This window comes from Lysinibacillus sp. TE18511 (assembly GCF_054062295.1).
Map to the genome: position 1 here is coordinate 1 of NZ_JBSSFD010000013.1, position 57,671 is coordinate 57,671.

Annotated in this window: 59 protein-coding genes and 2 riboswitches (1 of these 61 running past the window's edge); of the genes, 39 read left to right on the forward strand and 20 right to left on the reverse strand. The window is 38.0% G+C overall.

Annotation, left to right across the window (positions count from 1 at the left end; all coding sequences use genetic code 11):
• Positions 1-162: 162 nt before the first annotated feature.
• From ACVWXS_RS11670 to ACVWXS_RS11680, 3 genes are read right to left on the reverse strand one after another with little or no spacing between them, the layout of a single operon-like run.
• On the reverse strand, positions 163-309 hold the full coding sequence (locus ACVWXS_RS11670) for a hypothetical protein (RefSeq protein WP_456958327.1): 147 nt from the start codon (positions 307-309) through the stop codon (positions 163-165).
• The gene (locus tag ACVWXS_RS11675; protein ID WP_456958328.1) at positions 245-763 is read right to left on the reverse strand and encodes a hypothetical protein; all 519 of its coding nucleotides are present in this window, start codon (positions 761-763) and stop codon (positions 245-247) included. The genes ACVWXS_RS11670 and ACVWXS_RS11675 overlap by 65 nt, the downstream gene beginning before the upstream one ends.
• Positions 739-1,218, reverse strand: a complete 480-nt coding sequence (locus tag ACVWXS_RS11680; RefSeq protein WP_456958329.1) for a hypothetical protein — start codon at positions 1,216-1,218, stop codon at positions 739-741. Before ACVWXS_RS11680 ends, ACVWXS_RS11675 begins: the two co-directional genes overlap by 25 nt.
• Positions 1,219-1,414: 196 nt before the next feature.
• Here ACVWXS_RS11680 and spoIIAA point away from each other — a divergent pair, with 196 nt between their 5' ends.
• From spoIIAA to ACVWXS_RS11710, 6 genes are all read left to right on the forward strand, one after another.
• Positions 1,415-1,768: an anti-sigma F factor antagonist gene (gene spoIIAA, locus ACVWXS_RS11685; RefSeq protein ID WP_423472436.1), complete on the forward strand. Its 354-nt coding sequence runs from the start codon at positions 1,415-1,417 to the stop codon at positions 1,766-1,768.
• Complete coding sequence (gene spoIIAB, locus ACVWXS_RS11690; RefSeq protein WP_068983009.1) at positions 1,761-2,201, forward strand: anti-sigma F factor; 441 nt, start codon at positions 1,761-1,763, stop codon at positions 2,199-2,201. Before spoIIAA ends, spoIIAB begins: the two co-directional genes overlap by 8 nt.
• 10 nt (positions 2,202-2,211) lie before the next feature.
• Positions 2,212-3,003, forward strand: a complete 792-nt coding sequence (sigF, locus tag ACVWXS_RS11695; protein WP_423472438.1) for an RNA polymerase sporulation sigma factor SigF — start codon at positions 2,212-2,214, stop codon at positions 3,001-3,003.
• Positions 3,004-3,018: 15 nt separating this feature from the next.
• A complete protein-coding gene (locus ACVWXS_RS11700; protein WP_368635321.1) occupies positions 3,019-4,461 on the forward strand; it encodes a spore germination protein in 1,443 nt (480 codons plus the stop codon).
• Positions 4,462-4,672: 211 nt separating this feature from the next.
• The gene (lysA, locus tag ACVWXS_RS11705) at positions 4,673-5,992 is read left to right on the forward strand and encodes a diaminopimelate decarboxylase (RefSeq protein WP_456958330.1); all 1,320 of its coding nucleotides are present in this window, start codon (positions 4,673-4,675) and stop codon (positions 5,990-5,992) included.
• A gap of 199 nt (positions 5,993-6,191) precedes the next feature.
• A complete protein-coding gene (locus ACVWXS_RS11710; protein ID WP_456958331.1) occupies positions 6,192-6,566 on the forward strand; it encodes a GNAT family N-acetyltransferase in 375 nt (124 codons plus the stop codon).
• On the opposite strand, the gene ACVWXS_RS11715 is transcribed toward ACVWXS_RS11710, so the two are convergent.
• Entirely contained in the window at positions 6,560-7,066 is a 507-nt protein-coding gene (locus ACVWXS_RS11715) for a DUF309 domain-containing protein (RefSeq protein ID WP_456958332.1), read from the reverse strand. The two genes, ACVWXS_RS11710 and ACVWXS_RS11715, sit on opposite strands and share 7 nt — an antisense overlap.
• Positions 7,067-7,121: 55 nt before the next feature.
• On the opposite strand from ACVWXS_RS11715, the gene ACVWXS_RS11720 reads away from it, so the two are divergent.
• From ACVWXS_RS11720 to glnA, 15 genes are all read left to right on the forward strand, one after another.
• On the forward strand, positions 7,122-7,901 hold the full coding sequence (locus ACVWXS_RS11720; protein WP_368635317.1) for a segregation/condensation protein A: 780 nt from the start codon (positions 7,122-7,124) through the stop codon (positions 7,899-7,901).
• Positions 7,873-8,466, forward strand: coding sequence for an SMC-Scp complex subunit ScpB (gene scpB / locus ACVWXS_RS11725; protein ID WP_368635579.1), 594 nt, complete (start codon positions 7,873-7,875; stop codon positions 8,464-8,466). Before ACVWXS_RS11720 ends, scpB begins: the two co-directional genes overlap by 29 nt.
• A 520-nt stretch (positions 8,467-8,986) precedes the next feature.
• Complete coding sequence (locus ACVWXS_RS11730) at positions 8,987-10,054, forward strand: D-alanyl-D-alanine carboxypeptidase family protein (protein WP_456958333.1); 1,068 nt, start codon at positions 8,987-8,989, stop codon at positions 10,052-10,054.
• Complete coding sequence (locus tag ACVWXS_RS11735) at positions 10,035-10,289, forward strand: hypothetical protein (protein ID WP_456958334.1); 255 nt, start codon at positions 10,035-10,037, stop codon at positions 10,287-10,289. Before ACVWXS_RS11730 ends, ACVWXS_RS11735 begins: the two co-directional genes overlap by 20 nt.
• A gap of 520 nt (positions 10,290-10,809) precedes the next feature.
• Positions 10,810-11,541, forward strand: coding sequence for a pseudouridine synthase (locus ACVWXS_RS11740; protein ID WP_402985289.1), 732 nt, complete (start codon positions 10,810-10,812; stop codon positions 11,539-11,541).
• A gap of 344 nt (positions 11,542-11,885) precedes the next feature.
• Entirely contained in the window at positions 11,886-12,419 is a 534-nt protein-coding gene (gene resA / locus ACVWXS_RS11745; RefSeq protein WP_456958335.1) for a thiol-disulfide oxidoreductase ResA, read from the forward strand.
• Positions 12,420-12,431: 12 nt separating this feature from the next.
• Entirely contained in the window at positions 12,432-14,108 is a 1,677-nt protein-coding gene (gene resB / locus ACVWXS_RS11750) for a cytochrome c biogenesis protein ResB (protein ID WP_456958336.1), read from the forward strand.
• Positions 14,105-15,292, forward strand: coding sequence for a c-type cytochrome biogenesis protein CcsB (gene ccsB / locus ACVWXS_RS11755; protein ID WP_456958337.1), 1,188 nt, complete (start codon positions 14,105-14,107; stop codon positions 15,290-15,292). The genes resB and ccsB overlap by 4 nt, the downstream gene beginning before the upstream one ends.
• Before the next feature lie 181 nt (positions 15,293-15,473).
• Positions 15,474-16,190 (forward strand): response regulator transcription factor, encoded by a 717-nt coding sequence (locus ACVWXS_RS11760; RefSeq protein WP_049668637.1) that lies wholly within the window; start codon positions 15,474-15,476, stop codon positions 16,188-16,190.
• On the forward strand, positions 16,183-17,958 hold the full coding sequence (locus ACVWXS_RS11765) for an ATP-binding protein (RefSeq protein ID WP_456958338.1): 1,776 nt from the start codon (positions 16,183-16,185) through the stop codon (positions 17,956-17,958). Before ACVWXS_RS11760 ends, ACVWXS_RS11765 begins: the two co-directional genes overlap by 8 nt.
• A 127-nt stretch (positions 17,959-18,085) precedes the next feature.
• On the forward strand, positions 18,086-18,619 hold the full coding sequence (sigX, locus tag ACVWXS_RS11770; RefSeq protein WP_374963284.1) for an RNA polymerase sigma factor SigX: 534 nt from the start codon (positions 18,086-18,088) through the stop codon (positions 18,617-18,619).
• Complete coding sequence (locus tag ACVWXS_RS11775; RefSeq protein ID WP_456958339.1) at positions 18,616-19,920, forward strand: RNA polymerase subunit sigma; 1,305 nt, start codon at positions 18,616-18,618, stop codon at positions 19,918-19,920. Before sigX ends, ACVWXS_RS11775 begins: the two co-directional genes overlap by 4 nt.
• A 497-nt stretch (positions 19,921-20,417) precedes the next feature.
• A riboswitch (FMN riboswitch) is annotated at positions 20,418-20,611 on the forward strand.
• Positions 20,612-20,833: 222 nt separating this feature from the next.
• Positions 20,834-21,421 carry an ECF transporter S component gene (locus ACVWXS_RS11780; protein ID WP_368635309.1) on the forward strand — a complete coding sequence of 196 codons (588 nt, stop codon included), beginning with the start codon at positions 20,834-20,836 and terminating at the stop codon, positions 21,419-21,421.
• Between the two features lie 155 nt (positions 21,422-21,576).
• A complete protein-coding gene (locus ACVWXS_RS11785; protein WP_368635308.1) occupies positions 21,577-22,923 on the forward strand; it encodes a sodium-dependent transporter in 1,347 nt (448 codons plus the stop codon).
• Positions 22,924-23,143: 220 nt separating this feature from the next.
• Positions 23,144-24,478 (forward strand): type I glutamate--ammonia ligase, encoded by a 1,335-nt coding sequence (gene glnA / locus ACVWXS_RS11790; protein ID WP_456958340.1) that lies wholly within the window; start codon positions 23,144-23,146, stop codon positions 24,476-24,478.
• A gap of 112 nt (positions 24,479-24,590) precedes the next feature.
• Here the strand turns inward: glnA and ACVWXS_RS11795 are convergent, their stop codons facing one another.
• Together ACVWXS_RS11795 and ACVWXS_RS11800 are read right to left on the reverse strand one after the other, a co-directional pair.
• Positions 24,591-25,466: a hypothetical protein gene (locus tag ACVWXS_RS11795; protein ID WP_456958341.1), complete on the reverse strand. Its 876-nt coding sequence runs from the start codon at positions 25,464-25,466 to the stop codon at positions 24,591-24,593.
• A 329-nt stretch (positions 25,467-25,795) separates the two neighbouring features.
• Positions 25,796-26,614: an MBL fold metallo-hydrolase gene (locus tag ACVWXS_RS11800; RefSeq protein ID WP_456958342.1), complete on the reverse strand. Its 819-nt coding sequence runs from the start codon at positions 26,612-26,614 to the stop codon at positions 25,796-25,798.
• Positions 26,615-26,995: 381 nt separating this feature from the next.
• Between ACVWXS_RS11800 and ACVWXS_RS11805 the strand changes: the two genes are divergently transcribed.
• Positions 26,996-27,172, forward strand: a complete 177-nt coding sequence (locus ACVWXS_RS11805; RefSeq protein WP_368635304.1) for a sporulation protein Cse60 — start codon at positions 26,996-26,998, stop codon at positions 27,170-27,172.
• A gap of 22 nt (positions 27,173-27,194) precedes the next feature.
• Entirely contained in the window at positions 27,195-27,404 is a 210-nt protein-coding gene (locus ACVWXS_RS11810; RefSeq protein WP_403003269.1) for a hypothetical protein, read from the forward strand.
• Between the two features lie 99 nt (positions 27,405-27,503).
• Here ACVWXS_RS11810 and ACVWXS_RS11815 read toward each other — a convergent pair whose 3' ends face one another.
• Complete coding sequence (locus ACVWXS_RS11815) at positions 27,504-27,896, reverse strand: NUDIX hydrolase (protein WP_456958343.1); 393 nt, start codon at positions 27,894-27,896, stop codon at positions 27,504-27,506.
• Positions 27,897-28,241: 345 nt separating this feature from the next.
• Between ACVWXS_RS11815 and ACVWXS_RS11820 the strand changes: the two genes are divergently transcribed.
• Positions 28,242-29,105 (forward strand): AraC family transcriptional regulator, encoded by an 864-nt coding sequence (locus ACVWXS_RS11820; protein ID WP_456958344.1) that lies wholly within the window; start codon positions 28,242-28,244, stop codon positions 29,103-29,105.
• A gap of 61 nt (positions 29,106-29,166) precedes the next feature.
• On the opposite strand, the gene ACVWXS_RS11825 is transcribed toward ACVWXS_RS11820, so the two are convergent.
• Together ACVWXS_RS11825 and ACVWXS_RS11830 are read right to left on the reverse strand one after the other, a co-directional pair.
• On the reverse strand, positions 29,167-29,694 hold the full coding sequence (locus ACVWXS_RS11825) for a GNAT family N-acetyltransferase (RefSeq protein ID WP_456958345.1): 528 nt from the start codon (positions 29,692-29,694) through the stop codon (positions 29,167-29,169).
• 117 nt (positions 29,695-29,811) lie between these two features.
• Positions 29,812-29,976 (reverse strand): hypothetical protein, encoded by a 165-nt coding sequence (locus tag ACVWXS_RS11830; RefSeq protein ID WP_456958346.1) that lies wholly within the window; start codon positions 29,974-29,976, stop codon positions 29,812-29,814.
• Positions 29,977-30,173: 197 nt separating this feature from the next.
• Here ACVWXS_RS11830 and ACVWXS_RS11835 point away from each other — a divergent pair, with 197 nt between their 5' ends.
• Positions 30,174-30,962, forward strand: coding sequence for a GNAT family N-acetyltransferase (locus tag ACVWXS_RS11835; RefSeq protein ID WP_456958347.1), 789 nt, complete (start codon positions 30,174-30,176; stop codon positions 30,960-30,962).
• A gap of 28 nt (positions 30,963-30,990) precedes the next feature.
• Here the strand turns inward: ACVWXS_RS11835 and ACVWXS_RS11840 are convergent, their stop codons facing one another.
• Positions 30,991-31,257, reverse strand: a complete 267-nt coding sequence (locus tag ACVWXS_RS11840) for a Parvovirus coat protein VP1-like protein (RefSeq protein ID WP_456958348.1) — start codon at positions 31,255-31,257, stop codon at positions 30,991-30,993.
• A 217-nt stretch (positions 31,258-31,474) separates the two neighbouring features.
• On the opposite strand from ACVWXS_RS11840, the gene ACVWXS_RS11845 reads away from it, so the two are divergent.
• Positions 31,475-32,515, forward strand: a complete 1,041-nt coding sequence (locus ACVWXS_RS11845) for a DUF418 domain-containing protein (protein ID WP_456958349.1) — start codon at positions 31,475-31,477, stop codon at positions 32,513-32,515.
• Between the two features lie 159 nt (positions 32,516-32,674).
• On the opposite strand, the gene ACVWXS_RS11850 is transcribed toward ACVWXS_RS11845, so the two are convergent.
• Positions 32,675-33,148, reverse strand: coding sequence for a YbaK/EbsC family protein (locus ACVWXS_RS11850; protein WP_456958350.1), 474 nt, complete (start codon positions 33,146-33,148; stop codon positions 32,675-32,677).
• 283 nt (positions 33,149-33,431) lie between these two features.
• Positions 33,432-33,528, forward strand: a riboswitch (guanidine-I (ykkC/yxkD leader).
• 300 nt (positions 33,529-33,828) lie between these two features.
• Between ACVWXS_RS11850 and ACVWXS_RS11855 the strand changes: the two genes are divergently transcribed.
• Complete coding sequence (locus tag ACVWXS_RS11855) at positions 33,829-34,170, forward strand: DMT family transporter (RefSeq protein ID WP_223553010.1); 342 nt, start codon at positions 33,829-33,831, stop codon at positions 34,168-34,170.
• Positions 34,170-34,484, forward strand: coding sequence for a DMT family transporter (locus ACVWXS_RS11860; protein WP_374963228.1), 315 nt, complete (start codon positions 34,170-34,172; stop codon positions 34,482-34,484). The genes ACVWXS_RS11855 and ACVWXS_RS11860 overlap by 1 nt, the downstream gene beginning before the upstream one ends.
• Positions 34,485-34,658: 174 nt before the next feature.
• On the opposite strand, the gene ACVWXS_RS11865 is transcribed toward ACVWXS_RS11860, so the two are convergent.
• From ACVWXS_RS11865 to ACVWXS_RS11880, 4 genes are all read right to left on the reverse strand, one after another.
• The gene (locus tag ACVWXS_RS11865) at positions 34,659-35,534 is read right to left on the reverse strand and encodes a glycine betaine ABC transporter substrate-binding protein (protein ID WP_456958351.1); all 876 of its coding nucleotides are present in this window, start codon (positions 35,532-35,534) and stop codon (positions 34,659-34,661) included.
• Positions 35,535-35,627: 93 nt separating this feature from the next.
• On the reverse strand, positions 35,628-36,482 hold the full coding sequence (locus ACVWXS_RS11870) for an ABC transporter permease (protein ID WP_456958352.1): 855 nt from the start codon (positions 36,480-36,482) through the stop codon (positions 35,628-35,630).
• Positions 36,475-37,674 (reverse strand): quaternary amine ABC transporter ATP-binding protein, encoded by a 1,200-nt coding sequence (locus ACVWXS_RS11875; protein WP_368635293.1) that lies wholly within the window; start codon positions 37,672-37,674, stop codon positions 36,475-36,477. Before ACVWXS_RS11875 ends, ACVWXS_RS11870 begins: the two co-directional genes overlap by 8 nt.
• A 280-nt stretch (positions 37,675-37,954) precedes the next feature.
• Positions 37,955-38,590 carry a TrkA C-terminal domain-containing protein gene (locus tag ACVWXS_RS11880; protein WP_068982976.1) on the reverse strand — a complete coding sequence of 212 codons (636 nt, stop codon included), beginning with the start codon at positions 38,588-38,590 and terminating at the stop codon, positions 37,955-37,957.
• 272 nt (positions 38,591-38,862) lie between these two features.
• Here ACVWXS_RS11880 and ACVWXS_RS11885 point away from each other — a divergent pair, with 272 nt between their 5' ends.
• The 3 genes from ACVWXS_RS11885 to ACVWXS_RS11895 all read left to right on the forward strand — a co-directional run bounded on the left by ACVWXS_RS11885 (position 38,863) and on the right by ACVWXS_RS11895 (position 41,456).
• Positions 38,863-39,594: a GTP cyclohydrolase II gene (locus tag ACVWXS_RS11885; protein WP_368635292.1), complete on the forward strand. Its 732-nt coding sequence runs from the start codon at positions 38,863-38,865 to the stop codon at positions 39,592-39,594.
• A 15-nt stretch (positions 39,595-39,609) separates the two neighbouring features.
• Positions 39,610-40,719: a bifunctional diaminohydroxyphosphoribosylaminopyrimidine deaminase/5-amino-6-(5-phosphoribosylamino)uracil reductase RibD gene (gene ribD / locus ACVWXS_RS11890; RefSeq protein WP_456958353.1), complete on the forward strand. Its 1,110-nt coding sequence runs from the start codon at positions 39,610-39,612 to the stop codon at positions 40,717-40,719.
• A 173-nt stretch (positions 40,720-40,892) separates the two neighbouring features.
• Positions 40,893-41,456 (forward strand): 5' nucleotidase, NT5C type, encoded by a 564-nt coding sequence (locus tag ACVWXS_RS11895; RefSeq protein WP_456958354.1) that lies wholly within the window; start codon positions 40,893-40,895, stop codon positions 41,454-41,456.
• A 64-nt stretch (positions 41,457-41,520) separates the two neighbouring features.
• Here the strand turns inward: ACVWXS_RS11895 and ACVWXS_RS11900 are convergent, their stop codons facing one another.
• The 5 genes from ACVWXS_RS11900 to ACVWXS_RS11920 form a co-directional block, all read right to left on the reverse strand.
• Positions 41,521-42,288: an IclR family transcriptional regulator gene (locus ACVWXS_RS11900; protein ID WP_456958355.1), complete on the reverse strand. Its 768-nt coding sequence runs from the start codon at positions 42,286-42,288 to the stop codon at positions 41,521-41,523.
• A 134-nt stretch (positions 42,289-42,422) separates the two neighbouring features.
• Entirely contained in the window at positions 42,423-43,565 is a 1,143-nt protein-coding gene (locus tag ACVWXS_RS11905; protein ID WP_456958356.1) for a CaiB/BaiF CoA transferase family protein, read from the reverse strand.
• Positions 43,566-43,585: 20 nt separating this feature from the next.
• The gene (locus tag ACVWXS_RS11910; RefSeq protein ID WP_068982970.1) at positions 43,586-44,392 is read right to left on the reverse strand and encodes an enoyl-CoA hydratase/isomerase family protein; all 807 of its coding nucleotides are present in this window, start codon (positions 44,390-44,392) and stop codon (positions 43,586-43,588) included.
• Between the two features lie 67 nt (positions 44,393-44,459).
• A complete protein-coding gene (locus ACVWXS_RS11915; RefSeq protein ID WP_456958357.1) occupies positions 44,460-45,533 on the reverse strand; it encodes an acyl-CoA dehydrogenase family protein in 1,074 nt (357 codons plus the stop codon).
• On the reverse strand, positions 45,530-46,684 hold the full coding sequence (locus tag ACVWXS_RS11920) for an acyl-CoA dehydrogenase family protein (protein ID WP_368635286.1): 1,155 nt from the start codon (positions 46,682-46,684) through the stop codon (positions 45,530-45,532). The genes ACVWXS_RS11915 and ACVWXS_RS11920 overlap by 4 nt, the downstream gene beginning before the upstream one ends.
• Positions 46,685-46,904: 220 nt before the next feature.
• Here ACVWXS_RS11920 and rpoN point away from each other — a divergent pair, with 220 nt between their 5' ends.
• The 8 genes from rpoN to ACVWXS_RS11960 form a co-directional block, all read left to right on the forward strand.
• On the forward strand, positions 46,905-48,242 hold the full coding sequence (gene rpoN, locus ACVWXS_RS11925; protein ID WP_456958358.1) for an RNA polymerase factor sigma-54: 1,338 nt from the start codon (positions 46,905-46,907) through the stop codon (positions 48,240-48,242).
• Positions 48,243-48,444: 202 nt separating this feature from the next.
• Positions 48,445-48,717, forward strand: a complete 273-nt coding sequence (locus tag ACVWXS_RS11930) for a hypothetical protein (protein WP_456958359.1) — start codon at positions 48,445-48,447, stop codon at positions 48,715-48,717.
• A 173-nt stretch (positions 48,718-48,890) separates the two neighbouring features.
• Positions 48,891-50,306, forward strand: a complete 1,416-nt coding sequence (locus ACVWXS_RS11935; RefSeq protein WP_368635284.1) for an amino acid permease — start codon at positions 48,891-48,893, stop codon at positions 50,304-50,306.
• 137 nt (positions 50,307-50,443) lie between these two features.
• Positions 50,444-52,090, forward strand: coding sequence for a sigma-54 interaction domain-containing protein (locus ACVWXS_RS11940; RefSeq protein ID WP_456958360.1), 1,647 nt, complete (start codon positions 50,444-50,446; stop codon positions 52,088-52,090).
• Between the two features lie 330 nt (positions 52,091-52,420).
• Positions 52,421-52,621 carry a hypothetical protein gene (locus ACVWXS_RS11945; protein ID WP_456958361.1) on the forward strand — a complete coding sequence of 67 codons (201 nt, stop codon included), beginning with the start codon at positions 52,421-52,423 and terminating at the stop codon, positions 52,619-52,621.
• A 105-nt stretch (positions 52,622-52,726) separates the two neighbouring features.
• Positions 52,727-54,058: an aminotransferase family protein gene (locus ACVWXS_RS11950; RefSeq protein ID WP_456958362.1), complete on the forward strand. Its 1,332-nt coding sequence runs from the start codon at positions 52,727-52,729 to the stop codon at positions 54,056-54,058.
• A gap of 41 nt (positions 54,059-54,099) precedes the next feature.
• Positions 54,100-55,497 carry an aldehyde dehydrogenase family protein gene (locus ACVWXS_RS11955; protein ID WP_456958363.1) on the forward strand — a complete coding sequence of 466 codons (1,398 nt, stop codon included), beginning with the start codon at positions 54,100-54,102 and terminating at the stop codon, positions 55,495-55,497.
• Positions 55,498-55,685: 188 nt separating this feature from the next.
• A protein-coding gene (locus ACVWXS_RS11960) for a hydantoinase/oxoprolinase family protein (RefSeq protein ID WP_456958364.1) crosses the window boundary here: on the forward strand, positions 55,686-57,671 show its 5' portion. It continues 39 nt past the right edge of the window; only the first 1,986 of its 2,025 coding nucleotides appear in the window; it begins with the start codon at positions 55,686-55,688; its stop codon lies off the right edge, out of view.

Genomic DNA, 57,671 nt, shown 5'->3' on the forward strand with positions numbered 1-57,671 from the left:
AGCGACGGAAGGAAGAGTCGAAGTGACGGAAAGTAGAGCTAGAGCGACGGAAGGAAGAGTCTAAGCGACGGAAGGAAGGCAGAGCGACGGAAAGAAGAGCCAAAGCGACGGAAAGAAGAGCCAAAGCGACGGAAGGAAGAGTCGAAGTGACGGAAGGAAAAGCTAAAGCGACGGAAAGAAGACAGATCGAAGGAAGGAAAGGCTCCAGCGACGGAAGGAAGAGTCGAAGTGACGGAAAGTAGAGCTAGAGCGACGGAAGGAAGAGTCTAAGCGACGGAAGGAAGGCAGAGCGACGGAAAGAAGAGCCAAAGCGACGGAAAGAAGAGCCAAAGCGACGGAAAGAAGAGCCCGAGCGACGGAAGGAAAAGCTAAAGCGACGGAAAGAAGAGCCCGAGCGACGGAAGGAAACCAGAGCGACGGAAGGAAGAGTCAAAGCGACGGAAAGAAGAGCCAGAGCAACGGAAGGAAAAGCTAAAGCGACGGAAAGAAGGCAGAGCGACGGAAAGAAGAGCCAAAGCGACGGAAAGAAGAGCCCGAGCGACGGAAGGAAGAGTCGAAGCGACGGAAGGAAACCAGAGCGACGGAAGGGAGAGTCAAAGCGACGGAAGGAAGAGTCGAAGTGACGGAAAGTAGAGCTAGAGCGACGGAAGGAAGAGTCTAAGCGACGGAAGGAAGGCAGAGCGACGGAAAGAAGAGCCAAAGCGACGGAAGGAAGAGTCGAAGTGACGGAAAGTAGAGCTAGAGCGACGGAAAGAAGAGCCAAAGCGACGGAAAGAAGAGCCCGAGCGACGGAAGGAAGAGTCGAAGCGACGGAAGGAAACCAGAGCGACGGAAGGGAGAGTCAAAGCGACGGAAAGTAGAGCTAGAGCGACGGAAGGAAGAGTCTAAGCGACGGAAAGAAGAGCCCGAGCGACGGAAGGAAAGTCTCCAGCGACGGAAGGAAGAGTCGAAGTGACGGAAAGAAGAGCCGAAGTGATGGATAGAGCAGCCAAAATCGTGGATAGAACCGACAAAGTGATGGATAGAGCAGCCAAAATCGTGGATAGAACCGACAAAGTGATGGATAGAACAGCCAAAATCGTGGATAGAACCGACAAAGCGACGAAAAGAAAAGCCGAAGCATCGGATTGAATCACCAAATAGAAGGATAGACTTCGTAATAAGAAAAGAGTTCTTTACGCAAGCACAAAGCCTTTGAACACAATTATGCCTCGGCATAATTGATCATCATAATAATTCTTGTGAAAAATGGCCGCCACGTTTAAAAAATGTTGATTTATCCCATACTGCACTTAACCTAAAAAGCTATAAGTATGTCGATTTGACACTATTTCGGAAGACTTTGCACTAGTTCTGTCAGCCGCAAGGATTCACCACATTGAATGTGGAATTGCACGAGGAGGAGGCGATGTTCATGCATTTTCAATTAGAAATGGTAACAAGAGAGACAGTGGTTATACGTTTATTTGGGGAGCTCGATCATCATGCAGTAGAGCAAATTCGAGCTAAAATATCTACAGCAATTTTTCAGGGAGCTGTAACGACCATTATTTGGAACTTAGAGGGACTTTCCTTTATGGATAGTTCGGGTGTAGGTTTAGTGCTTGGTCGAATGCGCGAGTTAGAGGCGGTCGCTGGACGAACAGTTTTATTGAATCCATCGCCGACAATGCGAAAAGTATTTCAATTTTCAGGTTTAGGGCCGTGGATGATGGAAGCAACAGAAGAAGAAGCGATTGAGCGAGTTAGGGGGATTGTAAATGGATAACGAAATGACATTAACTTTTTTAGCACTTAGTGAAAATGAAGCCTTGGCGCGTGTAGCTGTGACAGGCTTTATCGCACAATTAGATCCAACTATTGATGAGCTGTCCGAATTTAAAACGGTTGTCTCAGAGGCTGTTTCCAATGCTATAATTCACGGTTATGAAGAGGATGGTAAAGGCGTTGTTACAGTTCATGCAAAACGTGAGGATGATATTGTGACCGTGTCTGTTTTGGATAAAGGTATTGGCATTGAGGATGTAAGTCAAGCAATGGAGCCGTTATATACGACGAAAAGTGCGATGGAACGTTCAGGTATGGGCTTTACAATTATGGATAGTTTTTCAGATCAGTTGACAGTAATGTCCAAGTGGCAAGAAGGTACAACTGTCACGTTTACGAAGAAATTTTACTCGGTTCGAACAGCGGTAATGTGAGGGTGCGATTGTGAAGCCGCTAGAACAGTCGTCCGATAAGCTATTGTCACAGGAAGAAATGCGAGATTTAATTGCACGTGCACAGCAGGGCGATCATGAGGCTCGTAAACGAATGATTGAGGGGAATACGAGGCTTGTGTGGTCTATCGTCCAACGCTTTACAAGTAGAGGTGTGGAGCTCGAGGATTTATTCCAAATTGGTTGCATAGGACTCATGAAGTCTGTGGATAAATTCGATTTAACGTATGATGTAAAGTTTTCGACATATGCTGTACCAATGATCATCGGTGAAATTCAGCGCTTTCTAAGGGATGATGGTATGGTAAAAGTTAGCAGATCTATTCGTGAGCTTAATTTTAAAATTCGTCATGCAACTGATGAATTCATTAAGAAAAATGAGCATCCGCCAACCATTTATGAATTAGCACAAGTTCTTGGTGTCACAACTGAGGAAATTGTAACAGCTTCAGATGCATTGAGAGATCCTGCTTCCTTGCATGAGCAATTGTATGAAAGTGAAGGCGATTCTATTACATTAATGGATCAGATGAAGGACGAAAAATCCGAGCAGCCATTTGACTATATTCCACTAAAAGAGGTGCTCACAAGACTTGAGCCTAGAGAGCAATCAATTATTTATTTACGATATTTCTCAGATTGTACCCAAACTGAAATTGCTAACAGGCTTGGTATATCACAAGTTCAGGTATCACGATTAGAGAAAAAAATTCTAGCCCAATTGAAAAATTGGATGGCCACAAGTGCCACAGTTGAACAGGAAGAAGTAAAAAAAGACATTTAAGAAAATGGTGACAGCATGACAAACAAACTATTTAACAGCTTAGAAGAAGCCGAAAGTTTTCTTAAAGAGCAATTTGGTGACGGTGAATCATTTGACGTTAATATTAAGCATCTATTTGTCAAAGATTTGCCGGTTCTTTGCGTATATATAAGCGGACTTGTAGACGGAGTAGTGTTAACGCAATTACTCTCTAATATGTTGCCTGATGAGGACATTGATGTTGAGGATGAAAAGGAGTATTTTGAAGCCTATTTCAATTTCCAAGGCCGATCAGAGGAAACGGAACGCAAAACCTTTTTAGTAGATACATTAAGTGGACAAGTAACCTTTGTAACTAAAAGTGGTTATGCCTATGTTGCTGATATTCGAAGTTATCCAGGGCGTTCACCTGAGGAGCCTGATAATGAAAAGGTTATTCGTGGTTCTAGGGACGGCTTTATTGAAGGTATTTCACAAAATGTTGGTTTGGTTCGTCGGCGAATTCGTAATAGTAATTTACGTTTCGAGCTACATAAAATATCCGAAATCGGTCAAACCGATGTCGCACTTGCGTATATAAAGGGTATTGCGAATGATGAAATGCTCGATAAATTGCGACAGCGCCTTGGACAAATTCACCATGATGGCTTGACAATGGCTGATAAATCACTAGAGGAATGGCTGTTTAAACAAAAGTTCCATCCAGTTCCTTTTGTCCGTTATACGGAACGACCGGATATTTCCGCAGCGCATTTACTAGAGGGCCACATAATCATTATGGTCGATACATCACCTTCTGTCATGATTGTACCTGCAACAATTTTTCATTTACTGCAACACGCTGAGGAGTATAGACAGGCACCGACAGTTGGAACCTTTGTCCGTTTTATGCGCTATTTTGGAGTAGTTGTTGGTTTATTATTATTGCCTTTATGGTATTTATTTGCAACGCATGGGACATATTTACCGGATGCGTTATCCTTTTTAGGTGAAAAGGAAAAATCGCATATCCCAATTTTACTGCAAATACTGATTGGAGATATAGGGATAGAATTTTTGAGGATGGCCGCCATTCATACCCCATCACCTTTATCGACTGCGATGGGGTTGGTTGCAGGTATAGTTATTGGTCAGATTGCAATTGATGTTGGGGTATTCTCTCCAGAGGTAGTGTTATATACAGCTGTTTCAGCTATTCTGACATTTATTATTCCGTCTTATGAGCTAGGTATCTCCGTTAAATTCTTTAGACTAGCGTTATTAATAATGACTGGTATTTGGGGAGTTAATGGGTTATTTATCGGGATCTTTATCTTATTTACGTATTTATGTTCATTGCGTCCGATGCAAGCGCCGTATTTGTGGCCGCTTATTCCGTTCTTTCCGAATGCGATGCTTCGTGTACTTATCCGTTTCCCAATGACAGTAGATGCATTAAGACCTTATGTAGTCGATTCTAAACAGCGAAAAAGATCGTAGAAGCCGTTGCACTCGTTTTTTTCATGTGATAAAGTTCATCTATAGTATTTTGTGATTTTTGCAAAAATTATTTTTATTCAACAAATACGACACGGTATTGAATAAAGTAATCCCTCTAAATAAGGATAGTAGCTTAAGGTTGCTACATTCATTCTAAAATTGAGGTGCAATTGATCACAAGATGGAACGATGTGAAAAGGGAGAGATGCACATGCATTTATATGGAACACAAGCGATTTCTGAAGATGGTCATTTAACAATTGGACAGGTAGATACACTAGAGCTTGCAAAAGAGTATGGTACACCTTTATTTGTGTATGATACAGCGCTTATTCGAAAGCGTGCACGAAGCTTTATTGATACGTTTAAAAAACTAGGTGTAAAAGCAGAAGTAGCTTATGCTTCAAAAGCATTTGCATGTGTAGCTGTGTACCAATTAGCGGCAGAAGAAAACCTATCTTTAGATGTTGTCTCTGGAGGGGAATTATTTACAGCTTTAAAAGCTGGATTCCCTGCAGAGCGCATTCATTTCCATGGCAATAATAAAAGCATTGCTGAATTAGAATTAGCTTTTGACTCGAAAATTGGTTGTATTGTCGTGGATAACTTCTATGAAATTCAGCTTTTACAAGAGATTTCAGAGCGCCGTCAACAAAAAATGCGTATTTTACTACGTGTCACACCAGGAGTTGAGGCACATACACATGATTTTATTACGACAGGTCAAGCAGATTCTAAATTTGGCTTTGACTTAAATAATGGTCAAGCAGATGAGGCTTTCCAACAAACTTTTAACCATGAATACCTAGAGCTTCTAGGACTACACTGCCATATCGGTTCTCAAATTTTTGACACAGCTGGCTTTGGCTTAGCAGGGGAAAAATTGATTGATAAAATTTCTGATTGGAACAAGTCTCACGATTTCACATGTACTGTGTTAAACTTAGGAGGGGGCTTCGGAATTCGTTATACTGAGGAAGATGCACCGCTTGAGCCGCAAGTATATGTAGAGGATATGATTACGGTTGTAAAGAACAAAGCGACTGTACTTGGTCTAACTATGCCGGAAATTTGGATTGAGCCAGGACGATCACTCGTAGGCGATGCAGGAACTTCACTGTATACAATTGGTTCACAAAAAACAGTACCTAATGTTCGTAAATATATTGCTGTCGATGGTGGCATGAGTGATAATATTCGTCCAGCATTATATGATGCGAAGTATGAGGCGGTCATTGCAAGTAAAGCGAATGAATCAAAAAATGAAACATATACAGTGGCTGGTAAGCTTTGTGAATCGGGCGATAAATTAATTATCGATGCTAAGCTTCAGGAAACAACTTCTGGTGATGTGCTAGCAATCTTCTGTACTGGTGCTTACGGATATTCTATGGCGAGTAACTACAACCGTGTTCCACGCCCAGCAGTTGTGTTTGTAGAAAATGGCAAGCATCAATTAGCAATTCGACGCGAAAGTTATGAAGATATTGTACAAAACGATCTCCCGCTAACGTTAAAAAAGGGTGAGTAAATTTGAGAAAAAACAAATGGGTATTATTGGCGTCCATTTCAACTTTTATTTTGTTGTGGGGCGTTGTCTATTGGGTGTTGGCGTCTAAGGGTATTCTCGGACCTGGTTCGTAAGACAGAAATTGACTTGCGATACAAGTACAAATCGTGTAGGATAGTCAAAGATTATGTACAGCTAGAAAAAGAGGGAATAGACAAATATGTTAATTCGATATAAAAAAGCTTTCGAGAAAATAGCAATGGGGCTACTCTCGTTTATGCCTAACGAAAAAGACATAAAAAAGCTCAAAGAGACAATCCACTCCTATGAAAATGATGATAATTGGGTCTTATATTTATGGAAAAAGAACGATGAGTATATTGGCATTGTTGGACTTGTAACAGACAGTATTAATGTAGCTACGATTCAACATGTTTCCGTTGTCCCTTCTTATAGAGGTGAAGGTGTTGCGAAGGAAATGCTACAGGAAGTGGCAGAACTTGGTCAGTATGAATGCGTGCGAGCAACAGAGGAAACACGTAAATTTGTTCAAAAATGTATAAATTGTATCGATGAAGAAGCAGACGATCATTGACGTCTGCTTTTTCTTTGTTTGCTTTCTTGTCGCTCTGCAAGAATATGTGAGCGGTCTCGAAGCATATGTTTATGAAGAAGATAGTCAGAGCTACTTGATGGTAAAAGCTGTATACGCGCTAACGTTAATTCCTCCAATATGGGCGAAAGCGGAAGCTGAAATGCTTGGAAGGACTTGCCCATTCGGATAGCAGAAAGTGAATCTGATAGTTGTATTACTAGTTTATCGTAGTCGATTTCGTCAAAAAAAATATGCCCCATATTATGTTGAAAATTATTGAGTGCTTTTTCTAATATTCGTGCAGCGCCTATATAATTGTCACGTCGCCAATGATATAGACCTGTTGCGAGCTGTACGTAACCAACGAGAGGGTGCTTTTTATCACCTGGAGCAATATCCTTCCAGAATTCCTCAAGTACTTCATGGCATTCAAAAAAATCTTGATGACCATTGAAATATGCGCAGTAGTCTATAAATAAAGTATGATGCTGTGGATGCATTTTGGACTCCTTTCCACTATACTAAAAGAACATAGAATCTCAGGGTGGTAAAACAATGTCTTATGAAGTAAAATTAGAAGCCTTTTCAGGGCCTCTTGATTTATTATTGCATTTAATTCACAGATTGGAAATTGATATTTATGATATCCCAATGGCTGAAATTACTCAACAATATATCGACCATTTACATGCTATGCAGGTATTGGAGTTAAATGAGGCTAGTGAATATTTAGTGATGGCTGCAACATTATTGGCTATTAAAAGTCGTATGCTCTTGCCGATTCATGAAGGTGAGCTGGAAGATGCCGAATTAGAAGTCGACGGTCCAGACCCTCGTGAAGAACTGGTGCAACGTTTAATAGAGTATAAGAAGTATAAAGAAGCGGCGAGTAGCCTGCAAGAGCTTGAAACAGATCGGGCACAGGTATTTACAAGGTCGCCAGCAGATTTATCAGAGTTAGCATCAGATGAGCAAATGGCGTTATTTGATTTGAACGTCAACATCTATGATATGCTTGGGGCCTTTCAAAAACTGATGCGTCGAAAAAAATTAAAAAAACCACTAAAAACAACTGTAGCGAGACAGGAACGCTCAGTGAAGGATCAAATGCGTTCAGTGGTCGATTCATTACGGTCTACAGGTGGACGTGCATCATTTTTCGAGCTTTTTCCCTATGAAGATAAGCCAACGCTTATTTTGACGTTTTTATCCCTTCTTGAACTGATGAAACGTCAGGTCGTCATCGTAGAGCAAAATGGTAACTTTGAAGAATTAACGGTTACTTTACAGAAGGAGGAATGGGATGATGACGAAAACAATAATGCTACAGAGTAGAATAGAAGCCTTATTATTTGTTGTAGGAGACGATGGCTTAACTATTAAACAATTATCGCAGCTTTTAGGCGAAGTGGAAGAAAATGTAGTACAGGCAATGGAAGCGTTACGTACAACATATGAAGAAGATTTAGCTAGAGGCGTTACAGTGAAAGAAATAGCTGGAGTTTATCAGCTGATCACAAAATCAGAACTTGCAGATACGATTCAAAGATTAGTAGAAAATCCAACGGTTCAATCATTATCTCAAGCCTCACTCGAAGTACTTGCGATTGTGGCATACAAACAACCAATTACACGTGTGGCAATTGAAGATTTGCGCGGTGTGAAATGTGAAAGACCAATACAAACGCTCGCTTCTAGAGGGTTAATTAAGGAAGTTGGTCGCTCGGAAGGGACAGGACGTGCAATCTTATATGGTACTACAAAAGAATTCTTAAACTACTTTGGTTTAAATAGTATAGAAGAAATGCCGGCTTTACCTGAAGATGAGCTAGTTGAAACAGAGCAAGAAACCGATCTATTTATGACGAAATTCCAAGAAACTTTTAGTGGAGTCAAATAAATGAGCAAGGCCGAATTAACTTCTTTCAGCGGGTGAGCCGCTGGAATAAAGGAACTCAGTCTAAGAACGCCACGTCCTGTGGCAATGACTGAGTGACCAACATCATGTTGTTGCCGCTGCCGCTTCGCTTTCGCGCAGATAAAACCCTTTTGCTGTCGCTATGCTTTCGCACAGACAAAACCATTTTGCTGACGCTACGTTAGCACTGCGCTTTCGCACAAAAAACACCTGGTGGCCCAAAGCCTCCGGCGGATGTCATGGAATCGGAAAGGAATTCACAAAGGATGTTAGCCTAAAATCATCGCATCCATGCGATAACGGCTACCTGACCTGCATCGGTAAAAACGCCACGTCCTGTGGCATTACCGAAATGACCGACATCGTGTCGGCCCTCGTGCAGGCCTAAGCACAAGCCAATTCCGGACGCAATTATGCCGAGGTATAATTGATAGGTATAATGCTTTGCTTGAAACATAAATATAATCTAGATTTCCAATTACTTTTAATAAGGAGTGGCTCGTTGCTTCGGTTAGTACGTTTAATATTGTTCATGATAGTCGTGGTAATGTTAATGCTTCCGCAAACCAGTTTCGCGCGAGGGGGTAGTGGATATGCTGTCTTAGATGGTGATACGGGGCGTGTATTATTAGAATCAAATAGTGATGCACGGTTACCAATTGCTAGCTTAACAAAAATTTGGACAGCGCTCGTTGCTATCGAAAATAGCAATCTTCAAGATGAAGTAGTTATTTCTCCGAAAGCTGCAATGGCTGAAGGTTCGTCGATTTACTTGCAGGCGGGTGAAACAGTTACGGTGGAAACACTGTTATATGGTTTGATGCTACGCTCAGGTAATGACGCAGCAACAGCCTTAGCAGAGCATGCTGGGGGATCAGTAGAAGGGTTTGTAAAGTTAATGAATGAGCGAGCCGTTGTTTCGGGTCTCACAAATACAGTATTTATGAACCCATCTGGCTTGCACCATGATGAGCATTTATCGTCTGCGAGAGATACTGCTGAGATGCTGAGAATTGCTCTGCAAAATAAAACGTTCAAGAAGATTGCCTCAACAGTTTTATTTCGTGCCAATACTGAAAACGGGATGTTATGGGAAAATAAGCACCGATTATTACGAGAAGGGTCAGGGGTTGCTAGTGACATAGATGAGAGACAACAACCTGTCAGTGCATTAAAATCAGCAAAAGGCTCAGCATTTGCTGGAAAAACAGGCTTTACAAAGGTCGCTGGTCGGACCCTCGCAACCGCCTTCCAAAAAGACGGGCAAACCTGTATTGTTGTCACCTTGAATGAATCAGATGACTGGAATGTACATCGGGGATTAGCCAACAAAGTGTGGGAAGAATATAGTCTTGAAACAGTAGTGAAAAAAGGTAAATATAATGTGAACAAAAAGCTTGCAATACGTTTAGAGCAGCCAATTCGTTTGCAGTTAACTAGTGAGGAAAAGGCTAAAGTAAGGCAGGTATTACATGTTTCTAGGAAACGTCAGGAAGCTGTATTATCCATTTTTATCGGTGATCAGCGTATTTATGCAACGCCAGTAACTGTTGAATCAGCGGATCGTTAAAAGCGATACGCTGATTTTTTTATATTCATTCAGCAATTTTTTTGTCGAGAAGGTTTCAGTCGATGGCGGGACACTAACTGAAATTATGGAACTCAGTCTAAGCACAACGCGTCCTGCGGCTAATTATCGTGCGCGACAGCAATTACATCAGTCGGGATTTATTAAAATTTTCATAAATGAAAGCGATTTGCTATTTGACGAACAGAGTATACTAGAAATAAATGAAAAGGAATAAGGGTTTTGGATATAGTGAAACTTTAATCAATGCATCCCAACTGATCCCGGCCTGTTAATGCGAGATGAAATTTAGCTATAAATTGAAAGAAAAATAGCTGGTGAAAAATTATTTAAAATAGCTTAATAATTCGCATGTAATTAGTTTTTCTTTCACTTCTTTCAGCGGGTGTTTGGACACCCGCTGAAATTTAGGAACTCAGTCTGAGAACGCCACGTCCTGTGGCAATGACTGAGTGACCAACATCATGTTGCTGACGCTACGTTAGCACTGCGCTTTCGCACAAAAAACACCTGTTGGCCTAAAGCCTCCGGCGGATGTCACGGAATCGGAAAGGAGTTCTTTGTACAAGCACAAAGCCGATTCCGGACGCAATTATGCCGAGGCATAATTGATTAATGCACAAAAGTGTGACATAATTTTCACAGATTAGCGGGAAAAATAGCCTTATTCCTAATAAATGAATGAGGTTTAGATTTTGGTGTCTAAACCAAGGTGAAAGAAAACTAGAGGTGAAAGTATGGAAAGATTACAAAAGGTCATTGCATATGCAGGAGTTGCATCAAGACGTAAGGCGGAGCAATTGATTGTAGAAGGTAAAGTAAAGGTGAACGGAGTCGTAGTGCGTGAGTTAGGTACAAAGGTTTCCAACTCAGATACGATAGAAGTGGAAGGCGTTAAGCTTGAGAAAGAAGATAAGGTTTATTATTTACTATATAAACCACGTGGAACGATATCGGCTGTAACAGACGACAAAGGACGCAAAACTGTCACAGATTTGTTTAAGCATATTCCACAACGTATTTTCCCAGTAGGGCGTCTTGATTATGATACATCTGGCTTGTTACTATTGACAAATGATGGAGAATTCTCCTATATGCTGACGCATCCGAAATTTAAAATCGACAAAACGTACATTGCTCGTGTCAAAGGTGTTCCAACGATTGAAGGATTAAAAAAACTACAACGAGGAATTAAGCTAGAAGATGGCAAAACTGCACCAGCACAAGTTAGTATGACTTCTTTTGATGAAAAGGCAGGAAAGGCAATCTGTGAAATTACTATTCACGAAGGACGAAATCGTCAAGTGCGTCGCATGTTCGAAGCAATCGGTACTCCTGTTGTTAAACTGAAACGTGAGCGCTTTGCCTTTTTAGATTTATTTGGGCTAACACCGGGGGAATATCGTGAATTGACAAAGCATGAAGTGAAACAATTGCGAGTGTTAGCAGAGACAGGGAAAATCGGATAACCGGGTATTTACTTAAGAAAGTGAAATATTACTATGTGTATAGTAATGTTTTCACTTTCTTTGTGGTGAAATCGTTCATAAATCATTCATAATTATTAGCTAAGCGTTTTTGTTTTATTTTGCTATAATAGGTGAGAATAGTACATCAAGATTAACCTGTTGAAATTGTTGCTATTGTTTATCAGGTGGTGTTAGGCGCACAAGCGAATGGCAAGTATAGAATATGACAAACATAAATGTTGTAAATTAGACGGTAAAATCTATACATATAACAATGTTTGTATGAAAAGCTTAGCGTCAATAGAAGTTACTCTAAGCCGTAATTGATAGGGGGGTTTATTAACTTGGAGAAAAAGAAAAAACGTCTCGTAATACGTACCATTATTTTAGCAGTGTTAGTATTAGCAATTGGTTACACGGTATACGGAACAGCAACAAAGGATAAAGTAGAGTTAATAGAAGTAGGCTCTAAAGCACCAGACTTCACGTTAGTAGATTTAAACGGTGAGAAACATAAGCTGTCTGATTATAAAGGGCAGGGAGTATTTTTGAACTTCTGGGGAACATGGTGTAAGCCATGCGAGAAGGAAATGCCTGCAATAGACCGTCAGTATAAAATCTATAAAGATCAAGGTGTACAAACATTGGCTGTCAATATTGCCCAAACAGATTTTGAAGTACAGAGTTTTGTCGATAGATACGATTTAACGTTCCCAGTTGTTATTGACAAAACAAAAAGCGTTATGACTGCCTACAATGTAGGTCAATTACCCGCAACACTCCTTATTGATCCAGATGGTAAGGTAGTCAAAATTATTACTGGTGAGATGACGGAGGAAAAAATTGCTTCGTATATGGAATTAGTGAAGCCGAAATAAGGAGTAATGACTATGGAAAACATCATTTGTGCGTGTGGTCATAGTAACCCATATGGCACGAAGCTTTGTGAGAAATGTGGTCGTCCTTTAACTGAGGAAGGTAAAGAAACAAAAGTTGTAGATATGCGCTATGATGGTATGGCGATTCGTTCAAAAACGTATAACAAAACATTTATTGATAAAATTTGGAATTTCTTTTCGAGTGTCAAAGTGGGAATTACCCTCATTATTATCACGTTAGTCGCTGCGTCAATTGGAACAATTCTACCGCAAGAAATGTATGTTAATGCCCCAGAAGCTAACAAAGCAGAGTATTATGAGAAAGTGTATGGCTGGTTTGGCAAAGTCTACAATAATTTAGGACTTTCAGATTTGTACACTACTGTGTGGTTCCAAATTTTGGTAGGGATGCTCGCGATCTCTATTATTGTTGCGAGTTTAGACCGTGGTATACCATTGCATAAATCTTTGAAAAATCAACGCGTTAAACGTCATGAAAGTTTCATGAAGCGTCAACGCATCATTGCGGAAGGACAAGTGCAAAACCCTGACGAAACCCTAGATAAAGTTGAGCAAAAAATGACTGAATTAAAATATAAGGTTCGTCGCGATGGAAGTGCACTGTTAGCAGAGCGCGGCCGTTTTGCTCGGTATGGTCCATACATAAATCATGTCGGTCTTATTATCTTTTTAGCAGGTGTTATGTTGCGTTTAGTACCTGGTTTTCATGTGGATGAGACGATTTGGATCCGTGAAGGAGAAACACGAGCTATACCAGGTATGGACGGCTATTTTATTAAAAATAATGAATTTACTTTGGAAACCCATGACAATAAGCCCCAGGGCGAGCAATTGGCTCAAGGTGTAAATGTTATGGCGAAAAACTACCAAACAGACGTTACATTATACAAACAACCTGAGGGTGCTCTTCCAGGGGATTTAGACAATCTTGAAAAAGTGAAGGATTACTCGATTCGTGTTAATCATCCGTTAAAAGAAAATGGTTTTGCGCTGTATCAAATGAATTATCGTCTTAATGAATTGAAGCAGATGAATTTTAATTTGGTGAATAAAGCAAATGAAGATGAATCACTTGGTCAAATTGAAATTGATTTAACGAATCCTAAAAAAGAATATGATTTAGGAAATGGTTCATCAGTTGAAATTCTTATTTACACACCAGATTTTTCTGGTTTTGAAAATGGAGAACCACAGACAAAAACATCAATACCAAATAATCCAGCATTTTTATTTAGAATGAAAACACCAGAAACTCCAAAAGGTGAAGTAAGTTTTGTAGAAATTATGAAGCCACCGCTTGAACCACTTGGTGAAAACAAATATAGAATGAAATTTGCTGGTGCAGATACACGAGATTCGTCAAACTTTACAATTCGTAAAGATAGTACAGTACCAATTTTATTTGTAGGTGGTATTATTTTCATGATTGGTGTAGTGATTGGATCGTATTGGAATCACCGACGTTTATGGTTACAGGTGGAGCCGGATGGTCGAGTGTTAATGGCTGCCCATGTGAATAAAAATATGTTCAGTATGAAAAAGGATTTAGATGCCGTTACTTCATTTGCTGAACTGCCACAATATGAAGATCAATTAGAAAAGCCTGAAGACGCCGAGAAGCCTAAAAAGCGTGGCATTAAAAAAAAGGAAGGTGACAGCACCTTATGAGTTTGATTGATATAAGTGGAAACTTGTTATTTGTAGCCTTTATAGCTTATTTAGTAGCAACATTATTATTTGGTGGTTCGATAAAGCAATCGAATGCTACAGGAAAAAATACTGATAAATGGGGCAAACTTGCAATTATTGTTACAATTATTGGTTTCCTATCGCAGCTTGGTTATTTTATTACTCGTTGGATTTATACAGGTCATGCACCTGTTAGTAATATGTTTGAATTTACCACTGCGTTCGGGATGTTCATCGTAGCGGCATTCATCCTAATTTATTTTATTTATCGACTAACAGCACTTGGCTTGATAGCGTTACCAGTTGCGTTACTGATTATCGCTTATGCAGCGATGTTCCCTAATGAAGTAAGTCCATTAGTTCCATCATTACAAAGTCACTGGCTAACAATTCACGTTATTACAGCTGCTTTAGGTCAATCGATTTTAGCGATTAGTGCTGTAGCAGGACTAATTTATTTATTAAAAGTAGTTGATTTGAAAAAGCCTTCTAAACAACGTTTTTGGTTAGAAGCAGTAATGTTCTTCCTTGTGGTAGTAATTGGTTTCGTAGTTGCTACTTCAATTTTTAGTGCGATGGGCTACGAGTCAAACTATACTTATGTTGATAAAGAAGGCACTGAACGTCAAATTACCTACAATATGCCGCCACTATTTGGGATGAATGAATATAAGGCAGTAGAAGAACATGGCATGTCTCCATTAGTAGAAATGCCAGCGCTCATAAATGCCAAGAAATTAACAACTGTTGTTTGGTCATTATTAGTAGGTTCAATCCTATACCTGTTAATTCGTTTAATTGGTCGACGTCGAATTAGTGCGATTTTCCAACCATTTGTCCAGAGAGTAAATTTACATTTAGTAGATGAAATCGGTTACCGTTCAGTGTTAATTGGTTTCCCAGTATTTACGTTAGGGGCCTTAATCTTTGCAATGATTTGGGCACAACAAGCGTGGAGTCGTTTCTGGGGATGGGATCCGAAAGAAGTGTGGGCACTTATTACATGGTTGTTCTATGCAGCGTTCCTACATTTACGTTTATCTAAAGGCTGGGAAGGTGAAAAATCTGCATGGTTAGCATTAATTGGTTTCGGAATTATTCTGTTTAACTTAATTGCTGTTAACTTGATTATTGCAGGTTTACACTCATACGCTGCAAGTTAAACTGAAATGAATCCGTTTTAAAAAAACTGATTAATTTGAGCACATATGAGATTTTTTACGTCGCTAGTAATTAGAAAGAAAGCCTTCTTGCTGTGGCAAGGAGGCTTTCTTTTCTTTTCAATATGTGCTGTACGATGTACAATAGAGGGTAGAGAAAGATTAGAAGAGAGGGATCGTGAAAGTGTCAGAAAATATTTCAGTATTAGTAGTAGACGACGAGGATCGTATTCGACGCTTATTAAAAATGTATTTAGAGCGAGAAGGGTACCTTGTTGACGAAGCAGAAAATGGTGAACAAGCGATCGAAAAATCTTTAGAAAAAGAGTATCATTGTATTTTATTAGATATTATGATGCCTGAAAAAGACGGGCTTGAAGTATGTGCGGAAATTCGCGAACGAGCAGCAACACCGATTATTTTATTAACTGCGAAAGGCGAAGAAGCGAATCGTGTACAAGGCTTCGAGCTTGGAGCGGATGATTATATTGTAAAACCATTTAGTCCTCGTGAGGTTGTCTTACGTGTGAAGGCCATATTACGTCGTTCACAAGCATTCTCACCTTCGACAAATGCATCTTCTTCAAAAGATTTAGTTGTGTTCCAACATTTAATGATTGATCATGATGCTCATCGTGTAACAGCAGAAGGTATCGAGGTAAATTTAACGCCTAAGGAGTATGAATTACTTTATTTCCTAGCGAAATCGCCAGACAAAGTATTTGACCGTGAACAATTACTAAAAGAAGTTTGGCATTATGATTTCTTTGGCGATTTACGTACAGTTGACACACATGTCAAACGTTTACGCGAAAAGCTCAACCGTGTATCTGAAAACGCTGCAAAGATGATTGTTACTGTATGGGGCGTTGGCTACAAATTTGAGGTTGTTAATGAATAGAATATGGAATAGTGTTGTCGGGAAGCTATGGGTAACCATATTGCTTCTCGTTTCATTTGTATTGTTTGTTTTCACGGTTTTAATGCTCGAGTTTCTTCAAAATTACCATATGCAGCAAGCAGAAAGCTCTTTGCGTCAAATAGCAACAACTGTTGCAAGTATAGTAGATGATAATGAAACGGCGGAGTCGACTTCTGAATTATTAAAAGAAATTTTACCTGAAAGTACGAATGCGCTTATTGCAATTAACCATGAAGCAGTATCGTTTGCTTTGCAGGAAGGTGTAAATAAAAAAGAAATACAAGATACGATACTAGCTAATAAATCTTTCCACGAAATTTTTCAATCCGATGAACCAATCATTAAAGAAATGATGATGCCGTCTTCTACAGACAAGGAAACAATGGAATCATATGTCGTGCTTGGTTTCCCATTAAATGTAGAAAATGCAGTGCACGGAGCGGTCTTTATTTATCAAAGTCCAGATGTACTACATAAAACATCGAATGAAACGACGAAAATTGTCATTTTATCTGCTGTCATTGCCTTTGTCCTTACGACATTCTTTGCCTTTTTCCTATCATCACGAATTACATCACCACTGCGTAAAATGCGTGAATTGGCGTTTGAAATTGCTAAAGGAAATTTTGAAGCGAAAATGCCGACAACACAAAATGATGAAATCGGCCAGCTTGCTGTTGCTTTTAATCAAATGGGACGACAATTGAAACACAATCTAGAAGTTATCAATCAAGAAAATGAACAGCTATCAAATATTTTGACATCGATGACTGATGCGGTTATTACGTTTAATCGTGATCGTACAATATTATTAAGCAACCCACCGGCAGAGCGTTTAATGCAAAAATGGTTTGTCAATAAAGGCTCGCAAAGTGCTAAACCAATTCCACCAGAGCTTTATCATATGCTTGACCATGTCCTGATGTTTGAGGATAAGCTTGAAGAAGAAATCGAGATGGATGGAAGTTACTATACGTTTACGATTAGCCCCCTTTATAGTGGTGAATCGATACGTGGAGCCGTTGCAGTTATTCGTGATATGACAGAGCAACATCGTTTAGAAAAACTACGTTCAGACTTTATTGCCAATGTGTCTCATGAGTTACGGACGCCAATTTCGATGCTTCAAGGCTATTCGGAGGCCTTAATGGATGATGATTTTATTCAAGATCAAGAAGAACGAAATGAGATTACTAAAATAATTTATGATGAATCAAAACGTATGGGACGCCTCGTAACAGATTTATTAGATCTTGCACGTATGGAATCCGGCCATATGACTCTTTACAAGGATGAGCTCCCAATTAATTCAACATTTGAACGTATTACTCAAAAATTTGCACAGGTTGCAAAAGAGAAGCATGTACGTCTAGTATTTGACAGTGAATTTAATGACGAAGCTACGATTAGTATAGATGAGGATCGGATTGAACAAGTGTTAACGAATTTAATTGATAATGCTCTCCGTCATACTACTGAAGGGTCAGTAACGGTAAAGGTTGAGAAAGAGCCGACTTTTTCCAAAATTTCTGTTCAGGATACAGGGCATGGCATTCCACAAGAGGACTTACCATATGTTTTTGAACGTTTCTATAAAGCAGATAAGGCACGTACACGTTCCAAAGGTGGAACTGGCCTAGGTTTAGCTATTGCTAGAAATATTGTCAAGGCTCATTCAGGCAATATTATGGTAGATAGTGTGCTGAAAGAGGGTACTACCTTCACGTTTTATTTACCATTCGATTAATACATCACTACTAAGTTCTTTCAGCGGATGCAATTATGCCGATGTATAATTGATAAAATGGTATTAATTGGATGTAACTTCTGTGAACATTTAGACGACAAATATAATTGAACGGGGGTGGAGTGCTTTGAATGACTCCGTGTTCCATCGGCTATACGATGAATACCATCAAGACGTGTTCCAGTTTCTTATTTATTTAGTAAAAAACCGTACACTTGCTGAGGATTTAGCGCACGAGGTTTATGTTCGTGTATTACGTTCATATGATCAGTTTGCAGGAAATAGCAGCGAGAAGACATGGCTTTTTGCTATTGCTAAAAATGTCGCGATTGATCATTTTAGAAAGCAGGCTGTGCGTCAAAAACATTCACTCGATTTTTTTGATTGGGAAACGGAACAGCTACATTCAACCACACCATCACCGGAAGATATGCTACAAGCTAGTGATGAATTTATGCAGGTACAATCCGCACTTGAAAACTGTACAGGTGACCAAAAAATGGTCATTATTATGCGCTACTTTCAAGATTTATCGATTGCGGAAACAGCGCAAATACTAGATTGGACAGAAGCGAAAGTAAAAACCACTCAGCATCGTGCCATAAAATTTTTAAGGCAACAGCTACAACAGGTTAGAGAACAGGAGGCGAAACGGCAATGACGCATAATCAATTTGATGATGACCAATTTGAACATGTATTAAATAATGCCCCTAAGCTTTCTGACCGCCGTTCGAAAGAAGAAGTATTAAATAGATTATTGGCAGATGCACGCTTACAGGATAATATCCATCTTCAAAAAGCCGTACAACAACCAATGGATGACGAAATAATATCCAAAGAGCAACAACAAAATAGTCATACGCAACAAGTAAGTACCGAAACCGCTACAACAAAGAAGAACGTACGTAAATGGCCTATTTTTCTGAGTGGTGCAGCTGTTTTCGCCCTAACAGTACTTGTGGGGTCTATGTACATGAATAATAAAGAGGTAAATATGGATCAAGCTAACGCTCCTGATACTTCTCAATATTCTACAATACAAGATAATCGGGCTGCAAAAAGCTTTGAAAACGATGACGATATTATAGAATCTGATATTGTATCAAAATATTCACGTATGATGTCACTAAGGTCATCTGTTTATGAGGAAGATTTAACAAACGCAGTAGTGTTTCGCATTGGTTTGGCAAACCGTGATAAGGAAAGTGTGCCAATGACATACGTTATCCCGAACGAACGAGTTGCCACTGATTTTGGGAAAAAGAAGCCTACAACATTGCAAATGTATGAAAAGTATGCACCGCAAATTGATGAGGAAGAAAAGGGCTTTACTAATTACCACCCGTATAAAGGTGAATTGAAGGAGAAGGACGATAAACTTGTTCATGTATTGCCGCAAGAAAATGACTATGATGTTGCTTCTGCGGATAATAGCGAATACGTTGGAACAGTACAGGATACATTCTCAGACTCAGAGTATAAAGAGATTGAGATTGAAAATCCAGATGGTACAGCTGATGAGTCTCAGGAAGACGGGGAGCAAAATAAGTCTATCGCATTAACAAGACAAAATCATTATAATTATTATTTATATAAAGATGAAAATGGGGCTGAGTATTTATCACCTGATTCTAGCAAGACTTATTCTACTGTAACAGAAGCTCTTGTCGATATGGGAAATAAAAAAGATGATGGATACGTTCCGGTCGTTCCTGGACATGTGACATACACTGTGCAAGAGGTAGCTGAAGGTGTTGTCGTTACATTTAATGAGCCACTTGATTTAACAACAATGGATGCCGTTCGTGCAACTCAATTAATTGAAGCGATGATGCTCACTGCTGCAAGCTTTGATTTACAAGTACGTTTAGATAATGTGGTACAGGAGAGCTGGGAGGGATTTGATTTGAAAAATTTCTTACCAAAGCCTGTGGGAGCCAATAAACAATATATGCCATAAATAGCATAACGTTAAACTTCAAAATAGAAGAACAAAAAACGTATAAGTAAATTTTGGGAGCATTCTCGCCACTATATGTGCGTGAATGCTCTTGTCCATTTATGAGCTACTTATTTAAAGCTAGGGATGATACTTGTTAAAAAGTAGACCATTCTAACATGATGACTCCTTGGAGCAAATCATAGCGTCACAGATGAGACCTAGAGCAAGCCGATAGAGGAATGGAAAGCAACCCTGAGTTATGGTGATGAGCCAGTTTATGAGGCAAAACATACAAGTTTAATCGGGATCTTTTAACTTCTTTCAGCAAATGTTTTTTGTAGCGAAAGCAAAGCGTCAGCTATAAAAGTCTCTCACCTCTATAGGTGGTGAGATGAATGCGGTTTTAAGTAACTTTTCAGCGGGTGTCCAATATCCGATGGAGGCATAATTGTTGAAAAGCTATTTACTTTTCCTTAATAATTCATTATAGTAAAGTTATAAAACAAAAAATATTGATTCATCTTCGGGGCAGGGTGAAAATCCCGACCGGCGGTAATAGAGTTGTAAATCGCTAATGTTACTTTTAATACATTGGCTCGAATGATTTACTAAAGACTCTTCAGCCCGCGACCTGTGCAAAGTTTTTTGCATGGCTGACTTGGTGTAATTCCAAGGCCGACAGTTAAAGTCTGGATGGGAGAAGATGGAGGTACGATCGTCATTCATTGTTATGAATTTAGCTATGTGCGAGCGTTTTTTTCGATGTGTCTTCACACAGTGCTTGCTCAAAAATAGCTAATCAATGGCGTTTATTAATCATGCCTATTCTCCCTTATGCTCTTTTGCATAAGGGTTTTTTCATAATAATAATGGATAAGGTCGTGGCCTTTCTTCTTGCGAGATTGAATCAGCAAAGAGGAGAGAGTTTTCAATGAAGAAAAATTTGAAACTTCAATCGTTTATTACGATTGGTATGCTGAGCAGTATTTCGTTTTTGTTAATGCTTTTTAATTTCCCAATTCCGCCATTCCCGGCATTTTTGGAAGTGGATTTCAGTGATATGCCAGCATTACTAGCTGCAATCACAATGGGACCGATAGCCGGTATTTTAGTAGAATTATTTAAAAATGTGTTGGACTGGATTTTCTCAGGCACGCCAACGGGAGTACCGGTAGGACATATGGCGAACTTTACAACAGGCATTTTATTTATATTACCAGTGAGCTTTATTTTTAATCGCTTCAAAACGGTTAAAGGTCTTGTTGGAGGTTTAGCTGCTGGAACAATTATTATGGCAGTAGGAATGAGCCTTCTGAACTATGCAGTATTTTTACCTATGTACACTTACTTTTTAGGTATGGAGCCTGTTGTAGGTGATTCACTATATAAAATGATCGTAGCTGGAATCTTGCCATTTAATATTGTGAAAGGTATTTTAATAACGGTCATCATGGCGTTACTATTCACAACAATGCGTAAATGGATTATTAATCAGCGTTCCATGTATTTAACAAAATAATTAGTTGGAACCTCGAGTTGTAAATTGCTCGAGGTTTTTTATATGAGAATGTAAGAGAAGAATTGAAGTGACGGGTAGAAATTTATCATCTAGTCGATTTTAGTATTTTAGTGTAAAATAAGGAAGAGTTTAGAATGTTAGAGGAGTTTGAAGAGATGAGTGAACAAAAGAGTCAATGGTCTAGTAAACTAGGCTTTATTTTGGCGTCGGCAGGAGCTGCAATTGGACTGGGGGCAATTTGGAAGCTTCCGTATGTTACTGGACAAAGTGGTGGGGGAGCGTTTTTCCTTATTTTTGTTTTCTTTACTTTGTTAATTGGTTTACCGATGTTATTATCAGAATACGTTTTAGGACGTGGTACACAGTCGGAAGCTGTGACTGCATATAAAAAAATTGCACCGACAAAAACAGGCTGGGCATGGGTTGGCCGAATGGGCGTGCTGGGCTGTTTTTTGTTGTTAACTTTTTATAGCGTTGTAGGAGGCTGGATCTTTATATATAGTGGGCTTGGTGTAGCTGGAGCTGTTATTGATCCTGTAAATGATCCTAGTGAATTATTTGGAAAGATTGTAGGAACGCCTTGGATTACATTGCTAGGTTTAGGGTTGTTTACGCTGATAAATGTACTAGTCATTTCACTTGGGGTGCAAAATGGTATAGAGAAGGCTAATAAGTGGATGATGCCTTTATTATTTATCATGTTTATAGTGCTTGTTGTGCGAGCGGTAACATTAGATGGGGCAATGGAAGGTGTTAAATTCTTCTTGTGGCCGGATTTTTCCAATATTACTGGTAAGGCTGTATTAGAAGCGTTAGGGCAGTCCTTCTTTGGTTTAGCAGTAGGGTTTTCTTGTCTTGTGACGTACAGTTCATATTTAAAAAAGGATGTGAGTTTGCCTAACTCGGCGGGCTCCGTTGTACTCTTAACTGTGCTTGTATCGTTTTTAGCAGGATTAGCGATTTTCCCTGTTGTGTTTGCTTTTGATTTAGAGCCTGCAGCTGGACCAGGCTTGCTATTTATGGTTCTGCCAACAGCGTTTAGTCAAATGCCATTTGGTGAAATATTCTTAGCGATGTTTTTATTATTATTTTTATTCGCAACGCTAACATCTTCCTTCAGTTTATATGAAATTATCGTAGCGGCATTTATTGAAAAGGGTCGTATGTCTCGTTCTAAATTGGCGATGTTGTTAGGTGTAGTCGTCTTTATTGCCGCAATCCCAGCAGCGCTTTCATCAAGTACATTAGCAGATGTATCGATCTTTGGGAAAACAATTTTTGATGCAACAGACTTTTTAGTATCAAATTTAATGCTTCCATTAGGCAATTTGTTGATCGCTATCTTTATTGCCTATGTAGTTGATAAAGAATTTGTGAAGAAGGAATTGTTGATAGGTAGTCAAATGGGACAAGGGTTCTATTCAATATATCGTCTATTGATGTTAATAGTAGTACCTGTTGTGATTATTGTTGTGTTAGTAAATATGCTTTTACAATATTAAAGAGAGTAGGTTGTATTTCATTTAACTGGAATACAACCTACTTTTTTAATTGAGACCGTGTGTCCTTGCATCCTATCTATCTCAAAATAAGATTAATATATTCGAAAAAATGGATGTAAGGAAACATGACATGTCTATTGCGTTTTTTGTCCTTTTAATGTATTTTTAAAACAGTTACAAAGAAATGATGTTAACAAAAATTACATTGGAGTGGTGAGAAATGAAACATTATACAAAAGAAGATATTGTACGTCGAGTGAAGGAAGAAAATGTGAAATTTATTCGCCTACAATTTACGGATATATTAGGAACGATTAAAAATGTTGAAATACCAGTTAGCCAATTAGAAAAAGCATTGGACAATAAAGTGATGTTTGATGGTTCATCTATTGAAGGTTTTGTGCGAATTGAAGAATCAGATATGTACTTACGTCCCGACTTTAGTACCTTCGTGATTTTTCCTTGGACTGCTGAAAAGGGGAAAGTGGCACGCTTTATTTGTGATATTGCTAGACCAGATGGTACACCGTTTGAGGGGGATCCACGCTCAAATCTTAAACGAATTTTAAAGGAGATGGAGGAGCTAGGTTTTACTTCATTTAATTTAGGACCTGAGCCAGAGTTTTTCTTATTTAAGTTAGATGAAAAAGGACACCCAACACTTGAGCTAAACGATAGTGGAGGATACTTCGATTTAGCTCCGACAGACCTAGGTGAGAACTGTCGACGTGATATCGTATTAGAGCTAGAAGAAATGGGTTTTGAAATCGAAGCCTCTCATCATGAGGTTGCCCCTGGTCAGCATGAAATCGACTTTAAGTATGCAAATGCTATCGAAGCTTGTGATAATATTCAAACGTTTAAACTTGTTGTAAAAACAATCGCTGCACAGCATGGACTGCATGCAACCTTTATGCCAAAGCCATTATTTGGCGTCAATGGTTCCGGAATGCATTTCAACTTATCCTTATTTGAAGGGGATAAAAATGCGTTTTATGATGAAAATGCAGAATTACAATTGAGCCAAACAGCCCGTAGTTTTATGGCAGGAATTATAGAACATGTACATGGTTTTACAGCAATTACAAACCCACTCGTTAATTCCTATAAACGCTTAGTGCCTGGCTATGAAGCCCCTTGCTATGTAGCATGGTCTGCTCAAAACCGTTCGCCGCTTATACGAATTCCTGCTGCACGAGGGCTTTCAACACGTGTCGAGCTTCGTTCTGTCGATCCAGCAGCAAACCCATATTTAGCGATGGCCGTTATTTTAGCATCTGGGCTCGATGGAATTCGCAAAGATCTAACCCCTCCAGACGCTGTAGATCGAAATATTTATAAAATGACACGAGATGAGCGAGAATTAAATGGCATTGACAGTCTCCCGGCATCATTGGAATATGCACTCATCGAACTAGATATGGATCCTATCGTACGTGAAGCACTTGGAGATCATATCTTTGAGAAGTTTACAGCTGCTAAAGAAATAGAATGGAATAATTACCGTACATGTGTCCACAATTGGGAGCGGGAAGAATATTTGAAAATGTATTAGAAGGGGAGTGTTGGAGCTTTGGTGCTCCAACACTTTTTTTGATCTAAAATGTGAGGAATTGAGTGTCAAAGAAGAAGGCTAACCCTATTTTTCAGTGATAGGGATAGCTATTTTAGTTAGGCAGTTCACTTTGGATAATTAATTTGTATTTTTCATTTGGGAGTTCTTGATCATAGATATAAATACCATTTTCAGCTGAAAATCTAAAAAAATAACGTGTTTCTAACAAACCATCCTCAACTAATAGATGATCCTGTATCTTAAATTTTTTATAGTATCCATTTTCATTGAAATATAAAAATACTTCATTATTAAAATCAGTGTTAAGTTCACTTACCGAATTAATATCCGAAACAACTTCTTGCGAATGATTGGTCGCAGCGTCATAAAAAATTAGCTTACCATCACCAGTTGAAGGTTCAGATGGGGCGTCAAATGTTAGATAAACCCATTGTTGATCATTCAGAAGCCTTGCCCAACCAATAAATTCATAAGAACTCTTAAATTCTTTTATTTCTTTACTTTTCACATCATACAAATAGATATATCCAAAATGATCTTTTTTATCAGTAAATAATAATTTTCCATCCTTTGCAGACAAAGATGAAAAGCTATTTAAATTAAATATACTTGTTGTTTCGCCTGTTTTGAGATTCTTAAGCATAACTTCCGCTTTTTCATCTTTTCTACTCATTTTAATCCAAGCTGCGTAGTCTCCAATTAGTACAGGAAAATCATTAAAAACATTTTCTTCATTTTCTTTCGTCAATGGGTGAATTTCTTGTATCTTTAAATTCATAAAATATGGATTTAGCTGCCACCCACTTTCATCGGCATCTACCCACAATAACCAATTATCATTTAATTCTACCCCTTGAACTGATGGCATATCGAATTTGGTATTAAATATAGTTTTGTATTTTTGAGTCTTGCGATTATATTCAATAATTTTATTATCAAGAGAAGGACTCTCTTGATCTACGCTCATATAAATATAGTCAGCACTACCCCTATATGAAGTAATACTAGTAAAAGGAACGTCTACTGTTTTATTAAAATCTTTATCTATTATTTGATAATAATTTGAACTTTGGGGTTTAATCAAAGATCTATTTGCCTGTACACCATAATATACGGCTTTAAAAACAATGAATAGGAATATAGCTGCACAAGATAGTATTATTGTTCTCTCTATTATTTTTATTTGAATCTCTCCATTTAGACTACGGTAATAACATTTATATTGATTAAAGGTAGATCTCTCTGTCTATGAAAGGGTAAAATAATAAATTTTAGTAGCTAATTTTGTAACATCTACTAAAGCTCAATAGTTTGTCCTGTTTTAAAAGATTGTAATTTTTCCTTTAAAACGGTTTTGAGAATGTCAAATCCTTTTGCTCCAGTACAATGGCAAGAATAAACACAGTCAATCTCCATTTCATTTAATGTATTACCAATTGAGATAACTTCTTCTCTTGACTTTCCTAAAGTGTTAACAATGGGGAGATCAATTAAATGAAATCCCCCAATAACGGCGTTGATATTCTTATTTGGAAATTTTTCAGTTATAGTTTTAGTTATGTTTACAATTCCATGATGACTACAACCGCTAAATAATACTAAACCATTTTTGTTTTCAATCACTAACACTATTTCGTGATTAAAATCGTCTAATTCCTTCTTATCCCCTTTATAAAGGTTTTTCGTATATTCATTCGTTGGCTCTAAATGAATAATATGAATTCCTTTTGAAACTTCTATATCATCATCAACAAACTTCATACGATTATCATAATTTTCTATAGTATCCTTTGCTCCTACATGATGATAATAGGGTCCAATTTTTAACCAATGCGATTCTAATGCATTCGAAGATAAATAAATTGGAGCATGTTTATTTACTTCATCCAAATAACGTAATCCTCCAATATGATCAGAGTGTCCATGCGAAATAATTACAGCGTTTGATTTATTTAAATCGATACCTAAAGCTTGTGCATTTTTTATATAGGAGTGATTGGGGCCTAAATCAAAAATTATGTTCATTTGTTCTGTTTCTATATACAATGATAAACCATGCATTGCTGTTAATTTTTTATCTAACTTTGAATTTTCGAGGATAGCAGTAATTTTCAAAAAAACCCTTCTTTCTAATGAAGATTAATAATTGAATACTGGACATTTTAATCATGTTATTGTGTATTAAAACTTTAATTTTATTTTGTTTTTTAAGTGGGAAATGTTCCGATCCCTTTGATTATATTTTACCATATAAATAGTTTGTTCCTTATTTTTGGGTTAAATATCAAATGCTGTGGATGACATTTGTTGTACGTATTGTATATAAGTTGATTTCCGTTCCGACTGGAAGCCCCCAGGAAAGTGCCTGTCGGGAACGGAAATCAACCACACGTTAAGGTGATGAGGCTATTATTATCATTTGAAATAAGGGAAGGTAGTATATTATTGTGACAAATACTTCCTCTTAATCTATGATTAGAAGAAAAGGGGGAATATATGATGCAGGCGACTCAAGTAGTAACCATCCAAAATAATGATATTGTGCAATTTGAAAATGATATTAATAAAGCTCTTTTAGATTTAAGTGATTATTTAATAATAGACATAAAATATAATACTCTATACATTGGGGAACAAACTGTAATTCATTCAGCTTTAATTATTTATAAATAATTGATTCAAAGGGGGAAATATTTTGTCAAAAATATATTGGGTATCAATTGCTAAAAAAACAGATGAAACTGCAGTGGAGCAGAACGTCATTGAAAAAATTTTTGCGAAGAAATCTGAGTTGAAGGATTTTTTAGAACAAGAAGGCTATTGTAAGGCAGCGAAAAATCAATATATTAAAATCGATAATGAATTGATATACGAAGCGGCCGTTGAAAAAGTAAAAATGAAATAATCATAATATAAGAGTTTACCCGCGGGTGAAAGGGAAATACCCGCGATTGAGGTAATGCCAAGCACTGCTTAAATTTCTCATCATTTATTGTGATAGGTTTTATTGAAATAATGTTAATAGAAATTGTTTATCTTCAGGGAAAGTTAATGTTAAATCTAGTAAATCATCTTTAGATTTCCATGCAATTTCATAAATCAATTCATCAGGATCATGGATCGTCATTTGTCCGCCAGTAATGATTGTTTCAAAATAACGAACTTCTACTACGTCATTATTTTTATGTAATACTTCTTTGACGATGTCTACTACAAATCCAGTTTCTTCATATACCTCGCGTTTACAACATGACTCAAAATTCTCAGTAGCTTCTTTTCCACCTGATGGTACGGACCAAGTTTTAGCTTCTTCTTTAATACCTTGCAAAACCATTAATAATAGATTGTCTTTATTTAAGCAAATACCTGCAGCTCCTAGCCATTTAACCAATATCAAAACCTCCAATCTAATTTTTTTTATACTAATTATAACCTGTAATATCCAAAAAAAAGTATGTTGTTTGTTGATTCTAAGCATATCGGTTGATAGGAGTGGAGACTGGGCGACTAGTTGGAGATAGCGATAGAGGAACGAAGGCTAAGAGCATCACATCCTGGCACTACGCTTTCGCACAGAAAACATTTGTTGCCCCGACGCCCCTAGGAAAGCGCTTAGTCGGAAGGAAATCAATCCCACGCACCAATAAAAATAAAGCTTTCATTTTTAACAGTCCAAAGTTAGCATAAAAAGACAGGAATAACTAATTTAGATGTTTTAAGCTATAAACAAGGAGTGAGAGCAATGAGTTGGATTGAGTCGATTCAAAAAGCAATTAATTATATTGAGGAGCATTTATTAGATGACATCACAATGGAGCAAATCGCACGTGAGGTAAATTCTTCGGTCTTTCATTTTCAACGGACTTTCTCAATTTTAACGGATATGTCTATTGCAGATTATATAAGACGTAGAAGGCTAACATTGGCTGCACAGGAATTAATAAATACTGAGCAAAAGGTAATCGATCTCGCCTACAAATATGGCTACGACTCTCCTGAAGCTTTCACAAAAGCGTTTCGGAAGCAGCATCAACTAACGCCTAGTGAAGCAAGAAAGAAGCAAGGACAACTACAATCATACAATCGCCTGGTCATCCAGGTAAGCCTGAAGGGAGCAGAACCAATGAAGTATAAAATCGTAGAAAAAGAAAAGTTTCAAGTGGTAGGGGTAAAAAGAACGTTTAATTGTCAAAATGGTGAGAATATGCGAGGCATTCCACAATTTTGGGATGAAATAAACAGTGAAGGGATGGATAATCGTTTATTTACATTAAATAATGGAGAAATTAAAGGAGTACTTGGTGTATGTGTACCAAATGCTGGCGAAGAAAAAAATGGCCTAATTGATTATTGGATTGCAACAGATCATATTGGGGATGTCCCAGAAAATCTATTGGCAATGGAAGTACCAGCCTCCAAATGGGTTGTGTTTGAGGTGCATGGTCCTATGCCGGATGCTATGCAAAATACTTGGAAACAAATTTACTCTGAATGGTTCCCATCTAATCCATATGAACCTACTGGAACGGCTGAGCTTGAAGTATACTCAGACGAAGATCCATTTAGTCCTGACCTTTATTCTGAAATTTGGATTCCGATTAAGTAACAACGATTGAAAAAGCCAAGAATGTTCATCGGTAACATTCTTGGCTTTAATATTTTTTACATCAATTTTTTAATAAAGAATAAACATTAATGTCATAAGAAGATTCTTTTGATTCTTCATATTCTTGAAAAGTTCCTTCAAAAGTAAAATTCAATTTCTCTAATACTTTTATAGAATTTATATTGCCAGGCGCTACCTTTGCTTCAATTCTATTTATGTCTAAAGTGGTGAAAGCATAATCTATCAAAGCTGAAATACTTTCTGGTGCATAGCCCTTTCCCCAATAAGGTTTAGCAAGATCATAGCCAATTTCTGTAGTAGCGCTCTTAAGGTCAAAAGAATTGAATCCACAAGAGCCGATGATCTCATTTGATTCCTTCTCAATAATTGTTAAGCGAATAGCCTTGCACTCCTCGGTAAATTGATCAAAAAGCTCAATCATTTTCTTCGCTTGTTCTTCATGAGTAAAATTAATGATATTCATAAATTTTGTAACTTCCGGGTCAGACCAAATTTTAAATAAACTATGTGCATCAGCCATCTTCATTTTTCTTAAATATAATCTTTTTGTGTAAATTTGTTCTATCAATACTTTTACCTCCAAGTTTTTATTAAGTTAGATGAAAAATATTGCTATCTGCGCATAATTCAGTCCCTTCAAATATTATGTACCTAGTATACAATATTTCAATAGTAAGGCTCTTCATTAAAACGTGTGGTTGATTTCCGTTTCGACTGGGCGCTTTGCCGCTGACGCTTCGCTTTCGCGCAGAGCAGAGCTTCCTAGGGGCGTCCGATGAGCCGCTTCACTCGCTAAAGGAACGAAGGCTAAGTTCGTCACGTCCTGTGACAATGCCTTCGTGACCAACATCGTGTTGGCCTCAGGGTCTCATCTGTGACGCTGATCCCCGAGGAGTCACCCAACCTCCACTCCAATCAACTTATATACAAGGTATAGGTTTAACAAATGTCATTCACAACTTCTGATGATGACACAATATTAAACAATAATTCTAGTAATTGCTAAAATGCTATACTGTATGAAGATATATCAAAAGAATTGAGGAAATGATAATGATCAAGGTAACCACCGAGAATTATTCGATTATCAAAGAAACAATAGGAAGGGCACCAACATTTGTCTACAGCATACTAGATCAGGTTATAGAAGGCGCTGTCTATGCCGACAATGCGAGCTTTCATTCACTACTATTTCAAACCGACTCAGGAATATACTATGTTTATGGCGATTCGTTCAGCGAGGCATTAGTAAGTAAACTCGTGACAATATTTCAAGAATCTATTGAGCAAAGTAAACGTTTCACATTATTCTCTTATTCAGATGATTGGAACGCAAAAATTGAGCAACGATTAAATGGTTGTATAAAAAAACTTGAAAGATACACTTTTAGCTTTGAAATAAATGCTTATAACAATAGAGAGAAACGAAATTCACTTGACTACGATTATATTAAAATCAGCCAACATCAAATTGATCAATGTTTAGAATTTGACAGTAAATATTATGAGGAATACTGGGGTTCTACTAGTAATTTTCTTGAAAATGGTTTTGGTTTTTGTCTGCGGCATGGAGACAAAATTATTAGCGAAGCGGTTTCTATTTTTAAATCGCATCAATTTGCAGAGATTGATATAGTTACTGATCCGAATTATAGAGGAAAAGGGTTAGCAAGCTTCATTGCAGAGAAATTTATTGATTATTGCCTCATAAATGATTTACAGCCCTGTTGGGATTGCGATATTCAAAATCAAGGATCTTATCATTTAGGCACTAAGCTAAGCTTTTCTAATCCAAAAAAATATACAGTTTTTTATAAGGAAAGGCTCACGGTGTAGAAATAACATCGTGAGCTTTCTTTATTGTTTAAAAAAATCTTTTACGCATTTCGAAAATATTGTAAAACAATTTAGCATCTCTAGCCATTTTATTATTAGCGTTCATTTTAGGCAGTAAGCAGTTTTGGAACATTTCATCGCAATATCTTGTTCTACCATATCGAGCATAACATTCGTCGTGTAATTTGCAGCATGAATCTACAGCATTTAGGGGTTCACCTGGTCCTGAACATCCTGGTCCACAGTATCTATAACCAGGGTAGCAAAAACCAAATTTGCGTTGTCTGAACATCATCTAATCTCCTTTTCTAAAAGATAATTGTTACTATAAAATATGGAATTTTTGCTTTTAGAAGGGGATTAAAAACTAATGTATTTGAAAAAAGGTAATAACTGATGCACCAATCTATAGTTTGTAAGGTTACTGTAAGCTTAAAAAAAAACTATTGTAAGGATGGGAAGCTATGATAGCTATAGCGCAGTAAAGTATGAAAGAGAAGGAGTTTTAAAAAATGAATCCATCTGTTACTCAAAAAGAAAGAATCGTTTCTTTAGATATTATTCGTGGGTTGGCGTTATTTGGAATTTTGTTTATAAATGTAGCGGCCTACCAGGTAATAGTAGAGGGAGGACCGATGACTGACTATAGTGGAATAAATGGTATTATTAATACGTTTATAGATATCTTTATAGAGAAGAAATTCTTTTCGATTTTTTCATTCCTCTTTGGTGTAGGTTTTTATATTTTTGCTTCACGTGCAGAAGCTCGTGGAGATAAGCCAAGATGGCGTTTTGCGAGACGTTTATTAGCATTATTACTAATTGGCATTGTTCATATTTTTATTTTCTGGGGTTCAATCTTAGCTATTTATGCAATATTAGGTTTTTTCCTTTTACCTTTTTATAATGCAAAGATTTCAACGATTAGTAAATGGCTATTTACTATTATTTCAGTTCATGTATTCTGCTTACTCGGACAAATGTTTATGCCAAATCAAGGAGCCTTTTCAACTATTTTTAGTTTATTAGGAAATGATGCAGTCGCTATTTTCATCATGTTTTTAAGTGGTTTTTTAGTAGCAAAAGCTGATTGGATTGGACATATTAGTGAACATTTTAAACAATTAAAATGGATACAATTTGTGACATTCCCACTTTTTGCAGGCATCTCTCTTTGGATTTGGTTTGCTGCTCAAGGAGAATATCAAAAACTACAATTAATAATTGGTTTAGGGGTAATTCCGACAACGTATTTTTATTTAGCTTGTCTATTTGTTATTTTAGAGAATAAGAAAATTGCGAAGCTTCTTAAGCCAATTGGACGAGTTGGTCAAATGGCCTTTACAAATTATTTAGCCCAAAGCTTTATTGGCCTAGCTCTTATTTCGTTAATGGGGCTTGAAGTTGTCTCTCCTTCTGATGTTGTTATCATTGCAACTTTAATTTTTGTCATTCAAATAATCTTTAGTGTCATCTGGTTTAAATTCTTTAAAATGGGGCCATTTGAAAAGGTGTGGCGTTTTATGACATATGGAAGAAAAGCAACTTTCTGATGGTAAATGATTTCGATTTCCCAGGGATCTTAACTCGTTGGATTTACGTTACAAAACAATTGTAGCTGCCGCTTTGCTTTCGCTACACAAAACAATTACTGAATGAAGATAAAAATCGGCGAGACTTTTTATAAAGTTTCGCCGATTTTTATAGCTGGATTACTCATTCCAGCCTTTGCAAACGTCAACCCATTCTTGATAGGGTGTATAGGTTTCTAATTCAGAAATAGTAAGCTCAATAGCGGAATTACTACTACCACATGCAGGGAATACCGTTGTAAAGCGTTTAAGTGATTCATCTAAGTAAATAGCGACCCCTGCATTCACGCCGAACGGACAAACACCGCCTACTTCATGTCCAATTTTTTCAAGTACTTCATCTTTTCCAAGCATCTTCGCCTTTGTGCCAAAGATGGCTTTATATTTTGCATTGTCGATTTTGGCATCGCCCGCAGCAACAATTAATATAGCCCCATCATTCACTTGAAAGGACAAGGATTTTGCAATACGTTCAGGCTCACATCCGAGTGCCTGTGCTGCAAGTTCAACAGTCGCTGAGCTTTCGTTTAACTCCTGTATTTTGTGTTCCACATTCCATTGTGCTAAATAGTTACGAACTTTTTCAATAGCCATATGTAATACCTCCTTACAATACTACATTTTATTTTAACATAATTTTCAGAATATATAGTTGTTTATCTTTCGGAAATAATCTAGTACAAATAAAGTTAGTGTAAAATTACGCTTTTTCATAACGGTACATTCCTACTCATATCTGAATCTTATGCTGTGACAGTAGGAACCGATCTGAATGTAAAGAAGTTATCAGGTGAAGGACAAGTACTAGTTGGAAAAGTAGAATATGTACTAGTGGAAAATGACAAAATAGTTTGCTATACTAGTAACATAATCATATACGATAGTTTTCTAGGGTTCCGTAGCAATTGCTAGTCTGGTCCGAGAGAAAACCACAAATTGAATTTGTGACACGGAAGGATAAAAGCCTGGGAGAGAGTACTGTTTATAGCAGTGTTCCTTAGGCTTTTTTTATTTGACTAAATTGAGGCGTGTTCAGAGGGAAAGAAACGCTCATGGAGAGAAGAAAACTGCTCCGCTTCAAAAGAGAAGTGAGCAGGTAGGGTAGAAAACTGCTCGGCTTCAAATGGGAAGTGATTAGGTCGGCCAGAAAATCGTTCCGCCTCTAATAAGAACTAACCAGGAGGCAAGAGAATCTACTCCACTCTCGCCAAGTATAGAACTGCTTAATGATAGTCATCCCGTTCGTGTTTATCAATAAAATGGAGGAATTCGCAATGAACAAACAATGGTTAAGTGTTATAATTGCTGCTTTTTTTGAAGTAGGCTGGGTCATTGGTTTAAAGCATGCAGGAAGTGTACTTGAATGGATTGGTACCGTTATTGCAATTTTTGTTAGTTTTTATTTACTAATTAAGGCGGGAGAAAGTTTACCAGTTGGTACTGTTTATGCGATATTCGTAGGCTTGGGTACAGCAGGAACTGTGTGTGCGGATAGTTTGCTGTTTGGAGAGCCGTGGAAGCTAGCTAAAATTTTATGTATCGTCGTTTTACTCGTAGGGGTCGTAGGCTTAAAGCTTGTGACGGGGGAACCTAAAGATAAAGAGGTGAATGAATAGTGGCATGGATTGTATTAGTAGTTGCAGGCTTATGTGAGATGATGGGTGTTTATATGATTAGTAAATATAATGAAGTTAAGAGTATGAAAAATTTGGCATTATTAATTTTTGTATTTACGCTAAGCTTTGCCGGTCTAGCGTATGCTATGAAAACATTACCAATGGGTACAGCATATGCAATTTGGACAGGAATTGGAGCTGCAGGTGGTGCTTTACTTGGTATGCTACTCTTTAATGAATCCAAGGACTGGAGACGTGTTGTTTGCATTGCCCTTGTTTTAGGGGCAGCGATATTTTTGAAAATACTATCTTAACTAATACTGATAAAATGTTAATCAAGTAGAAAGTTAAAAATTTAAAAGTAATCATGATATCCTTCACTAAAACCTATAGGTAAAGCTGAACCTTTTCGGAATTTGAAAAAGTTCAGCTTTTTATTTATAAAAATGACAGACAACCATTCGTCAGTTGTCTGTCAATTTTTGAAATTATTTTTTTACATCCTTCGTCCATTCAGCCACTTTGTCTGGATTGGCATCTACCCAGTCTTTAGCAGCTTCTTTTGGGTCTTTGCCATCCATAATTTCTAGCATAACAGTCTCTAAATCTTCAGCTGTCCAGTGGAAGTTATCTAGTACAGAATAGACATCTGGTTGATCTTCTTTTAGACCTTTTCGAGCGAAGGTGTTAATCGTTTCTTCGCCACCATAAACACCTTTTGGATCTTCTAAGTATTTAAGATCATATTTAGCGAATTTCCAGTGAGGAGACCAGCCTGTTACGATAATGTCTTCTTTATTTTTAATTGCTTTAGCAAGTGAAGTTGTCATAGCACCAGATGAAGAAGTTAATAGATTCCAATCTGCTAAGTTATCATATTCCTCTAAAGCTTTTTCTGTAGCAGCAGTAATCCCAGCTCCTGGCTCGATACCTGTAATCGTATGATCTGCTTCATTTGTTAAATCTTCAATCGAATTAACGTCCATATAGCTTGGTACTACTAAGCCTATTTTGGCACCAGTAAGGTTTTCACCTAGCTCATCAAGATCATCCTTATATTTTTCATACTGTGGGCCATGTGTATTTGGTAACCATGCAGCAACCATTCCGTCTGCTTCACCTTTTGAAACTGCCTCCCACATAATAGCGTTATCGAGTGGTGTTAATGTTACATTGTAGCCTAAATCCTCGAGCACCTGCCCAACTACGTGTGTTGAAGCAATTTCTGTATCCCATTCTACGTAAGCTAGATTGACGTCCTTTGAGTCACCACTGCTCTTACTAGAATCATCGCCGCTACATGCAGCTAGTAAAAAACCAAGTCCTAAAGCCATTCCTAATTTAGATAATGTTTTCAGTTTCATCGAATCTTCCTTCCTTATTTTAATAAACTTCGAAACAAAAATCCTAGTAATAAAAGTGAAAAACTAGGACATTTACTAATGATTTTGCCTCTATTAAACAGCTTTCTTCTTATTAAAGCTTTGTGTTAAGCGGTCTATAATAATGGCGAAAATAACTAGACTTAAACCGGCAACAAAGCCATTCCCAACCTGTGTACGTTGTAGTGCAGTTAATACTTCACGACCTAAGCCAGGTGCACCAATCATTGAGGCGATTACAACCATGGAAAGTGATAGCATAACCGTTTGGTTGATCCCAGCCATAATAGTTGATTTCGCAAGAGGGATCTCTACTTTAAATAGTTTCTGACTTGCCGTACTACCGTATGAATCCGCAGCTTCCACCAATTCTTTTGGTACTTGGCGAATGCCTAGGTTCGTCATACGTACAGTTGGTGGTAAGGCGAAAATTACGGATGCAAATACGCCAGGTACTATCCCAATTCCAAAGAATGCAACAGCGGGAATTAAGTATACGAAGCCAGGCATCGTTTGCATGAAATCGAGTATAGGTTTAATAATGTTTTCTGCTATTGTTGATTTGGACATTAAAATGCCCAGTGGAATACCGATTATGATTGAAATAATACTTGAAAAGAGCACGAGCGTAGTTGTTTCCATAAGATGTGTCCATAAGCCTTGATTATAAATAAATAGCAAGCCTAAGAGTGAAAACGTTGCGAGCCCGAATTTTTTACCAGTAACGAAAAAGGCGAAAATAACCACAAGTAAAATGAGAACAATAGCAGGGATGTTAACTAATAAATCTGTAACCTGATTCATGAGTAGCTTTCCATTTTTTTGAATTGAGTCAAAGAATACAGAAAAATTATTCGTCAGCCAGTCCATAGCTGATTCTACCCACGGAGCCAGTGGTATAGCTGGTATATTATCTAAGAAATTATACATGTGTAGTTGCCTCCTCATCGCTAGTTGAAAGTGCTTCGATAACAACGCCACGGATGAGAACACCTAGTAAGCGTTCATCTTTTACAACTGCAATAGGAGTAGGAGAATTATGAATCATACCTAAAATATCCTGTAAAAGCATATCTGGTGGAACGGTTAACACCTCTGATTGAACGATTGAATGCACCGTTTGTTCATGTTTTTTAGCAGCAGCTAATGCGTCGTCAGCGGTAATATAGCCTTTTAAATGTCGATTTTTGTCAACTGCCATCAGCAAACTAACAGCTTCTTGACGCATTCTTTTAAGAGCTACGGTCGGTCCATCTAAGTCAACATTGACATATACCGGTCGAACCATGACATTTTCAGCTGTTAGTACTTTGGAGCGATCGACATCTTCCACGAAGGTTTTTACATAATCATTTGCTGGGTTCGTTAAAATTTCTTCCCCTGTACCAATTTGAATGATTGAGCCATCTTTCATAATGGCGATACGATCACCAATACGCAGTGCTTCATTCAAATCGTGGGTGATAAATAAAATTGTTTTCTTTAATGTACGTTGTAAATCGAGTAACTCATCTTGCATTTCTTTTCGAATTAATGGATCAAGTGCAGAAAAAGCTTCATCCATTAGTAATATTTCAGGATCATTAGCAAGTGCGCGTGCTAATCCAACACGCTGTTGCATACCACCTGATAGTTGACTTGGATATTGGTCTTTATAAGCAAGCAAGCCTGCATTTTCGAGAGCCTGTTCCGCTTTTGCTTGACGTTCTTCCTTTGAGATGCCTCTGATTTCAAGGCCATATTCAGTATTTTGAAGAAGTGTACGATGGGGGAATAAACCGAAGTTTTGAAAGACCATACTCATTTTGTTTCTTCTTACATTACGTAAACTCTCTTTACCCATTTTAGAAATATTCTCTCCATCGATTAAAATATTTCCGCTTGTAGGTTCTATAAGACGGTTTAAAAGTCGGATAAGTGTAGATTTTCCGCTTCCTGATAATCCCATAATAACGAAGATTTCACCTTCATTCACAGTAAAACTTGCATCGTATACACCAACAGTTGCACCTGTTTCTTTTAAGATATCAGTCTTGCTTTTTTGTTGCTTGACGAGTTCTAATGCTTGAGGAATATGTTTTCCGAAAACTTTAGAAACATGTTCCACTTTAATTTTTTCCAATAGAACCACTCCTTTCATAGTTCGAATTTCGCCTTGGCGTAATTAACATGATGTTGTTCACTCGGGCGTTTTCACAGGATGTGAAGTCCTTAGTCTGAGTTCCTCTATTACAGTAGGTGTTTGGACACTCACTGAATGAAGATAAATACTATTTGAGGATAATGATACCCAAAAATAAACAAGTAACAACTTAACACTAACAAAGGGTTGTTACTTTTGTCAAATCGACAAATGAGAAAAAAACCGCTTAAACGCTGTTATATCAGCGCTTAAGCGGTTTTTAATTTGGATATAAAAAACTCTGAACCCGAGCGAAACATTCGTCATTACCGATAAAGTAAATGATATCTCCTTCTTCAAAAGATACATAAGGACCAGGTGACAGTAATAATTCATTTCCACGACGAATACCAACAATCGTACTAGATGTATTTTGCCAAAAATTTAATGTTTGTACAGTCTGATGGATACAAGGACTTTCAGCTGTCATCTCTAATTGATACGGGATAAATGGGTTGACGGATCGGAAATGTTCAGTTCGACTAATTAGCTGTTTAGTCTTTTCCTGCAAATTTATTAATTCTAGGTGCTGTTTCTGAATACTAGTCATAAGTTCATTTTGTATTTCATGAACAGATTGAACATCATGGAATTGGCGGACAAAATGCGCAGCCTTTTCGTATGATTTAATGATGACCCCACTGCCTTTAGAGGCCTCCACAATTTCCAAGTCTTGCAAAACAGCAATCGCTCTTCTTGCAGTTTCTGCAGAAACATTATATTGGCTAGCAAGCGAGGATCTCGCATAAATTTTATCCCCGATTTGATATTTTCTTTCCACGATTTTTGAGGCCAAATCAACAGCTATTTGTTGGTACTTTGGCTGCTTCACCTGAACATTTTTTTCTAAGTTCATTCTAAACTTCCTTTCGTCATTACAGTTACCACAGCTTATTATAGACTAGCCTGCACAGAAAAAATAGCATCTCCATAAGCTATTAGTATATGATAAAAATGTCTTGTAGCAGTTTTTTATACTGATTAATTTTATAATAGATTAGAAGCAGTTATTTGACAGCTTTCAGTTATTATTATAAACTAAGTTACATTATGTAAGTGTTGCGAAAATACAAGTGCTCAGTTAGTAGATTTAGCTAGCTGTTAACATATAGAAGGTTGGAGAAAAATATGACAATTACAACTAAAGTTATGGATATAGTGAAAGACAAAATGACAATCATGAAGCAATCTGAAACTGAAAATATTTGCCTAGTTGGTCCGGTGAAATTACCAATAAAACAAGGCGATTTTTCAGCAACATTTCAATGGTACAACTGGTTAAAAGTAGATGCCGAACTATCAAAAGAAGAAATTATTGATGGATTAGCATCTGCAAATTTAGCGTTTTTACAACAATCGTCAGTGCTTGTTTATGGAGATTTCGCAAATGCGGAGGATGCTTTAATTCGCATGCACAGCATTTGTCATACAGGTGATATTTTTGGAAGCCAGCGTTGTGACTGTGGTTATCAATTACATGAATCGATGAAAATGATTGTGGAGCATGGCTGTGGAGCTATTTTCTATTTAGCAGATCATGAAGGTCGTGGCATCGGGCTATTCTCGAAATCTCTTGCTTATTTATTACAAGAAGAGGGGTTAGATACGGTTGAAGCAAATCATGCTCTCGGCTTCCAAGACGATACTCGTTCTTATGAAGATGCCATTACTGTGTTAGCTGCACTTCGTTCAAAAGCAGTTACACTCATTACCAATAATCCGAAGAAGCTTGCAGCATTGCAGATGCATGGCTTAGCAGCGGACGGACATGTCCCATTATGGGGAGGGGTAACGGAGACAAACCGTTTTTATTTAGACACAAAAGTTGAAAAATCTGGACATATACGAGAAAAGAAGTAAGTGGAGGATTTGAAGATGACAACAGATGAAAAATATATGCAGCTAGCACTCGATTTAGCAGCTAGTGCTAGAGGAAATACGAACCCTAATCCACTTGTAGGGGCAGTAATCGTGAAAGATGATGTAATCGTTGGAACCGGTTTACACAGAAAAGCAGGTGAACCGCATGCAGAGGTACACGCATTCCGGATGGCTGGAGAACATGCTAAAGGTGCGACACTTTATGTAACGCTTGAGCCATGTTCACATTATGGAAAAACACCTCCATGTGCAAATTTAGTGAAGGATTCAGCTGTTAGTCGTGTTGTTGTTGCCATGCAAGATCCCAATCCGGCTGTAGCTGGGCGTGGTATTCAACTGTTACGAGATGCGGGCATAGAGGTTGCGGTAGGTGTGCTTGAAGCTCAAGCTCAACGCTTAAATGAACGCTTCATTCACAATATGCTAACAAAACGACCGTTTATTATTTCAAAATTTGCGATGACTTTAGATGGAAAAATAGCTGCCCATACGGGTCATTCCAAATGGGTAACTGGTGAGGCAGCACGTGAGGATGTTCACCATATTCGTCATGAGGTGGATGGGATTTTAGTGGGTGTTGGTACAGTCATAGCCGACAATCCATCATTAACGACAAGATTAAAAGAAGATTACGGAAAAAATCCAGTACGCATTATTATGGATAGCTCACTTCGTACACCAGCACATGCTAATGTACTAAATGTTGAAGAAGCTAAAACGATTATTGTTTGTAGTGAGAATGTCAGCCAAGAAAAAATAACAGCGTTCGAAGAAAAAGGCGTAACTGTATTACCAGTTCGACATGAATCTGAGGGGCTTGTTGTGGATGATATGCTTGAAAAACTATATCAATATGGCATTACTGATATTTTGGTAGAAGGTGGAAGTACCGTAAACTCTTCATTTTTACAGCAAGGTGCTATCAATAAATATGTGATTTACATAGCGCCAAAGGTACTCGGTGGTCGTTTATCATTCACACCTTTTGCTGGTCCTAATCCGTCTACGATGGATGAGGCATGGGATGTAGAATTTGCTTCATTTGAGCAAGTAGGGCAAGATTTACGTATTATTGCCTATCCGAAGAAAACTGAGGGAAACTAACGGTCAAGCAGAAGTATGAATCGTAGGGGATGGGCCGAGTGGCGTGGTAATTACTTTCGCCACTTGCGCAGGCGTTAAAATGAAGAAGGCGTTGGCAATTTGTTGGGGAAGTTTTAGTGAAGCAAAATGAAAAAGCTTCATAAACAAGGCTTCTTGAAGGGAAGAAAAACTAGATGAAATTTGGCTTTGATATAGATGACACACTTATTGATTTACGAGCACACGCTTTTGCACTCTATAATAAAAAGCTTGGTAAAAATGTTGCATTAGAAGCATTTCAAGCCTTACAAAGAGTTGAAATTCACGAACCTTTTGGATTAACAGACACAGAAGGAGCGGCGATGTGGAACCGTTCATTAGAGGATATATATTTTACGGACTGTCCTTCTTTTGAGGGAGCGCTAGAAACACTCCAAGCTTTGGCACAACAGGGACATGTTATTTACTATATTACTTCACGTCCTAAACAGTATTGTGAGCAAACACGTGAATGGATGAGGGCACAAGGTTTCCCAGTAACAGAAGGTCACTTTTTCTGCGGCATGCAAGATACAGAAAAAGTAGCAATCATAAAAGAACTTGCTTTAGATGTTTATGTAGATGATAAACCAGCTGTATTAGAAACACTTCAAGATGTGAAGACAAAAGTAATTTTAAAAAATCAATCGTATAACAAGCATGTTGAACTGCCACGCTTAAATCATTGGCATGATTTTTTAAGATTAACGAATAATTAAAGCATTAAACCCGAATAGAGGACACTTTAAAAGTGAACCTATTCGGGTTTATTTATTGTTTTTATTAATACAATTGCTCTTCGATTTGTAATACAACGCTCTGAATAGTTTCAATTAATAAATTTTCATTGTAGTCACTATATCGTACTTCTGGTATAACGAGTGACACCGATGCAATTATTTGGTTAGAAGCATTTAAAATTGGTGCAGATAAAGAACATGCTCCGCGCACACGTTCGCTATTACTTTTTGCAAAACGTTGTAAACGGATATGCTGTAATTCCTTCAATAGCTGCTCTTTTAAAAGTATTGTATGATCAGTGATAGGTTCAAGACTTATATTCTCTACATATTCATCAACATTGGGCATAAAAGCGAGCAATATTTTAGATGATGCACCTGCATAAAGGGGGGAGGTGTCACCAACAAACATTTTCGTTGAAAGCGGATATGTTGAATCATAGTTTAAAATACATCGTCTCTCCAATCCATCAATAATATTCATGGAAACACTTTCACCAATTTCTTCGTTTAACTTTTTCAAGATAGGTTCAGCGACAATAATAAGACTTGATTCTTCTTTTACTAAATTTCCTAAATATAGAAGTGAATGACCTAATTGATAGCGCTTTGTACGTTCATCTTTGTGAAGAAAGCCTTCGTATACAAAGGTAGAAACGAAGCGCTGTAAACTGGAAATGCTTATCCCTGTTTTTTTACTTAACTCAGTTAGGGAAAGGCTAGGCTCATCTTTTGAAAAAGCTTTTAACACTTTAATAGCTTTGTGCAGCGATGACATTGTATAGTTTTTTTCGAAAATTTCCTGATTCATCCCGTCACCTACGTAATAAAATTTTCTTCGACTTCCGCCGGAGGATTTATCTTCATATATGCATGCCGTTATGTTTTTGAGCATAAAAACATTTTTTAGTTGAAGATAAAATTTACTTCTATTATAGCGCAATTTTATTTTGGTAGAGAGGACTTTTGGAATTCGTTAGTATGTTCTCCAAGTATCGGCGGTGCTAATTTATATTGAATATTTAAATTTGAGAACTTTAACGGATTTTTGATGAATTTGATGGTACCATATTGCTCATGCTCTATTTCACCAATCATGTCACGTGCAATAAATTGCGGTTGTTCTAGTGCTTCAGCAATCGTGTTCACACGTCCACCTGGAATTTTGTATTGTTGTAATAATGTAATCCATTCATCCCGTGTTTTAGTCATCGTAATGTCAGTAATCATCTCAACAAGCTCAGCTTCATGTTGCTTGCGCATCGTATTGGTTAAAAAGCGTGAATCATGGGCCCAGTCCTCACGTTTCAACATTGTGCAGAACTTTTGAAATTGTCCATCTGTACCAACACAAATCATTAATGGGCCATCCGCACAGTGAAACACTTGATACGGCGCAACATTATTATGACGATTACCTAGACGTTCTGAGATAAAACCTGTATTTAAATAAGCGCTAGCTACATTCGCTAAGCTACTCATTTGAACGTCTAATAAAGCTAAGTCAATAAATTGACCTTTATTTGTTAGATCGCGCATTCGTAGAGCTGCTAAAATACTAATGACAACATAATTAGAGGTTAAAATATCCGCAATAGGGACGCCGACTTTTGTCGCTTCACCTTCAGTTGAGCCAGTGACATGCATTAAACCACTCATTGCTTGAATAACTGGGTCGAAGCCTGGTTCATGCGCAAGAGGACCGGTTTGACCGAATCCCGTTACAGCACAATAAATGATTCTTGGATTCACTTTTGTTAGTTCCTCATAGCTTAGCCCCATCCGCTCCATGTCCCCAGTCTTAAAATTTTCGAGTACGACATCAGCATCTTTGACAAGCTCTTTAAATCTTTCTCTGCCTTCTATTGTTTTTAAATCTAAAGTGATTGATTTTTTATTGCGATTAGCACATAAATAATACGTACTTTGATCATTTACAAATGGCCCCCAGTCACGCATACTATCAGAGCCATTCGGATGTTCTATGCGAATTACTTCTGCTCCTAAATCTGCCAACATCATGGAGCCAGCAGGAGCAGCATAAACACGAGATAAATCTAACACTCGAATATTTTCAAGAGGTTGCATTGTCCTTCCTCCTACACACATCATTTATATACAGGCTTACGTTTTTCAACAACTGCGCTTACACCCTCTTTAAAATCATCTAGCTCAGTTACAATGGCCATTTGTGATGAAATATAGTCAAGAGCAGAACGTAAATCCATCCGTTGACTTTGATAAACAGCACGTTTTATGAATTGTAATGTCGTAGTTGGACGACTTGCTAATTCCTTCGCATAATTCAATGTGTATTCCTCAAGCTCATGGTCTTCCACAACAAATGTCACAACGCCTTTGTCTTTTGCTTCATCAGCAGTTAATACACGAGCTGTCCAGAACATGTCCAATGCCTGATCGATGCCTATTAATTTTGGTAAATAATAAGCACCACCATCACCAGGAACAATTGCTACGTTAATATAGCTTTCTGATATTTTTGTAGATTTTGCAGCAATCCGAATATCACACATTAAGGCCATATCAAGACCGGCGCCCATTGCAAATCCATGTACTTGTGCAATAACAGGCTTATCAATTTCCTCAAGTAGTAGGGGAATACGTTGAATCTTTTTCCATAGTGAATTTTTTCTTGCTAAACCTGTGGAGGAGATATCTTCTTCACTCTTGAAAAACCCTTCACCGGCTTGCATCGCTTTAATATCGCCACCTGCACAAAAAGATTTCCCATTGCCTTTAACAATGACAACGCGAATATCGTCTGAGTCACGAACAACCTCAAGAGCTTTAATCCATTCAGAAATCATTTCTTCACTGAAAGCATTATACGTTTCAGGTTTATTTAATGTAATTGTGGCAATATGGTCTTGCACTTCAAAAAGTAAATCAGTCATTGATAACCCTCTCCTTTATCATGTCATTAGTAGTTTGTCGCAAATTTAGTCATTACAGCATTTTTCACTATCCTTCTACTTTGAGAAGTGGGGAGCTTTTGCTAAACGGAGTTAAATATCCCCAAAGACTATCACCACTTTCCAAAAGCTGTGTTGCGACCAAATTAGTCCAATAGGAGGTGCTGGCTCCTTCATCGCGCCAAGACCAAAGTCTGCGTGTAAATTGATGCAAACTATGTTCGTGTGTTGTACCGATTGCAGCGTGTACTTGATGTGCAATTGTTGTAACTGTTTGAATGATTTCTTCAAAACGAATGCTAGCGTAAGCAACCTCACTATTTTGCTTGTTCATCAGAAGGGCTTCGGTTACATTATTGAATGCTGCTAATGCTATAGCCGTTTCACCTGCTAAATGTACAATATGTTGCTGAACGAGTTGAAAGCGATGGATCGGACGACCAAATTGTTCACGTTCTTTCGTATATTGAACAGTTAAATCATTTATTTTATCGATGGCACCAGTCATCGATGCTAATTGGAACGCTGTATGGAGTGTTGTTATAGTGTGTATCTTGTCAGGAGATAACACTGCAGACACTTGTGAAGTTGTACCATGATGGAATATCACGGTATCACGCGGCTCGCCTGCCAAATTCGTAGCTTCTTTAATTTCAGCTTGGCTTAAATCTACTTCTACAAGATGTATACCATCCTTGCTACGGGCAAGTGTCACTAGATTTTTTGTATGGCGTGCCCAAGGAATATGAATCGCCTCTCCATTTAATTTGCCGTTCTCTAACGTAAAGGCTTGGTCAGGACAAAGCATATACGTAGCCAAATCCTCGATTACTTGTAAGTTCGTAAATTCCAATAAATAATTTGCAAATGTTGTTTCAGTAAATGGAATCGGTGCAGCATATTTTCCAGTTAAACGAACAATATTCAATAAATCCTCTATGTCGCCACCTGCACCGCCATTTTCTTCCGTAATGGCTACCGCAGTCATCCCGTTTTCTTTAAATAGATCCCATAGCTCTGGTGCCCAGTGACCTTGTTCTACTGTATCGACTAAATCTTTATCCACTTTTTCTTTTAACATGCGCTCTACAACATCAACGATCATGTCTCTCATTTCACTCATTGTGCTATAACCCCTTTCGCTACAACGCCATACAATACCTCTGAAGTTCCTCCTCGAATAGTAAAGCCTGGTGCATGTAAAATGGATTCAGCCATAAAGCGATCAATTTTACGATGCGCGTCAAGTGTTGGATAAGTCTGTACGATTAAACGTGTGATTTCAGGAATACTTTGCTCGAATTTCGTCCCAAGTGCCTTCACAAGTGCAGCCGGAATAGATACGTCTTCACCATTACCAGATTCTAAAAGCTGGGCTACTCCAAGTGACAAATTTCGTAGACTCCAAAGACGAGCTACAATTTTTGACGCTTGTTTTAACCCATCTAAATTGTTTTGGCGCTTTAACTCTTGAATAAGCTCATCAATTAATGGGAAAGTACTCAATATTCGCTCTGGACCACTACGCTCGAAGGCAAGCTCAGCTAATCCTTGAGCCCAGCCATTACCGATTTCTCCAACAACCATATTGTCAGGTACAAAAACATTTTCAAAGAACACTTCGTTGTAATGATGTTCACCGGTTAAAAACTTAATAGGAACAACGGTTACGCCTTCTGCATGTAAATCGACGATTAGCTGACTAAGGCCAGCATGTTTACTTTTTCCATCAAAAGGACTAGTACGCACCAAAGTCACCATATAATGACAAAGATGAGCATTGCTCGTCCATATTTTTTGACCATTTACTATCCAGCCGCCCTCTACTTTTTCTGCACGTGTACTGACCGAAGCTAAGTCAGAACCACTATTTGGTTCACTTAACCCTATGCCAAAGTAGCATTCGCCTTTCACTATTTTCGGTAAGAAATATTCACGCTGCTCTTCTGTCCCATAACGTAAAAGAAGTGGTCCTGTTTGGCGATCAGCAAACCAATGTGCTGCAACTGGAGCACCAACGGCTAAAAATTCCTCCGTTAAAATGTATCGATCTATGGTACTGCGCTCTTGACCACCATATTTTTTTGGCCAAGTTAAACCAATCCAACCTTTTTGACCAATTAGCTTAGAAAATTCAGGATCATCTCCACTTAACCAAGAGTCACATTTAGACGTGAAGGTTCCTTTTACTAATTCTTCCTGTAGAAACGTTCGAACATCTAAACGAAATTGTTCTTGCTCTTGTGTAAATTGCACAGTTGGTAAATGAAACATTTCATCATTCCTCCTTTTTTACCGCAATGTGGTAACTAATATTGTATATGTGTATTTTATGATTACTTATGAGTGTAGTCAATTACTTTTTTGGAATTATTAGAAAATTCTAAGGGATAATTGAGGAATGTCTAAATGAAATAAAAATTTAATAAAAAAATAGAAAATCAAAGAATAAACATGTTACTATGTAGAAAATTCTGTTAAGGAGGTATGGGGTATGCAAATGGCTATCAAAACTTCCCAAAAAGTAACGCAAGTTTTATCAGCACAACTAGTACAGCATTTAGAAATACTGCAATATTCAACAAATGAGTTAGAACAGTTTATTTATGACAAAGCAAATGAAAATCCGCTGTTAGTTGTCACTGACGCGACGGTGAAAAGTCAATATGAGGAAATTCTGCAGGTAGCAAGCTATTCCTTTAAAAAATTTTCTGCGCAATATTGTGGACGGCAAAATAATTCATTTAACCCTATTGAGATGAAGCTTGCTGCAAAAGAAAGCTTTGAGCAGTTTTTATTGGAACAAGTGCCTATGCATAAAAATCTATCTTTGTTAGATTTAAAAATCTTAACGTTTTTAATTCGTTCCTTAGATGATCGTCTATTTTTAGATGTTGATTTAGAGATTGTCGCAAATAAATTTAAGACAAAAGTTTTGCACATAGAAGCACTATTGGATTTACTTCAAACTTTCGAGCCAGTAGGAGTAGGAGCACGGAATTATAAAGAATATTTACTCATTCAAGTAGACAGGGATGCGCTTGCACCAAAATTGACCTCTCAATTTATCAAAACGGATTTAGAGCTAGTGGCAGCACAGTCCATTAAACAGTTAAGTAAAAAGTATAAAACGCCTATACAGGAAGTGAAGAAAACTGTCCACTATATCAAAAATTTAAAACCAGTGGTGACAGGAGATAAATTTGAAACGATTCCATATGTCATTCCTGAAATCGAAGTAGAGAAATTAGGAGAGGAATGGATGATTAATTTAAATCGTGGATATTTACCAATCGTTTCAATCGATAAACATTATGTTGAGATATTAAAAAATGATCCGAATTGTAAAACCTATTTCAAAGATACAATGAAAGATGCTCTTTTATTGTTACAAGGGATTGAACAACGTGATAAAACACTTTACGAATTAGCTAGATTGTTAGTCGAGTTGCAAGAGGATTTTTTCAATAAAGGAATTGAAGCAATAAAACCTATGCGGTTAAAAGATGTAGCTGACATTTTAGGTCTACATGTGTCAACAATTAGTCGAGCTGTTCGTGGAAAATATATAAAAACTTCTCAAGGTGTGTATGGTTTACAATCGTTATTTACAAAAGGAGTAATGAATATTTCTGGAAAAATGGATTCTATTATGTATATTAAAAAGCGGCTTAAACAGTTGATTGATGCTGAAGATAAACAAAAACCTTTAACTGATCAGCAGATTACAACTATTTTAAGTACGGAAGGTATCCAAATATCCAGACGGACAGTAGCAAAGTACAGGGAAGAAATGAATATTGTGAGTTCATTCAATCGAGTTTATGGATAGGTTAGATGATGCAAACAAACTGTCGTCGATGTATTTTTGCATCAAAATTTGAAAATCGCATGTGAAAAGATTTGTTGCAGCTGCTTCGCTTTCGCGCAGAAAAAATTTGTTGCAGAAAAATGACTTATCACCAAAATTCTGAGGTGAGGATGTTTAGACACCCGTTGAAAAGAAGTTAAAACGTATGCCATATATGAGTTGATTGGAGTGGAGGCTGGGCGACTCCTTGGGGATCAGCGATAGAGGAACGAAGGCTAAAACCATCACGTCCTGTGATAACGCCTTCGTGACCAACATCCTGTTGCCCCGAGACCCTGGAGCGAGCAACGCGAGTGAAGCGGCTCATCGGACGCCCCCAGGAAGCTTTGCTCTGTGCGAAAGCGAAGCGTCAGCAACAAATGTTTTCTGTAGCGAAAGCAAAGCGACAGCTACAAAGCGCCCAGCCGGAACGGAAATCAACCTCACGCTATGCTGATGAGCCTTAAAATTACTGAGTTAGAAAAGTCCCGAAAGATGTACAGATAAATTTTTTTGGAATTTTTAACAATTCAATAGGTTTGGCATCAGAATTGCTCATTAAACGGTAGACATTGAATTAGAGGAAAGGGGCTAGTAAATGTCTACATAAAACACAAAAGGGGTGGTTTAATGGGAGCTTTGCAAAAATCACTGAAAACAAGGCATATTACGATGATTTCCATTGGAGGGGTTATTGGCACAGGGCTATTTGTCGGGACAGGGAAAAATATTTTAAGTACCGGTCCTGCAGCAGTGGTTTCATATACGATTGCATGCTTACTCATAGTTCTAATCATGCAAATGGTTGGGGAAATGGCATCAGGAGAAATAGTTTTAGGGAAGAAATCTGGTGGTTCAGCAGAGTTAGGTTCATTTGCTTCATATGCAGGAAAGTATATTGGTCCATGGGCAGGTTTTACAGTAGGCTGGCTTTATTGGGCAAGCTGGGTGTTTATTGTGGGGTTAGAAGCCGCACTCATAGGTGGGATGCTGCATAATTGGTTTCCAATGATCCCAACTTGGGCCGGAAGTGTAGGCATAACATTATTGATGACAATTATTAATATTTATTCAGTAAAATCATTTGGTGAATTCGAATATTGGCTTTCCTTTGTTAAAGTTACAGCTATCGTCGTATTTTTAGTAGTAGGTCTAGCGATGATTTTAGGGATTTGGCCAAATTATGAGCCGAAGGGGTTAGGTATTTTAACAGAATTCGGTGGATTTGCACCAAATGGTATTGTGCCCATTTTAACAGGGATTGTCTTTGTCATTTTCTCCATTTGTGGTGCTGAGGTTGCAGCCATAGCGGCAGCAGAGTCTGAAAATCCGGCGAAAAATATTGTTCGCGCCATTCGCAACGTTGTATTTCGGTTAGGTTTATTTTTTGTAGGTTCAGTAGCCATTATGATTTTAATCATACCTTGGAATGATTCGAAAATATTGGCAGCACCTTACGCAAATATTTTAACGATGGCCGGGCTTCCTATTGCTGCTCAACTTATTCAAATCGTTATTTTTATTTCACTTATCTCTGTTTTAAATTCTGCTCTTTATACAAGCTCACGTATGTTACTTGAAATGTCGCGTCAAGGAGATGCACCGAAAATATTTTCACAAATTAAAAATCGCCGAGGTGCACCTGTACCAGCTATTCTTGGTAGTACAGTGGTGGCATATATTTGTGCGATGCTATACTTCATTTCACCTGAAGTCATTTTCTATTTTTTAGGTAATTGTGTTGGAGGATTAATGATAGCTGTTTATATTTTCATTGCTATTTCACAAATTCGTTTCCGGCGGTATTATGACAAAGTTTCAGATGAGCCATTAGCGATAAGAATGTGGTTGTTCCCATACTTGTCGTATGTCACGATTGGAATTTTAACAGTCGTTTATTTATGCCAAGCACTCATTGAATCTTTACGCTCCCAATTTTATTTAAGTACATTAGTATTGATCGGCTCAGTTGTGTTGTTTATGATTATGCGAAAACTGTCGACAAGATCAGCAGAGCAAATAGAGGAAAAGCTAGCCTCAGAGTAGAATACTGTAAAATATAAAAAATTCGCAATGTTTCTCCGAGATTTCAAGCCATTAAAGGATGATTTAACTCCTTTTAGGCTTGCAGATGCTCCGTAGAAAGTGAGCGAATTTTTTTAGTTAGAGAGGAAGTGGTCTATATGTCGATAACTGAACTTCATAAAGAGGAACATTTTTTTATTGTAAAAAATGAGGAAGTAATGATTAAAAGTGATATCCAACGAGAGCTTCTTGAAAAAATAATAAAACAATATCAAAAAGGAACAGAAACGTTCGAGGTAGAAGGCTATTTTATTCACGTATTAGAGACTTCGCAAGGTAGCTTATTTCATGTCAAACCATTCATACAGTATAGTCATATTGATTTTATGAACCCACTGTCAATTAAAGTATTAAACTCTATATCAGATGGCGTTACAGTATGTGATTGCGACGGTAAAATTTTATTTCAAAATGATAATGATATTGAAATTGTTGGCATCGATTTAATGGGAAGATATGCAAAAGACGTAATCGCTGAAGGTTTAATGAGTGATTCCATTTCGATGAAAGTCATTGAATCAAAAGAAAAAGTAACTATTTTGCAGACGTTCATTAATGGAAAATGTTTATTAGTTTCTGGCAAGCCAATATTTGATGAACACGGTGAATTACAATACGTAGTAGCAATTACACGAGATATGACACAATTAAAACTGTTAGAGAAAGAAGTAAAAAATTTAGAAGTTCAAAACGAGAATTTTAAAAATAAGCTACAAGCCTTACATAAAAAAGAATCTGTAAAAAGCAGTTTAATAGCCGTGTCTTCTGCAATGATGCAGGTAGTAAAGCGTGTTATGAGGATTGCAGAGGTAGACTCTACTGTATTAATTGGTGGTGAATCAGGCGTAGGTAAAGAGGAAATTACAAAGCTTATTCATGCAAACAGCCGACGTAACGATAAGCAAATATTAACGATTAACTGTAGTGCAATTCCTGAAAATTTATTAGAATCCGAACTGTTTGGCTATGAGGCAGGAGCATTTACGGGAGCGGCAAGAGGTGGAAAGGCAGGGTTATTTGAGATTGCATCAGGCGGTACCGTGTTTTTAGATGAAATTGGAGAGATGCCCTTACTACTACAGGCAAAATTATTACGTGTGCTTCAAGAGTCGGAGGTTCAGCGTATTGGTAGTGGTAAGCCTATTCCTATTGATGTACGCATAATCGCGGCAACAAATCGCAATTTAGCGGAGATGGTGAGGCAAGGTGAATTCCGTGAGGATCTATATTATCGTTTAAATATTATTCCGATTGAAATTCCACCATTAAGGCAACGTCGTCAAGATATTATTCCGCTTGTCAACCGTTTTTTAGCTGTAATTGGAGAAAAATACGGCATCCACCGGACGATTGATTCATCTGCTATGAAAATATTAGAGTCTCACGATTGGCCGGGAAATGTACGGCAGCTTAAAAATATGGTGGAGCGTATTTGCTTATTAGCAACGCAGCCAGAAATAACAGTATATATTGTGCAACAAGAGTTAGATAGTAACCCAACGATTGCACGTGATCTGGAAAATTCTGTACAAATTCAAAATATCCAGGAAACGGTTATCAATCCAAAGTTCAGTGGCACATTAAAGGAACAAGTAGCCGCGTTTGAAAAACAAATTATTAAGGAAGCTTTATCTAAATATCCAAGTATAAGACAAGCGGCCAAATCACTTGGCTGTGATCAGTCAACATTGGTACGTAAAATTCAAAAGTTCCAATTAACGCGACAAATTTCATATAAGGACTAGCGATGTACTTTTGCATCAAAATTTCATTAATGCAAAATAAGCTGTAATATCGCAATCCTCACTAATCAATACAAAAGAAAATGATGAAATGCATCATTAATATGTTAATTGTTTAGAAGAAAGGGACATTTTCAAACAAAGAAAGCGTCTCTTTTTCATTTTGTTGCAGTTTTGCGAAGCAACAAAAGATGTGTTGTAATTTTTTAATCTATCACCCAAAGATAGGAATGGTATTTGTTAAAACGTATGCCAATAATATAAGTTGATTGGAGTGGAGGCTGGACGCCCCTTGGGGATCAGCGTCACAGATGAGACCCTGAGGCCAACACGATGTTGGTCACGAAGGCATTGTCACAGGACGTGACGAACTTAGCCTTCGTTCCTTTAGCGAGTGAAGCGGCTCATCGGACGCCCCCAGGAAGCTTTGCTCTGTGCGAAAGCGAAGCGACAGCATTGTTTTATCTGTGCGAAAGTGAAACGACAGCAACGACAAAGCGCCCAGCCGGAACGGAAATCAACCACACGTTATAAAAATGTAGCAATATTTTTTTCGTTAAAAGAATTTTTTCATTAGATGGCACGAGAATTGCTATTAAAAAAGTGAATGAAATTATAAACGAAAAGAGGTTGGTATTTATGACAATTCAACTAAAAGAAGAATTAAAAACGTTAGATCAAAAGCATTTTCTACATCCAACAACGTCGATTGAGCAACAGCAAACACAAGGTCCAGCAGCCATTTTTACAGAAGGGAATGGCATTTATTTAAAAGATATAGAAGGGAATATCTACATTGATGGGATGTCTTCTTTATGGAATGTAAATGTTGGGCATGGTCGTAAAGAAATTGCCGAAGTTGCGAAGGAGCAAATGTCTACATTAGCATTTAGTTCCTGTTTTGCAACGTTCAGCAATGAACCAGCCATTCGTTTAGCGGCGAAAATTGCTTCTTTAACTCCGGGAGACTTAAACACTGTATTTTTCACTTCAGGCGGCTCAGAGTCGAACGATACAGCGATTAAATTAGCACGACATTACTGGTTACTAAAAGGACAGCCAGAGCGCCAAAAGATTATTTCACGTACCCATTCATACCATGGTGTAGCTATGGGTGCTACAAGTGCGACAGGCTTACAAGCGTTTCGTGACTTTACTAATTCACACGCTCCTGATTTCCACTATGTATACAGCGAATCCGTACGGAATTTACGTGAAACTATTGAAGCGTTAGGTCCTGAGACTGTTGCTGCATTTATTTCTGAGCCTGTGCAAGGTGCAGGTGGGGTTAATATTCCACAAAAAGATTACTTTAAAGAGGTACGAAAAATTTGTGATGAGTACGGTATTTTATTCATTGCAGATGAAGTCATTACCGGGTTTGGTCGTACAGGTAAATTTTTTGGTATGGAACATTATGGCGTAGTGCCAGATATGATGTCATTTGCTAAAGGAGTATCGAGTGGCTATGTTCAGCTTGGTGGTGTGGCGATATCCGAAAAGCTTCATCAAGATTATTGCGAACTTTCTAAAGGAACATTAATGCACGGATATACTTACAGCGGTCATGCGCTTGCATGTCAGGTTGGGTTGAAAAATATAGACATTATTGAGAATGAAAATCTTGTTGAAAATGCGGCAAACATGGGGGTGGCCATGTTAAAAGGATTCCAAGCGCTGCAAGAAAAATATAGCTTTATCGGGCGAGTGCGTACCCTTGGCTTACTTGGAGCCATTGAATTAGTGAAGAGCCGTGAGACGGGTGAATTGTTTGAAACGGCTCTTAGTCCGATTTTTGTACAAGAAACGATGAAACGAGGGTTAATCCTACGAACGGTCACGTATGATCAAGATACAGTTGTTTTTTCTCCACCTCTCATTCTATCAAAAGTAGAGCTAGATGAAATGTTACGTATTTTAGACGAGACATTTGAGCATATACGTAAAACAATTGTTGAAAAAGAAGTTTGAGTACTAATGTATTGACGATCATTATTTGAAGGAGGAGTTCTATGACAACCATCGTTAGAGAAATACGAGAACAATTTAATCCAGCGAGACCATCCCAATGTATTGGTCAAGTCGAGCTTATAACAATAGATGAAACGAAAGAAGTTATCGTTGCCGCTCAGGAAGCGTTTGAAGGTTGGAAAAATACGTCTTCTGTAGCACGTGGAGAGATTTTACGTGTGACAGCTGAGTTACTTGAGAAAAATATAGATAAAGTAGCTGAAATAGCTTCGAGTGAAATGGGTAAAACGAAAAATGAAATGCTTGGTGAAGTTAAACGTGGTGCTTCCATTTTGCGGTATTTTGCCCAAGAGGGGATGCGCGCTACAGGTGAAGTCCTACCCTCTGCGAATGAAGCAAAACTATTATATACAATGCGCGTACCACTTGGTGTTGTCGCAGCTATAACACCTTGGAATTTCCCTGTTGCTATTCCGTTATGGAAAATAGCGCCAGCATTAGTGTACGGCAATACAGTTGTTTGGAAGCCTTCTATTGAAACAGCCTTAACTGGAGCATTAATAGGAGAATTATTTCTTCAAGCAGGTTTACCAGAAAATATATTGAATGTAGTGCAAGGCCGTGGTTCAAAGGTAGGGCAAGTTTTATTAGAGGCACCTGAAGTAAAGGCGATTACATTTACAGGCTCTAATAGTGTCGGGCAAAGTATTTTAGATACTGCTGGATCAACTAATAAAAAAGTTCAGCTCGAGCTTGGGGGCAAAAATGCAGCGATCATTTTAGCTGATGCCAATATCAATCAAGCTGCAAAATTAACGATTGAAGGTGCGATGAAGCAGACTGGACAGCGTTGTACAGCGACTAGTCGAGTGTACATCGAGGAAGCGGTTTATGAACAGGTGTTGGAGCAGTTAATTGAAGAAGCTAAAAAAATCGAAGTTGGTGTCACGATGGGACCTGTGTCATCCAAGGGGCAGTATGAATCTATATTAACGGCCATCGAAAAAGCTAAATCAGATGGAGCAGAGCTTGTATTTGGCGGTGGTCCTACAAAAGGTATGGTAGAAGGATACTATATAGATCCGACCATTTTTACGAATGTGACACATGAGATGTCGATTGCCCATGAAGAGATTTTTGGACCAGTGTTAGCTGTCATCAAGGTAAAAGATTATGAAGAAGCGATTCGATTATCGAATGATTCCGATTTTGGATTGAGCGCTTCTATTTATACAAATAACATTCCAAAAGCCTTTGATTTTATTAACCGCAGTGAAGTTGGACTTGTACAGGTTAACGATGAAACTGGTGGTGCTGAGCCACAAGCGCCGTTTGGAGGAATGAAAAATTCAAGTACCGGTGCCCGTGAGCAAGGGCAAGCAGCAAAAGAGTTCTTTACAATATTCAAAACGATTTCAATCGGCACAAAAAGCGAGTAGAAAAACTTAATATCTAAGCAAGTGATTGAATAAATCACAACATATACCTTGTATGCCTCGGTGTAATGATTACAGATTTTTCTCGAAACCTACGCAATAATTTTAAAAAATCTGTGACATTCGCTTGAGGCATTCATTTCATACAAAAATACGTTTAGGAAATCTATTAAACGAAAGAAGGTAGAGCTATGACACAAAGTCGTTTAGCAATTGATGTTGGTGGAACGTTTACAGATGTATTTGTTTTTAATGAAGAAACAGGAGAAGTATTTGTAACAAAGACCTCATCCACACCTTCAAACCCAGAGCAGGGAATTTTAAATGGAATAGAAAAAGCGGGATTGAATGGAAAAGATATTAAAATTTTTTCTCATGGCACAACGGTTGGAACGAATGCGTTAATTGAGCGCAAGCTGCCAAAGACAGCTCTTATTACGACAAAAGGCTTTAGAGATGTCATCGAAATTCGCCGAGGGACAAAAGAAGATATATGGGATACGTATAAGGATACTGCGAGGCCCTATATTCAACGACGTGATCGATTTGAAGTGACAGAACGCATAGATTATGAAGGAAATATTCTTCAAGCCATAGATGAAGAGGAAGTTCGTTTATTAGCCAAAAAATTAAAACGTCGAGGAACAGAATCTATTGCAGTGTGTTTCCTCAATGCCTATGTGAACGGGGAAAATGAGGCAAGCGTTAAAAAAATTCTAAAAGAGGAACTACCGGATGTCTATGTTTGTATTTCAAGCGAGGTGCTACCAGAAATTTTTGAGCATGAGCGTATGAGTACAACGATTATCAATGCTGTTCTTGGACCAATTATGAGTAACTACATTAGTAAGTTAAGCAATGAAATGCAGAAAAAAGGCTATGACGATGAAATATTAGTTTTACACTCTGGTGGCGGTGTTATGACTTCAAGTACAGTGCCCCGTTATGCAGCTAGATTAGCAAGTTCTGGGATAGCTGCTGGAGCAATTGCAAGTAAGCATATCGCAAAGTTGTGCGGGTTTGACAATGCAATCGGCTTAGATATGGGTGGTACAAGTACTGATATTTCGCTGATGTATAAGGGTGATATACGGATCACAAAGGACTGGTCTATAGAATATGGCTATCCAATTGGTTTCCCAAGCATTGAAATATTAACAATAGGAGCCGGTGGAGGTAGTCTCGCATGGAAAGATGAAGGCGGTTCTTTACGCAATGGACCACAAAGTGCAGGGGCAGTACCAGGTCCAGCATGCTATGGCCGAGGAGGCACTGAACCAACTAACTCAGATGCGAATTTAGTGTTAGGACGTCTAGGTGTGGATTTGTTGGATGGTACGATGCAGTTAAACAAAGAAGCAGCAAGTGACGCCGTGAAAAAAATCGCAAATGCATTCGATCAATCAGTTGAGGAAGCGGCAAGTGCCATTATAGAAGTTGCAAATGCCAATATGAGTGATGCAGTTCGATTAATATCAGTACGGAGAGGCTATGATCCACGAGATTTCGCACTCGTAGCTTTTGGTGGTGCAGGGCCATTACATGGTGCATATTTGGCGAAAGATTTGAACATTCCAAAAGTCATTATTCCTACTCATCCAGGTGTGGCAGCAGCAATGGGATGCCTACTTGTAGATGTACGCCACGATATATCTAAAACATACGTGAAAAAACTTGATGAAGTAAATGTAGAGGAACTGACAAAACAATTTAGTGAATTGCGAGAAGAGGCAAGAGCGTTATTAGAAGAGGAAGGAATAGCAGAAAATTCATCGTCATTAACGAATTTTATAGATCTTCGTTATAAAGGACAATGGCGATCTCTAGCCGTTCTCGTATCCGATCAAATAACTTCCTTAGATGCAATTTTGGAAGCATTCCATCAAGAACATGAAAGAGAATTTGCATTTTCCGATAAGGGCCAAGCTGTAGAGATTTTTGGTCTACGTGTCACGGCTATAGGAACAGTTCCTAAGCCTAATTTCCCGCAGTATGCTCCTGAAGGTTCGCTTGAAAATGCTTTCAAAGAAACACGTCCTGTTTATTTTGAAGGTAAATATATTGAAACGAACGTATATCATCGCGATAAAATACCAGTTCATACGCAATTTGAGGGTCCAGCCATTATCGATCAGCTGGATACGACGACTGTTATTCCACCAGGGTTTACAGCGGAA

What these genes read in the sequence shown, in the direction of transcription:
- ACVWXS_RS11680 (WP_456958329.1), bottom strand. Translation starts at nt 1,218, where the DNA reads ATGCCGAGGCATAATTGTGTTCAAAGGCTTTGTGCTTGCGTAAAGAAC.
- spoIIAA (WP_423472436.1), top strand. Translation starts at nt 1,415, where the DNA reads ATGCATTTTCAATTAGAAATGGTAACAAGAGAGACAGTGGTTATACGT.
- spoIIAB (WP_068983009.1), top strand. Translation starts at nt 1,761, where the DNA reads ATGGATAACGAAATGACATTAACTTTTTTAGCACTTAGTGAAAATGAA.
- ACVWXS_RS11700 (WP_368635321.1), top strand. Translation starts at nt 3,019, where the DNA reads ATGACAAACAAACTATTTAACAGCTTAGAAGAAGCCGAAAGTTTTCTT.
- lysA (WP_456958330.1), top strand. Translation starts at nt 4,673, where the DNA reads ATGCATTTATATGGAACACAAGCGATTTCTGAAGATGGTCATTTAACA.
- ACVWXS_RS11710 (WP_456958331.1), top strand. Translation starts at nt 6,192, where the DNA reads ATGTTAATTCGATATAAAAAAGCTTTCGAGAAAATAGCAATGGGGCTA.
- ACVWXS_RS11715 (WP_456958332.1), bottom strand. Translation starts at nt 7,066, where the DNA reads ATGCATCCACAGCATCATACTTTATTTATAGACTACTGCGCATATTTC.
- ACVWXS_RS11720 (WP_368635317.1), top strand. Translation starts at nt 7,122, where the DNA reads ATGTCTTATGAAGTAAAATTAGAAGCCTTTTCAGGGCCTCTTGATTTA.
- scpB (WP_368635579.1), top strand. Translation starts at nt 7,873, where the DNA reads ATGACGAAAACAATAATGCTACAGAGTAGAATAGAAGCCTTATTATTT.
- ACVWXS_RS11740 (WP_402985289.1), top strand. Translation starts at nt 10,810, where the DNA reads ATGGAAAGATTACAAAAGGTCATTGCATATGCAGGAGTTGCATCAAGA.
- resB (WP_456958336.1), top strand. Translation starts at nt 12,432, where the DNA reads ATGGAAAACATCATTTGTGCGTGTGGTCATAGTAACCCATATGGCACG.
- ccsB (WP_456958337.1), top strand. Translation starts at nt 14,105, where the DNA reads ATGAGTTTGATTGATATAAGTGGAAACTTGTTATTTGTAGCCTTTATA.
- ACVWXS_RS11765 (WP_456958338.1), top strand. Translation starts at nt 16,183, where the DNA reads ATGAATAGAATATGGAATAGTGTTGTCGGGAAGCTATGGGTAACCATA.
- ACVWXS_RS11775 (WP_456958339.1), top strand. Translation starts at nt 18,616, where the DNA reads ATGACGCATAATCAATTTGATGATGACCAATTTGAACATGTATTAAAT.
- ACVWXS_RS11780 (WP_368635309.1), top strand. Translation starts at nt 20,834, where the DNA reads ATGAAGAAAAATTTGAAACTTCAATCGTTTATTACGATTGGTATGCTG.
- ACVWXS_RS11785 (WP_368635308.1), top strand. Translation starts at nt 21,577, where the DNA reads ATGAGTGAACAAAAGAGTCAATGGTCTAGTAAACTAGGCTTTATTTTG.
- glnA (WP_456958340.1), top strand. Translation starts at nt 23,144, where the DNA reads ATGAAACATTATACAAAAGAAGATATTGTACGTCGAGTGAAGGAAGAA.
- ACVWXS_RS11795 (WP_456958341.1), bottom strand. Translation starts at nt 25,466, where the DNA reads ATGAGCGTAGATCAAGAGAGTCCTTCTCTTGATAATAAAATTATTGAA.
- ACVWXS_RS11805 (WP_368635304.1), top strand. Translation starts at nt 26,996, where the DNA reads ATGATGCAGGCGACTCAAGTAGTAACCATCCAAAATAATGATATTGTG.
- ACVWXS_RS11820 (WP_456958344.1), top strand. Translation starts at nt 28,242, where the DNA reads ATGAGTTGGATTGAGTCGATTCAAAAAGCAATTAATTATATTGAGGAG.
- ACVWXS_RS11830 (WP_456958346.1), bottom strand. Translation starts at nt 29,976, where the DNA reads ATGTTGGTCACGAAGGCATTGTCACAGGACGTGACGAACTTAGCCTTC.
- ACVWXS_RS11835 (WP_456958347.1), top strand. Translation starts at nt 30,174, where the DNA reads ATGATAATGATCAAGGTAACCACCGAGAATTATTCGATTATCAAAGAA.
- ACVWXS_RS11840 (WP_456958348.1), bottom strand. Translation starts at nt 31,257, where the DNA reads ATGATGTTCAGACAACGCAAATTTGGTTTTTGCTACCCTGGTTATAGA.
- ACVWXS_RS11845 (WP_456958349.1), top strand. Translation starts at nt 31,475, where the DNA reads ATGAATCCATCTGTTACTCAAAAAGAAAGAATCGTTTCTTTAGATATT.
- ACVWXS_RS11850 (WP_456958350.1), bottom strand. Translation starts at nt 33,148, where the DNA reads ATGGCTATTGAAAAAGTTCGTAACTATTTAGCACAATGGAATGTGGAA.
- ACVWXS_RS11855 (WP_223553010.1), top strand. Translation starts at nt 33,829, where the DNA reads ATGAACAAACAATGGTTAAGTGTTATAATTGCTGCTTTTTTTGAAGTA.
- ACVWXS_RS11865 (WP_456958351.1), bottom strand. Translation starts at nt 35,534, where the DNA reads ATGAAACTGAAAACATTATCTAAATTAGGAATGGCTTTAGGACTTGGT.
- ACVWXS_RS11870 (WP_456958352.1), bottom strand. Translation starts at nt 36,482, where the DNA reads ATGTATAATTTCTTAGATAATATACCAGCTATACCACTGGCTCCGTGG.
- ACVWXS_RS11880 (WP_068982976.1), bottom strand. Translation starts at nt 38,590, where the DNA reads ATGAACTTAGAAAAAAATGTTCAGGTGAAGCAGCCAAAGTACCAACAA.
- ACVWXS_RS11885 (WP_368635292.1), top strand. Translation starts at nt 38,863, where the DNA reads ATGACAATTACAACTAAAGTTATGGATATAGTGAAAGACAAAATGACA.
- ribD (WP_456958353.1), top strand. Translation starts at nt 39,610, where the DNA reads ATGACAACAGATGAAAAATATATGCAGCTAGCACTCGATTTAGCAGCT.
- ACVWXS_RS11895 (WP_456958354.1), top strand. Translation starts at nt 40,893, where the DNA reads ATGAAATTTGGCTTTGATATAGATGACACACTTATTGATTTACGAGCA.
- ACVWXS_RS11900 (WP_456958355.1), bottom strand. Translation starts at nt 42,288, where the DNA reads ATGAATCAGGAAATTTTCGAAAAAAACTATACAATGTCATCGCTGCAC.
- ACVWXS_RS11905 (WP_456958356.1), bottom strand. Translation starts at nt 43,565, where the DNA reads ATGCAACCTCTTGAAAATATTCGAGTGTTAGATTTATCTCGTGTTTAT.
- ACVWXS_RS11910 (WP_068982970.1), bottom strand. Translation starts at nt 44,392, where the DNA reads ATGACTGATTTACTTTTTGAAGTGCAAGACCATATTGCCACAATTACA.
- ACVWXS_RS11915 (WP_456958357.1), bottom strand. Translation starts at nt 45,533, where the DNA reads ATGAGTGAAATGAGAGACATGATCGTTGATGTTGTAGAGCGCATGTTA.
- ACVWXS_RS11920 (WP_368635286.1), bottom strand. Translation starts at nt 46,684, where the DNA reads ATGTTTCATTTACCAACTGTGCAATTTACACAAGAGCAAGAACAATTT.
- rpoN (WP_456958358.1), top strand. Translation starts at nt 46,905, where the DNA reads ATGCAAATGGCTATCAAAACTTCCCAAAAAGTAACGCAAGTTTTATCA.
- ACVWXS_RS11935 (WP_368635284.1), top strand. Translation starts at nt 48,891, where the DNA reads ATGGGAGCTTTGCAAAAATCACTGAAAACAAGGCATATTACGATGATT.
- ACVWXS_RS11940 (WP_456958360.1), top strand. Translation starts at nt 50,444, where the DNA reads ATGTCGATAACTGAACTTCATAAAGAGGAACATTTTTTTATTGTAAAA.
- ACVWXS_RS11945 (WP_456958361.1), top strand. Translation starts at nt 52,421, where the DNA reads ATGTTGGTCACGAAGGCATTGTCACAGGACGTGACGAACTTAGCCTTC.
- ACVWXS_RS11950 (WP_456958362.1), top strand. Translation starts at nt 52,727, where the DNA reads ATGACAATTCAACTAAAAGAAGAATTAAAAACGTTAGATCAAAAGCAT.
- ACVWXS_RS11955 (WP_456958363.1), top strand. Translation starts at nt 54,100, where the DNA reads ATGACAACCATCGTTAGAGAAATACGAGAACAATTTAATCCAGCGAGA.